Source organism: Streptomyces sp. NPDC017448 (assembly GCF_044330565.1).
Lineage (GTDB): Bacteria > Actinomycetota > Actinomycetes > Streptomycetales > Streptomycetaceae > Streptomyces.
The window spans coordinates 385,111-442,781 of sequence record NZ_JBIRLM010000002.1; the positions used below are offsets into that span (position 1 = coordinate 385,111).

A 57,671-nucleotide genomic window follows, 5' to 3' on the forward strand; every position below is an offset into this window, starting at 1 on the left:
TCGTGCTGAGCGGCGACGGAGACGGTCAGTCGCCCGGCCCGGGCGGGGGCGATCTCCCGCACCCGGCCGACGACCAGCCCCACCCGGCCGTCCTGGGGGCGCATCGCCCGCTCGATGATCTCCATCGTGTACTCCACGGCCCCGACGCGCAGGGCCGCGATGCGGGTGGTGAACTCGTCCAGCAGGGAGCGCAGTTCCTCGGTCGGGATGCGGTCGATGGCTTCGGGGAGGTACGGCTCCCATGCCTTCGCGACCCGTTCGGAGACGATCACGGAGTCGATGTCGGGGTGCTGGTCCCTGATGGTCGCGCAGGCCGTCCGCCACGCGTCCCTGACCCGGGCGAGGAACTCCTCGCGGCCGCGATAGGGCTCCATCAGGGGGTCGGGACGCGGTAGCCGCACCACTCCGTGCTCGTGGGTGCGGGGGTAGGTGCGGAAAATCGTCCCGGACCGGGATATCAGATGGATCCGCCCGGTATGGCCGTTGCGCAGCAGCAGGCCCGCCGCGTCGTAGGCGCTCAGAACCGATCCGACGATGGCCACGGATGCCTCGGGCGGAAGGTGGGCGAGTGCGCGGATCCCGGGGACGGAGTAGGGGTTGCGGACGAAGGCTGGGTGCCCTGCGACGGCGGTCGCGAAGGGCGGCTCCTTGAGTTCGAGACCGGTGGCGAGAACGACGTGGTCGGCTTCGACCATCAGCGTGTCCGCGAGCGGGCCCGGGCGCAGCCCCTCGGTCGCGTACGGGCCGAGGCCCTTGACGACCACCTGGAACCCGCGGTCGCAGCGGTGCACATCGAGCGCTTCACCGTCCGCTTCGACCAGGACGACGCCGGGGCAGGACTCCCGGGCGGCCTCGGCCAGCCGGTCCTCGAGGTAGTCCTGGAAAATGCGGCGGGGGGCGGGGCCCTGTTCGGTGAAGTTCCAGGAGGCCCAGTGCGGGGGCCAGCCGCTCCGGTCGGCTTCCCGGTTGGCCCAGGTGACGAAGTCGAGCACGTCTTCGCGGAACACCGACATCCGGCCGGCCTGGATGTTGAAGACGTGGTCCCAGGGGTTGCCGTCACGGTGGTAGGCGACGCCCGCCGAACGGTAGTCGGCGCGCCGCTCCAACAGGACGATCTCCAGCGGTCTTCTGGCGAAATGGAGCAGCCTGATCGCTGTCGCCGTGCCGGCCAGGCCCGCCCCCACGACCAGCACCCTGGGGCGCCCATCCGTCCTGCCCATCATGAAGCCTCCCCCTTGAGCCGGGGGCGCCCCGTGCGCTCCCCGTCGCCGCCCTCATCGACTGGAAGTTCCCTGACCGGCCATCAACCGCATTCCTCTACAGAAGAGTTGTGCGTGTTTTACGAGGCGGGGACAGGACCGTGCACGATCGTGGCGCCGACGATACCCGAAGACGCGGCCCCGCCGAGGGGCGGCCGCCCGGCCCGTCGCGCCCGGTTCGAGCCGCAACCGGAAGGCGTCGTGCCCCCGCGCCGGAGGGGCCTGGCAGGCACCGGGCAGTGCCCGGTCGACCGGAGCGCGGGGTCCGCCGCGTCCTGGGCACGCAGATCATGCCCTCGGCAGTCCGGTCACGCCCGGGCGAGGAGGCCCAGCTCCGCCAGCGCGTCCGCGGCGTGCGTCTCGTGGCCCGAGGACCGGCTCTTGGCCAGGGCCCTGTTCAGGTGGGAGGTGGCGGCGTCCCGGTCGCCGCGGAGCCGTGCGGCGTGCCCGAGGCCGATCTCGGCCCGGATCTCGCCCCGGTGGTAGGCGCGTTCGGCCGACACGGACAGCGCGCGCTCGTACAGCTCCGTCGCCCGCTCGGTGAGGCCGCTCGCCAGCGCGGCCCTGCCGAGGGAGATCAGCGTCTCGACGGCCTCGGTCCACAGGCCGAGCTCCTCGGCCATCAGGAGGCCCTCGCGGTGCAGCCGTTCGGCCCGTGCGCGGTCGCCCCCGCGTTCGGCCGCGAGGGCCAGGGACCGGGTGGCCCGGAGCCGGCCCCAGCCGTCGTCGACCTCGCGGAACAGCGCGGCGCCCAGCTCCGCGGACCCGTCCCGGGCCGGGCCGTGGCTCGCCAGCTCCACCAGGGCCGCGGCCTCGCCCCAGCGGTCCCGGGCGGCGCGGGCGCCGGCCAGGCCGGCCTCCACCAGCCGTCGCCCCTCGCGGTGGTGGCCGCGGCCGGTCAGCCCGGTGCCCACGAACCACTGGAGCCGGGCCTTCACCACCGGGTCCTCGATCCCGGCGGTGGGGTCCTCGTCCGCCGGGCCGGGTACGGCGTCGGCCTGCGAGGTGCGCAGTTCGACGCCGGCCAGCCAGGCCCGTGCCGTCAGGCGCGCCGCCGGGGCGGCGCCGACGTCGGCCGCCAGCGCCGTCCGCAGCGACCTGCGGGCCTCGGGGAACCGCCCGCGCAGGAACCAGTACCAGGCCAGCGCGTTCACCAGCCGTACCGCGTACCCGGCGGAGTCCCGGGCGACCGCGAGGTCCAGGGCGCGGCGCAGGTTGACGGTCTCCGCGTTGAGGCGTCCCAGGGAGCACCGCTGGTCCGGGCCGCGCAGCCGCTCGCCCTCGCGCTCGGCCCACTCGGTGCAGTGCCGCACGAAGCGCGCGCGTACGGCGTCCTCCTCACCTGCCTCCGCCAGCCGCTCGGCGCAGTGGGCGGCCACCGATTCCAGCAGGCGGAACCGGTCGCCCTCACGGACCACCAGTGAGCGGTCCACCAGCCGGGAGAGCAGGTCGGGAATCCGCTCGGCGGGCAGTTCCGCGTCGGCGCAGACCGCTTGGGCAAAGGGCATGACGCAGCCGTCGGCGTGCACGACCAGGCGGCGCAGCACGGTGCGTTCGTCCGGCGTCAACAGCTGCCAGCTCCAGTCGAGCATGCCCCGCAGGGTCCGCTGGCGGTCCGGGAGGCCGCGCACCCGTACGTCGGGCCGGGCGAACCGGTCGTCCAGCCGGGCGGCGAGCTCCTGCGGGCTCAGCGTCCGCAGCCGGGACGCGACGAGTTCCAGGGCGAGCGGAATACCGTCGAGGCGGCGGCAGACGGTGGAGACCGCGGCCGCGTTGCCCGCGTCCAGGACGAAGCCGGGCGCCGCGGCCGCGGCCCGCTGCACGAACAGTTCGACGGCGCTGGACCGGGCGACCGTCCCCGGATCGGTGTGCTCCGGCAGCGCCAGCGGCGGCACCGGGTGCACCACCTCGCCGGGGATGTCCAGGGCCTCCTGGCTGGTGAGCAGGAGGTGGGCCGCCGGCACGGCCGACAGCAGGGACGTGGCGAGCCGGGCGACCGACTCGACGAGGTGCTCGCAGTTGTCCAGCAGGATCAGCAGCTGCTTGTCGGCCACCGCCCGGCACAGCCAGCCCACCAGGTCGTCCAGGTCCGGTTCGGTCGCCGCCGTGTCGCACAGGCCCAGCGTCGTGATGACGCGTTCGGCGATGTCGTCCGGCTCGGAGGCGGCGCCCAGCCCGGCCAACTCGACCAGCCACACCCCGTCGGTGTACTGCCCGGCCGCGTCGCCCGCCGCGGCCACCGCAAGCCGTGTCTTGCCCACCCCGCCGAGGCCGGTGAGGGTGACGAGACGGGTGGTCGCGCCGGGGTCCAGCCGGGCCAGCACCTGCGCGGCCGCCTCGCGTCGGCCGATCAGCGGGGTCAGCGGGGCGGGCAGGTTCGTCCGGCACGACCGCGACCCGAGCGCCGGTGCGGCCAGCTGCGGCTCCTGGCGCAGGATCGCCTCGTGCAGCGCGGCCGCGTCCGGACCGGGCGAGGCCCCCAGCTCCTCCGCCAGTTCCCGGCGCAGCTCCTGGAAGCTCTGCAGCGCGTCGCCCTGCCGCCCGGAGCGGTAGAGGGCGCGCATGTGCGCCGTGCGCAGCCGCTCGCGCAGCGGATACCGCGCCACCAGCGCGCCCAGCTCCGCCGCCAGCGCGGTGTGCTCGCCCAGGGTGAGCCGGACTTCGGCGTGGTCCTCGACGGCGGCCAGGCGCAGCTCCTCCAGCCGGGCGGTCTCACCGCGGGCGAACAGCGACTCGGCCACGTCCGCGTAGGCCGGGCCCCGCCACAGGGCGAGCGCGTCGGCGAACAGGTCCGCCTTCACCGCCGGTTCCCGGTGGACGCGGGCGCGGGCGGCGAGCTCCTGGAACCTCAGGGCGTCGACCGCGTCGTCCGCGAGGAGCAGCCGGTAGCCGGCGGGTTCGCGGATCACCTGATCCCGGCCCAGCACCCGGCGCAGCTGGGAGATCTTGGTCTGCAGGGTGTTGGTGGAGCCGCCCGGCGGGCTGCTCGCCCACAGGTCCTCGATGAGGCGGTCCGCCGGAACCGGCCCGCCGCCGTGGACGAGCAGGTCCGCCAGCAGGGCGCGCACCTTCGCTTCGGGAACCCTGACCGGCCGCCCCTCCGCGTCCCAGACGGCCAGCGGGCCGAGCACCCCGTAACGCATGGCCGCAGTCTATCGGCGCCCGACCCTCAGGAAACCGTGCGTGGAGGGCGGCACGGTGGCGGTCTCATGTCGGCGATCCGGAAAAGGCAGGGAGTTCCATGAGCACAACGACCGTGGGCAAAGCGGGAACCCGGGAGTGGGGAGGGCTGGCCGTCCTCTCGTTGCCCACCGTACTGCTGGGCCTCGACGTCACCGTGCTGTACCTGGCCCTCCCCTCGCTGGCCGAGGACCTGCGCCCCTCCGGCACCCAAGAGCTGTGGATCATGGACGCCTACGGGTTCCTGATCGCCGGTTTCCTGCTCACCATGGGCACGCTGGGTGACCGGATCGGCCGCCGTCGGCTGCTGATGGTCGGGGCGGCGGCCTTCGGGATCGTCTCGGTGCTGGCGGCCTACGCCACCAGTGCCGACATGCTCATCGCCGCGCGGGCGGCCCTCGGGGTCGCCGGTGCCACGCTGATGCCGTCCACGCTGGCGCTGATCAGCAATATGTTCGCCGACCAGCGGCAGCGCTCCCTGGCGATCGGTGTCTGGGCCACCAGCTTCGCGCTCGGCATGGCGCTCGGCCCGGTGGTCGGCGGAGTGATGCTGGACCACTTCTGGTGGGGCTCGGTGTTCCTCCTGGCGGTGCCGGTCTCGCTCGTGCTGCTGGTGACCGCGCCGCTCCTGATCCCCGAGTACTCGGCGCCGCGGAGCGGCAGGTTCGACCTGCTCGGCGTGGCGCTGTCGCTTCTGGCGATCCTGCCGGTGGTCTACGCGGTGAAGCGCTTCGCCAAGGACGGCTTCGATCTGCCGATGATCGCCGCCGCGGTGATCGGCGTGGTCTTCGCGGTGGTGTTCGTCCGCCGGCAGGGCAAGCTGGAGAGTCCGCTGCTGGATGTGCGCCTCTTCGCCGATCGGACGTTCAGCTCCGCGCTGAGCGTGCTGCTCGTCGGTCTCGTCGGCGTGGGCGGCTCGATGCTGCTGATCACCCGGCAGCTCCAGTTCGTGGAGGGGCTGCAGCCGGTCGAGGCGGGGCTGTGGATGGGCCCGCCCGCCCTGCTGATGTTCCTGGCCGCGATCGGCTCGCCCCTGGTCGCGCGGCGGGTGCCGCCGGGTCTCGTGGTGGCGGCCGCCCTGGCGCTGTCCACGGTCGGGTACGTCCTGCTGGCCCTGGTGGGCCCCTCGGGCGGCGTCGCCCTGATGGTCGCCGGATTCGGCCTGGTCTACCTCGGACTCGGGACGATCGCGGCCCTGGGCACGGACCTGGTGGTCGGGGCGGCGCCGCCGGAGAAGGCGGGCTCGGCCTCGGCGATGTCGGAGACCGTGCAGGAACTCGGCCTCGCGCTCGGCGTGGCGATCCTGGGCAGCCTGGCGACCGCGGTCTACCGCGACCGGATCGACGACGAGATCCCCGCCGGCACCCCGTCGGACGTGGCGGACTCCGCGGGGGACAGCCTCGCCGGAGCCGTCGCCTCGGCCGAGCGGATGCCCGCCGGGTGGCTCGACCTCGCCAAGGAGGCCGCCACCTCCGGCATGAACACCGCGATGATCGTGGCCGCGGCGTGCACGGTGGTCCTGTCGGTCCTGTCCGCCGTCGTCCTGCGGCACGTCGGAGCCATCGGCGGCGAACCGCAGGCCGCGGCGGACGCGGCTTCGACGGACGCGGCTTCGACGGACACGGCTTCGACGGATGCGGTGAAGTCGCAGGGCTGACGGGTCGCGGACCGCTTCCGGGCGGGACGGCCGGCCTCGCGGAGAAGGAGCGCCCACCGGGTGTTCACCGGGGCCGACCGCGGGCCGGGCCGCCACGTTCATCCGACGGGCGTCCGTCCCGTCGGTCAGGAAGGAGCGGTGGCCGGGTGCGGCCCGGTCGGCCTCCGTCCCCGGCGTACGCTCCGCCGCCCGGCACGGCGTTCACCCGCTGTACACAGGAGGCGGGGCCACCGGTCGGTCGGCGGCCGCCGTGCCGACACGAAGAGGGATCACTCTCTCGCGGGACCGTCCCCCTTTTAGAGGAGACCAGCGTGACTCACTCCATGATCGTCCGGTCGGCCGTGCTGGCCGTGACCACCGCCCTGGCGGCGGCGGCCCTGGCCGCACCGGCCCGGGCCGAGGGCCGTCATCGCGTTTCCGGCGATGCGCTGCCGGCCGTCGCCCCGCGCGCGGAGACGCCGGTGCTGCACGACGACGACGAGGGCGGCAACGCCGACGCGGACGACCCCGCCATCTGGCGCAACGCCGCGGCTCCCGGCCGCAGCCTCGTCATCGCCACCGCCAAGGAGGGGGGCCTGCGCGTCTACGACCTCCAAGCGCGCCTGGTGCAGGCGATAGCCGCGCCCCCCGCCGCGGGCGAGGACGACGCGCCGGGCCGTTTCAACAACGTGGACCTCGTCCACGGGCTGCGGCTCTCCTCGGGCAAGGCCGACCTGGCCGTCACCAGCGACCGGGGCCACGACCGGCTGCGCTTCCACCGCATCGACCGCGACCGCGTCGGCGGGCCGCTGACCGACGTCACCGACCCCACCGCGCCGCCCGTGTTCTCCCGCGACCAGGCCGAGGTCAACGACCAGCGGACCGCCTACGGTCTGGCGGCCTGGACGGACCCGGCGACCGGGAAGTCCTATGCCCTGGTCAGCCGTCGCGAACGCACCAGCATCGCCCTGCTGGAACTGCTGCCGACCGCGGACGGCAAGGTCACCTACCGCAAGGTCCGCACCCTGGACCTGCCCTCCTCCTTCCGGCTGCCCAACGGCGCCTCCTGGTCGCCGTGCGGCGAGCCCGGCGAGCTGCCCCAGGTCGAGGGGATGGTCGTCGACCCGGCCAACGGCACGCTCTACGCCGGTCAGGAGGACGTCGGCATCTGGCGGATGCGCGCCGATCTCACCGGCACGCCGAAGCTGATCGACAAGGTCCGCGAGTACGGCGTCCCGGGCGTCTACGACGAGGAGACCGAGGAGTGCGCGCCGGGCGCCGACCCCGGCTTCGGCGGCACGAAGATCTCGGCGGACGTCGAGGGTCTGACGCTGCTCACCGAGCCTGACGGCGACGGCTACCTCCTCGCCTCCAGCCAGGGCGACAACACCTTCGCCGCCTACGACCGCGAGCTGGAGGACGCCAACGAGTACGAGGGCGGCTTCCGGGTCGCCGGTGCCGACGACGCCCTCGACGGCTCCGAGGAGTGCGACGGCGCCGCGGTCCTCAACGCCCCGCTCGGCTCCGCGTACCCCGACGGCCTCCTCGTCGTCCAGGACGGACACGACGCCCCCGGCGACGGCGACCGGGACTCGACCAACTTCAAGTTCGTCGACCTCGGCAAGGTCATGGGCGCCCTCGACGACTGACCCCCGCCCGGCTTCCGGCCCGGCGGCCCCCATCGCGCGCCGCCGGGCGGTGCTCTCCGCCCGGTTCCCCGGGGAGACGGGCGGAGAACCGCACGAGTACCGCTCCACGGCAGCAGTCGGACCCGTCCCCAGGGGACGGAACCACCGCGTACGGCCCGGTCCGGCCCGGCCCCCGCGACGGCCCGCCGCGACCGTCGGCCCCAAGGGCCTTTGTTTTATGGACACTTGAGAGCGCAATCAGGCCACCCTTGCGCGCAGGCTGCACAGATTTTTTCGGGGATTCACCCGTCCGCGGGGGCTCACTTCGGCATAGGATCATGTCGGGCCACAGGGGCACCCTCCGCCCCATCCGCCCCAACTCCCCCCGCTCATACGGATGTACCGCCACCCCCCACCCCCCCGTTGACAGGTATCTGCGTGCCCCCGATACACAAGCCCGGTTCCGGCGACGGAGCCGCGCGGTGAAAATCAAACGTCGCCTCGTCCTTCTCGTCAGCGCCCCGCTCACCGTGGCCGTCGCCTTCTCGGTTCTGGCCCTCGTGCCCGCCACCGACCAGGCGATCCAGGCCGGGCGGCTGACCTCGATGATCGAAGTCGCTGACGGAGCAGCCGACTTGACCTACCGATTACAACGTGAACGGGCGGCGGCCACCGCCCTGGTCTCCGGGCAGGGAAGCGCGGAGACCTTCCGGCTGCGCACCGACGAGACCGACCGGAGCGTCGCCCGCTTCCGCGGCGGGACGAAGGGGCTCACCGCCGTTCCCGGCAGCGCCGAGGGCGCCCTGCGCCGGATCGAGCGCTTCGTCGAGGAGATGCCCGGACTGCGCGCCCAGGTGCGTTCCGGAAGCAGCACCGTCTCCGCCCTCGCCTTCGGCTATCGCATCGTGATCGCCGATCTGAACGGCTACCGGGACGGCATCGCCCAGGCGGACGGGGTGGACGCCGGCATCGCGGACCGCATCCGCGCCGCAGCCGCCCTGTCCGAGGCCGCCGAACACACGGCCCAGCAGCAGGTCACCGTCGGGCGGGCGCAGGCCGCGGGCGGCTTCACCACCGCCTCGCAGCGGACCTTCGACGCCGGCCGGATGGGCTACACCGAGTCGATCGGCGTCCTGTACGACCTCGGTCCCGGCGAGTGGCGGAGCTGGCTGGAGCGGACCCTTTCCGGAGCCGAGGCCCTGGAGGCCCGGCGCCTCGAGGACGAGATCGGACGCACGGGGACCGGCCGGGAGATCACCGTCACCCCGGAGCGGTGGCAGGAGGCCGCCGAGGACCGGCAGGAGCTGCTGCGTTCGGTGGAGAAGCGGGTCGACGCGGCCGTCCTCGCCCAGGTCTCCGACGTCCGTGCCACCCTCGTCCGGACGGCAGCCGCGGAAGTCGGGCTGGTGGTGCTGACCCTGGTCGGCGTCGTGGTCGTGGCGATCCGGCTGGGGCGCGTCATGCTCCGGCGGCTGCGCGATCTGCGCAACGCCGCGCACGAGGTCGCCCACTCCGGGCTGCCCGCCGTGATGAACGAACTCTCCCGGCCCGGCGCCCTGCGCGGCGCGACGCCCGAGGAGGTGGCGCAGCGCTCCGGGGATCCGGTCAGGACCACGGGCCGGGACGAGATCGGCGAGGTCGGCGAGGCGTTCAACGCCGTCCACCACGAGGCCGTCCGTCTCGCCGCCCAACAGGCGCAGACACACGAGAAGTTGGCCGAGACCCTGGTCGGTGTCGCCCGCCGTGGGGCCCGGTTGACCGCGGTCATGGTCTCCGAACTGGACACGGTGCAGCGCGATGAGGCCGACCCCCTGCGCATGAAGGCCCTCTTCGCACTCGACCACCTGGCCGTCCGCATGGAGCGCAACACCAACAACCTCCTGGTGCTGGGCGGTTACGGGAACGCCCGGGTGCGCTCCGCCGATGTCGGGTGCTCCACCGTCATCATGGCGGCCGCCCAGCAGATCGAGCGGTTCGACCGCGTCTCGCTCGGTGTGATCGAGTCGGGGATCGGCGTCACCGCCCGCGCCGTGCACGACGTGGCGCACATCCTGGCGGAGCTGCTCGACAACGCCACCCGGTACTCGCCCCCGGACAAGCAGGTCGGGGTCGCCGTCTGGCGGCTGTGGGACCGGGCCGTCGTGCAGATCGTCGACGAGGGCGTGGGCATCGCGCCGGAGCGCCGGGCGGTCCACAACGCGGCGCTGCGCGAGCCGCAGGCGGGCATCGGGGACGTACGGTCCATGGGCCTGCACGTGGTGGCCCGGCTCGCGGCCCGCCATGGCATCGTTGTCGAGTTGCGCGACTCCTCGGGCCCGGGCACCATCGCCGAGGTCACGTTGCCCGCGAAGGTGCTGGCCACGGACTTCACGGAGGCCGAGGAACCCCCCTCGGGCGGGTACGGCGACCATGCCGGGTCCGCCTCGTCCCGACCGGCCACCGAGCCGGGGCCCCGGGCCCGTCGGCGGCCGGGCCGTACGAACGCGCGCCCGGACCGCGACGGCGCCCCGGTGGGCGCGGAGGCCGGTACGGGCACGGCGGCGGGCCCCGGCCCCGGCGCGGGCATCGGCGGCAGGAGCATCGGCGCGGGCGTCGGTACCGGCGCCCGCGCGTCCGGGGCCGGTGCTCCGGGCGGCGGAGGCCCGGCAGGCCCGCCCGGCCACGCCGGGCCCCGTGACGGCTCCACGCGGGACCGGGAGCACGGCGCCACGCCCGCACCGCACCCCGTGCACGACGAGCCGGCGTCCCGGGTCGCCGGGGTCAGCCCCTCGGGGCTGCCCGTGCGGCAGCGCCGAGCACCGCAGCAGTGGCCCACCGCGGGCCGGCGGGACGGGGCCGAACAGCGCCCCGGCGGCGGCTCCCCCCGCCCCTCGCCCCGCCGCCGGGACTCCCGGCAGGTCTCCGACGTACTGGCGGCCTACGCCCAGGGGATCAACCGGAGCACGAACCACCGGGGGCGTTCCGCCCCGGACGACACCACCGAACGGACCGAACCATGACCACCTCCTCCGACCTGAGCTGGATCCTGAGCGATTTCGCCGGGCGCCTTCCGGAAGTCACCCAGGCGATAGCCGTGTCCGTGGACGGACTCGCGCTGGCGTACACGGGCGTGGAACGCGACGACGCCGAGCGGCTGGCCGCCATCGCGTCCGGCGTCGTCAACCTGCTGTCCGCGGCAGCCCAGTTGACCGACACCGATCCGGTGGAACACAGCCTCACCGCGATGGAGGGCGGGTACATGTTCTCGATGGCGGTCTCCAGCGGAGCCTCGCTGCTCGTCACCACCACCCGGGACGCGGACATCGGCGAGGTCAGCTACATGATGTCCGAGCTGATCAACCAGGTCGGCGACTCGCTCTCCCCCCAGGTGCGCGACGCCGGCGCCTCCGCACCGCGCTGACGGACGGCTCCGCCCCGCCGGTCCCCGACCGCCCCTCTCCGCACCACCGACGCCCCCGGCGCACCCCCGTGTGCCGGGACCTCCGACCCCCGATGAGAGCCCTCATGTTCCCCTTCGCCCCCTCCAGCCCCCGCCGCCGCAGAGCCGGGCTCCGGCCGGCCGGCGCCGCCGCGCTCGCCCTCGGCCTGGCCGCCGCCACCGGTTGCAGCGGTGGCGGCGGCGCCTCCGACGACACCGTGAAGGTCGGCCTGGTGGCCTCCCTGTCCGGCACCTACGAGCCGGTCGGCACGGAGCTGCGGGACGGCTTCAAGCTGTATCTGGACACCCACGGAGGCACGTTGGGCGGCCGCAAGGTCGAACTGATCGTGGCGGACGAGGGCGACGGCCCGCCGACCGCCGTCCCCGCCGCCACCAAACTGGTCAAGAAGGACAAGGTCGACGTGTTGACCGGCCTCGTCGGGGGCGGTTCGGTCAACGCGGTGCTGCCGCTGATCCAGCAGGCGAAGATCCCCCTGCTCGGATCGAACGCCCGGCCGCCGGTCGAGGACATCGAGTACGTCTGGACGACGAGCTTCCTGTCCGACGAACCGGGCCGGGCCATCGCCCCGTACATCAAGGAGAAGGTCGACGGCCCGGTCTACGCGATCGGACCGGACTACCAGGGCGGCCACGACGAACTGCGCGGCTTCACCGATGAGTTCGAGCGGATCAAGGGCAAGCTCGCCAACCCCGGCGGCAAGACCACCTGGACGCCGTTCCCGAAGACGACCAACTTCATGCCGTACTTCGCGGAGATCGCCAAGACGGACGCCGAGGCCGTCTACTGCTTCTACGCGGGCAAGGCGGCGATCGACTTCGCCAAGCAGTACGCCCAGTCGGACATCGCCGACCTTCCGCTGTACACGGCCTTCGTGACCGAGGGCAGCGTGCTCCAGGCACAGGGCCCGGCGGCGAAGGACATCTACTCCGTGCTCAACTACGCGGCCGACCTGGACAACGAGGCGAACCGGAAGTTCGCCGCCGACTGGACGGCGGAGCACGACACGCAGCCCACCACCTACGCGATGGCCTCGTACGACGCGGCCGCCGTGCTGGACAAGGCGATCGCGGACGCGGCGAAGGACGGCGACGTGACGCCGCAGACCATCAACAAGGCCATCGCCGGGCTCGGCCAGATCGACAGCCCGCGCGGCGCCTGGGAGTTCGGCGACAAGGCGCACTCCCCCGTCCAGACGTGGTACCTGCGCCAGGTGCGGCCGGACGGCGCCCGGTTGGCGAACGTGATGGTCCAGGACCTGGCGACCCTCGGCAGCTGACGTGGATCTCCTCGACGCCCACCTCGTACCGGCGGTGGACGGGGTGGCCTTCGGGCTGCTGCTGTTCGTGGTCGCCGCCGGGCTGAGCCTCGCCTTCGGCACGGCCGGGGTGCTGAACCTGTCGCACGGCACGCTGTACGCGATCGGCGCCTACACGGGGGCCGAGCTGAGCGACGGCACCTGGGGCGGCCTGGCCCTGGGCCTGGCCGCCGGGACCGCGGCGGCGTGCGGAGCCGGGGCGGCCCTCTCCGCCGCGACGGCTCCGCTCGCCCGGCGTGGGCATCTGGCGCAGGCGCTGCTGACCTTCGGGCTCGCTCTGATCGGCGGCGATCTGCTCATCCAGCTCTTCGGGGCGGACGAACTCCCCGTCCGCGTCCCCGAGGCGCTCGACTCCTCGGTGACGCTGCTGGGGCACCGCTACCCGGCGTACCGGCTCTGCTTCATCGTGATGGCCGTGGTGCTCGCGGCCTTCGGCACCTGGGTGCTGACCCGGACCCGGATGGGCGCGGCGGTACGGGCCGCCGCCGACGACCCGCAGATGCTCGCGGCCACCGGCCGCAGCCCCCGGGCGGTGCACACCGGCGTCCTCGCGGCGGCGGGCGCGCTGGCGGGGGCGGCGGGTGTGCTCGGGGCGCCGATCATCGGCCCCGGGCCCGGTACCTCCGAGAACGTGCTGATGCTGTCGCTCGTGGTGGTCGTGCTCGGCGGGCTGCGCTCGCTGTGGGCGACGCTCGCGGCGGCGGTGGCGGTGGGCGAGGTGCAGACGCTGGGCGTCGCGCTGGCGCCCGCGCTGGCGCCGTACCTGCTCTTCGCCGCGATGGCGGCGGTGCTGGTGCTGCGCTCCCGGTTCACGGAGCCGGCGGCGGCGCACGGCCCCGAAAGCCCCGCCCCGGACCCGGTGGCCCGGCTCCGGGCCCGTCTCGCCGCCCGGCTGCGCGGACGGCCGCGCGAGACGGTGGGAACGGTGACGGCGGCGGGGGCTTCCCCCGCGGGACCGGGGTCGGGCGCGGCCCGGAGCGGCTTCGCCCTCCGCGGGAGCGCGAGCCGCCGGCCCGGGTGGGCCGGCCGGCTGCCGGGCGGGCCCGTGGCGCGGCGGGCGGCGCCGCTGCTCGTCCTGCTCGCGGTGCTGATCGCGCTGCCCGCCCTGCTGGACCCGTACAGCATCTCCCTCGCCGGTTCCGCCCTGGCCCTGGGGCTGCTCGCGGTCAGCGTCACCGTTCTCACCGGTTACGCCGGTCTGCCCACTCTCGGGCAGACCGCGCCGTTCGCCGTCGGCGCGTACGCCACCGCCAACCTCGCGGACGCCGGGTGGACCTTGGGCCCGGTCCAGATCGTGCTCTCCGCGCTGGCCGCCGCCGTCTTCGCCGCGGTGGTGGGGCCCGCGGTGGTCCGGGCGCGCGGTACCACCGTCCTGATGATCACGCTCGCGATCGGGGAGCTGACCGGCGCGGTCGTCAACCAGCTCAAGTCCGTCACCGGCGGGGCCGACGGGCTCGTCGGCTTCCCGGCCACGCAGGCGCTCTGGGGCGGGGAGGGGATGGTGGAGGAGGGCGAGCTGTACACCTACGCGCTCGTCGTCGCCGTCGTCGCGGTCGCGCTGACCCTGCTCGTCCTGCGCTCCCCGGCCGGGAAGCTGCTCACCGGCGCGCGGGGCGCGGAGGCCCGGATGCGCGCCTCCGGGCACCCGGTGGGGCGCTACCTCCTGGTGGCCCACGTCGGGGCGGGCGCGCTGGCCGGTGTGGCCGGTTCGCTGATGGTGACCGTGCAGCAGTACCTCGCCCCCGCCGACGTCGGGTTCGAGATCGCCGCGTTCGCGCTGCTGGCGGTGGTCATCGGCGGCACGACGTCGGTGGTCGGCGCGCTGCTCGGGGCGGGGCTCATCGTCGCCACCCGGGACTGGGTCGCCGGTTCCTGGCCCGGCCACGGGCCGCTGCTCCTCGGTGTGCTCTTCGTGGCGACCGTCTACCTGCTGCCGCGCGGCCTGGCGGGGCTGCGCGGCGGCGGGGACGGTCCGCCGCCGCGGAGGCCGGTCGATCCGGGGGCCCCGGGGGCTCCCGGCGCTCCGGGCGTTCCCGGTACCCCTGACGCCCCGGATGACGCGTGGGCTCCCGGTGCACCGGCCGCCCCCGCCGCTCCGGGGGCGGCCGCCCGGCCCGGGGAACGGCACCCCCCACCGCCCGCTCCCAACCCCGCCGGGAAGGTCTCCTCATGACACCCGCACCGCCCGCGGCGGCGCCTTCGGTCCTCGTCCTCACCGGCCTCACCCGCAGGTACGGAACGCTCACCGCCGTGGACGACGTGAGCCTGCGTCTCACGCCGGGCGCCCGGCACGCCGTCATCGGTCCCAACGGGGCGGGCAAGACCACCCTGCTCAACCTGATCGCGGGCACGGACCGGCCCGACCGGGGCACGATCACCCTGGACGGCGTCGACGTCACCTCTGCGGCGACGGCCAGGCGCAGTCGGCTGGGTATCGCCCGGAGCTTCCAGCAGCCCTCGGTCATCGCCGAGTTGTCGGTGCTCGACAATGTCGTCCTGGCCGGCTGGCCGCACCATCCGCAGCGCCGCGGGGCCTGGCGCAGGCCCTCCCGCTACCGGCTGCACCGGAAGTCCGCCGCCCGCCACCTGGAGAGGGTCGGTCTCGCGGAGCTCGCCCACCGGCCGGCCGCCACGCTCTCGCACGGGCAGCGCCGCATGCTCGACATCGCCGCCGCGCTGGCGGGCGAGCCCCGCCTGCTGCTCCTGGACGAGCCGGCGGCGGGGCTGACCGACACCGACATCGGCCGGCTGCTCGACATCGTCGGAGGTATGCCGTCGAGCGTCGCGGTCGTCCTGGTGGAGCACCACGTCGACGTGGTCGCCCGGCTCGCCTCCACCACCACGGTGCTGGCCGCCGGAAAGGTGCTCGCCACCGGTCCGACGCGGGAGGTGCTGGCCCGTCCCGAGGTCCGCACGGCGTACCACGGCACAGGCCCCGGCGCGGCCCCGGACGGAGCCGGTCCGGCCTCGGGCCCGGACGGAGCCGAGGCCGTCCCGACCGTCTGCCCGTCCCCCACCGACGCGAGAGGGTGACCGACGCCCGATGCTCGAACTCACCGGCCTGACCGCGGGCTACCACGGCGGCACCGTCCTCCACGGCCTCGACCTGGCGGTCGCCGCCGGCACGGTGCACGCCGTCGTCGGCCACAACGGCGCGGGCAAGACCACCCTCGTCCACACCGTCGCCGGGCTGATGCGCCCGAGCTCCGGAACCGTACGCGTCGACGGCCGGGAGGTGACCGGGCAGCCGGCGCACCGGATCGCACGGGCCGGGATCGGGCTCGTGCCGCAGGGCCGCCGGGTGTTCGCCGGGCTCACGGTGGAGGAGCACCTGCGGCTGTCCCACCGTCCGCCGCGCCGGGGCGACACCGCACGCCCCGGCCTCTGGACCCCGGCGCGGGTCCTCACGCTGCTCCCCCGGCTGGGCGAGCGGCTGGGCAACCGGGGGGCGGAGCTGTCCGGCGGCGAGCAGCAGATGCTGGCGCTGGCCCGGGCGCTGCTCGGCTCCCCGCGGGTGCTGCTGCTCGACGAGCCGACCGAGGGCCTCGCGCCCGTCCTGGTACGGCAGGTGCACGAGCTGGTGGGGACGCTGGCGGCCGAGGGGCTCGCCGTCCTGCTGGTCTCCCCCAGCCCCGCCCAGGCCGTCGAGTGCGCCGACGCCCTCACCGTCCTCACCTCGGGGCGGACGACGCTGCGCCTGGCCGGGGAGGACGCCCGCGCCGACGCCACCGCGCTGCACGCGGCGCTGGAGCTGACGGCGGCGGGCGCGGGGCCGGGAGGCTGAGCAGCACGCGTCCGGTACGGACGGGCCCCGGGGGGCCCGCCCGAGGCCCTCCGCTCCTACCCGGCCTTCATGCTGTGGCCGCCGAAGCCGCTGCGCCGGTCGGAGCCGCTGTTCTGCTCCTGCCACCAGGCGTCGAACCCGGACTGCTCCATGGCGGTCCAGTCGGGGGTGTTCTCGACCTGCGCGTGGCCCATCCGGCGGCCGAGCGCGACCATCGCGGCCCCGACCGGCCCGCGTCCGGCGTCGTAACGCTCCAGGACCTCCTGCCAACCGCCCCCAGCCGCCCAGGCGGCCTCCAGCGCCGTGGCGTCCTGGAGCGCCTTCACGCTGCCGCCGCCGATGTGCGGCCGGGCGACGCTGGCGGCGTCGCCGACGAGGGCCATCCGCCCGGAGGCGTAGTGCGGCGCCTCCAGGTCGTAGATGGGCTGGATGAAGGTGGTCTCGGCGGGGGTGCGCAGGACCCTGGCGGCCCAGTACGGGGGGAAGTTGTCGGCCACCAGGGCGCGAAGCCGCTCGGTGAGCCGGGAGTTGAGCCGCCCCGGCGGCAGCGAGGTGGGGGTCCGGAGGTCGGGGTGGAGGCCGTCCGCCTCGGGGGGCGCGGTGTAGAGCACCCAGTTGAGCCGGTGCCCGCCGCGGCCGTCCGGGATGCGGTAGATCATGCAATGGCCGCCGGGGAAAACGATGTTGTGCGCGTCGAGGCCGTCCGATGGGAGGTCCGCGACCTCCGACGAGGTCCCCCGCCAGCCGATGTATCCGGCGTACGCGGCGGCCGCACCGGGGAACATGGCCTCGCGGACGACGGATCGGTAACCGTCCGCCCCGATCACGGCGTCGAAGCGCTCCTCGTACCCGTCCGCGAGCCGCAGCGTCACGCCGTCGGCGTCGGGCTCGACCCCGGTGACCACCGCGCCGGAGCGGTAGGCGACCCCCTCGGGCACCCGGCGGCGCAGCTCGCTCCACAGCGACCCCCAGCTGTAGGCGCGGAAGGGGAACGGCTGCTCGCCGACGATCCGGCCGTGGTCCGCCTCCCCGTCCCGCACGCTCCACACGCGCCGGGTCAGCGGCGCCCAGGGCATCTCGGGCGCCACGTACCCGGCCTCCCGCAGCTCGTCGTACCGATCGGCGTGGAGGGCGATGCCCACCCCCCGGTCGCGGAGCCGGTCGTCGGCACGTTCCAGAACGGTGATCCGCTCGGCCCCGCCGCGGGAGGCGGCCAGAGCCGCCGCGCACCCCGCGATGCTGCCGCCGACGACGGCGACGCTGCCTCCACGCACGACTGGCTCTCCCCTCGTTCGGTGTTCCGGGCGTTCCGGCCGCCGACGGGAACACTGGTGCCGCCGCCCGGCACGGCCGGATGAATTCCCTTTATTTCGGGAGTCGTTGGGCCATGACCGATGATCAGGACCCGAGCGGGATCCTATCGGGGAGCGGAACTCCCGCACCGATCGGCCGCGCCACCCGAGAACCCCCTCCGGCCTTACCGTAGGTGACGTCCCGTCATGCGGGGCCCGGTCGGTACCGCGGTCCGCGCCCGTCGCCCACCGGCACCACCGGGTGCAAACGCTTACCGGCCCGACGGCCCGTCAACAACCGCCTCCTGTCGCGACATCGGGTGGTTCCGGCCGTTCGGAGAAGAACGAGCCGGGCCGCCTGAACTTCACGGGAACTCCAGCGAAATGGCACGTGTGTGGATATCGTGCACCGAGCGAGGGTGCATCCGTCAGTCCACGGGATCGGCGGATGCGTCGCGTTTGGGGGGTGCGACTGTGACTGGGGGGTCCATGGGGCATGTCGAGATACCTGATACCGACCTGGCCGGGCCGGTGGGGCTCCGGGGCGCGCCGCGCCCCCGGACCGCCGCTTCCCGGAACCGTACGACAGCCGCGCTGGAGCGGCAGTTCAGGGCTCCGACGGCCCGGCGCACGGGGGCGGGCCGTGCTCCGGTCCGGCGCAGGCGAGCGCCCGGCCCGGCGCTCGCCCCGCTGACGGAGCTGCTGGGGCTGGCCGGGCCGGCCTGGCTGGTGCTGCGGGCGGGCGGCGAACCGCGCCCGGTGGTCGCCGCCGCGGCGGCGGGGGTGCTGTGGGCCGGGCTGCGCGCGGCCCGGGGGCGGTACGCGGCGGGGCCGGGGGCCGAAACCGGGGGCGCGGTCGGCGCGCTCGGCGACTGGCTCGTCCTGATCGGGCTGCTGGCCGTACTGCACACCGCCGCGGGCAGCCCGGTCAACCCGGCCGCGGCCGTCGTGGCCGTCGCGCCGGGGCTGCTCGTCGCCACCGCGGCGACGGGGCTGCGCGCCTGGCCCCGCTCCGCACGCCGGGGCCGCCGGGCCCGCAGGGTGCTGCTGGTGGGCGAGGTGTCCTGCGTGGTCCGGGCCGCCGAGTTGCTCGCCTCCCGTACGGACCACGACTACCGGCTGGTCGCCGCCGTACCGGTGGGCCCCGGACCGCTGGAGCTGGACGGGGTGCAGGTGCCGGGGCGGCTGGCGTCCCGCCCGGCCGACGACGACGTCACGACGGTGCTCGGCGGGGTCTACGCCCATGCGGCGGACCTGGTGCTGGTGGCCCCGGGGCCCCGCATGACCGGGGACCGGCTGCGTCGGCTCGGCTGGGGGCTGCACGACGGGGGCGTCGCCCTCTCCGTGGTCTCGGAGCTGTCCGGCGTGGCGGCCGAGCGGGTGCGTCCCGTCACCGCGGCCGGGCTCACCCTGCTGCACATAGCACCGCCCCTGCGCAGGGGCCCGCAAGCGGTGGTGAAGAACGTGCTGGACCGCACGGGGGCCCTGGTCGGGCTGCTGGCGCTGGCTCCGCTGCTCCTGGCGGTGGCGCTGGGCATACGGCTGTCCTCGCGGGGTCCGGTCTTCCACCGGCAGGTCCGGCAGGGGCGGCACAACCGGCCGTTCACCATGTGGAAGTTCCGCACGATGGTGACGGACGCGGAACAGCTCAAGGCGCGGCTCGCCGTGGCCAACGAGGTCGACGGCCCGCTGTTCAAAATGCGCCGCGACCCCCGGGTGACACCGGTCGGACGGGTGCTGCGGCGCACGTCGATCGACGAACTCCCCCAGCTGGTCAATGTGCTGCTGGGTCACATGTCGCTGGTGGGGCCGCGCCCGCCGCTGCCGGAGGAGGCGGCGCGCTACGACGAACGGGAGCACCGCCGACTCGCCGTGAAGCCGGGGCTGACGGGGCTGTGGCAGGTGAGCGGCCGCTCCGACCTGTCCTGGCAGGAGACCGTCTCGCTGGACCTCTGGTACGTCGACAACTGGTCGGTCGCCGCCGACCTGGGACTCCTCGCCCGCACCGTGCGCGCCGTCGCCGACGGCCGCGGGGCGTACTGAGAGCGGCGGGCGTGCGGATGCGAGGAGCACCACCGGGGCGCCGCCGCGAGGCCCCTCACGGCGGCCGACGGTCAACTCCCCTGCGGGAGCCGGTCGAGCCACCAGGCGTAGGTCCGGGCGATGCCGTCGCGCAGCGGGATCCGCGGCGTGAAGCCGAGGGAGGTGAGGCGGGTGGTGTCGAGCAGCTTGCGGGGCGTCCCGTCCGGCTTCGATACATCCCAGGCGATCTTCCCCTGGTACCCCGTCACCTCCTGTACCGTTTCGGCGAGTTCGCGGATCGAGAGGTCTTCGCCGCAGCCGATGTTGACGGGCTCGTCGCCGTCGTACACCTCCAGCAGGCGTACGCAGGCCGCGGCGAGGTCGTCCACGTGCAGGAACTCGCGGCGCGGGGAGCCGGAGCCCCACAGGGTCACCTCGGGGGCCCCGTCCCGGCGCGCCTCGTGGAAGCGGCGGATCAGGGCGGGCAGGACGTGCGAGGTCTCCAGGTCGAAGTTGTCGCCGGGCCCGTAGAGATTGGTGGGCATGGCACTGATGTAGGAGGCGCCGTACTGCCGCCGGTAGGACTGGATCTGGACGATTCCGGCGATCTTGGCGAGGGCGTACGCCTCGTTGGTGGGCTCCAGCTCCCCGGTGAGGAGGGCGTCCTCCCGGATCGGCTGGGGCGCGAGCCGGGGGTAGATGCACGACGAGCCGAGGAAGAGCAGCCGCTCGGTCCCGGCCGCGTGCGCCCCGGCGATCACGCTGAGCTGGATGCGCAGGTTGTCCTCCAGGAACTGCACCGGCCAGGTGCTGTTGGCCATGATCCCGCCCACCTTGGCGGCGGCCAGCACCACGACATCCGGGCGGACCTCCTTGAGATACGCCCCGGTCCGCGCGGCGTCGCGCAGATCGAGGAGGTCGCGGCCGCGGGTGACCACCTCGTGGCCGTCGTCGGCGAGGCGGCGGGCCAGCGCGGAACCGACCAGACCGCGGTGGCCCGCGACGAATATGCGGGAGCCGGGACGCAGTAGGGGGCGGGCGGATTCCTGGGGCGGGGCGGGGAGTTCGGTCGTCATGGCTCGGATTGTGCCAGCAGAAAGGGACTGCGGTGACATTTTGCCGCAGAACATTCCAATTCCGAAATAACGGGGAACATCGCCGCCGAGGCGATCAGCAGAGAGGGGGGACCGTGGCGAAGACCGCGCTCATCACCGGGGTGACCGGCCAGGACGGTTCGTATCTGGCCGAGTTGTTGCTCGACAAGGGCTACACGGTGCACGGGCTCATACGCCGTTCCTCAAGCTTCAACACCGAGCGGATCGACCACATCTACCAGGGCCCCGAGGAGCCGGAGCGCTCCTTCGTCCTGCACCACGCGGACCTGTCCGACGGTGTGGCGCTGGTGAACCTGCTGCGGGACATCCAGCCCGACGAGGTCTACAACCTGGGCGCGCAGTCGCATGTGCGGGTCTCCTTCGACGCCCCGCTGTACACCGGCGACGTCACGGGGCTCGGCACCGTCCGGCTCCTGGAGGCGGTGCGGGCCAGCGGCGTCCACACCCGGATCTACCAGGCGTCGTCCTCCGAGATGTTCGGGGCCAGCCCGCCCCCGCAGAACGAGAAGACGCCGTTCCACCCGCGCAGCCCGTACAGCGTGGCGAAGGTCTACGCCTACTGGGCCACGGTCAACTACCGCGAGGCGTACGACATGTTCGCGGTCAACGGCATCCTCTTCAACCACGAGTCGCCGCGCCGCGGTGAGACCTTCGTGACCCGGAAGATCACCCGGGCCGTCGCCCGGATCAAGGCGGGGCTCCAGGACCGGCTCCACCTGGGCAACCTGGACGCGGTCCGGGACTGGGGGTACGCGCCGGAGTACGTGGACGCCATGTGGCGGATGCTCCAGTGCGACACCCCCGACGACTACGTGGTCGCCACCGGGGAGGGCGTCAGCGTCCGGCAGTTCCTGGAGTTCGCCTTCGAGCACGCCGGGCTGGACTGGGCCGAGCACGTGCGGTACGACCCGAAGTACGAACGCCCCAGCGAGGTCGACGCGTTGATCGGCGACGCCTCCAAGGCCGAGGAGCTGCTGGGCTGGAAGCCCGAGGTGAAGTCGCGGGAGCTGGCCCGGATCATGGTGGACGCCGACATCCGCCGCCTGGAGGACCAGCTCTCCGGGGCCGCCGTCCGGGTGGACCGGTGACCGGGCCCCGGCGCCGGGGGCCCCGGGCCCCCGGCGGCCGGCTCCGCCACCGGCCCCCGCTGCCCTTACCCGCACCCCCGGGAACACCCGGCCGCCGCCCCGACGGGGCCTGCGGCCGCCCACGACGCCCGGCCGGCGCTTCCCGCGCCCGGATCCGGGAAGATCACCGGCGCGACCGCCGACTCCACCGACCGCTCGGTGGAGCTCTCCGCGCCGGCCACGGGCGGGGCCCCGGCCCCCTCCACCCACTCGCCGCGGGCGGGGGGGGGGGGGGCCCCCCCCCCCCCCCCCCGGCCGGGCGGGGCAGCATCCGCGGCCTCCCGGCCGCAGCTCGCATCTCACCTCGGAGCTGAATGATGAACGGAAGTACGGGGCAGAGAAGCGGAGGACGCGGCCGTGTACGCGCCGCTTCCCTCGCTCTCGGCCTGCTGGCCGGAGCCCTGACCGCGACCGCGGTGGGGGCCCCTCCGGCGGCGGCGCTGACACCACCGGTCGCCATCACCGCGGACGACCTCACCACCTGGCAGACCAACGGCATCGTCTGGTCGATGGCGGCCGGCGACGGCGTCGTCTACGCGGGCGGCACCTTCTCCACCCTGCGGCCCCCCGCCGCGGCCCCCGGCTCCGACGAACAGCCCGCGGTGAACTTCGCCGCGTTCGACACGGCGACCGGGGCCCCCACCGACTGCTCGCTCTCCTTCACCGTCTCCTCGGGAACCGCCACCGTCCGCGCCCTGGCTCTCTCCCCGGACGGCGGAACCCTTTACGCGGGCGGCCGGTTCGGAGCGGTCAACGGGATCGGCGTCAGCAACATCGCGGCGATCGACACCGACACCTGCACCCCGCGGAACGACTTCAAGATCTCCGTGAGCGCGACCGTGCGGGCGCTCGCCGTCACCGACGACACCGTCTACCTGGGCGGCGACTTCACCAGCGTCGGCGGGCAGACCAGGAACAGTTTCGCCGCCGTCACCACCGGAGCCTCCCTGCTGCCCTTCACGGCCGACGCCGACGAGGTCGCACGGGCTGTGGAGGTCACCCCGGACGGACGGCACGTGCTGCTCGGCGGGGACTTCTTCCGGATCAACGGCACCACCACCCACGCCCTGGCCGTGGTCGACGCCACCACCGGGCAGCTGGTCAAGTCCTACCCGGGGTTCATCCACAACAACTCCACGGTCCAGGACATCACCACGGACGCCACCGGGTTCTACACAGGCAACGAGGGCACCGGCGGCGGGGTGTTCGACGGACGCATCGCCCTGAACCTGAGCGACTTCGAGCAGCGCTGGCGCGACACCTGCCTCGGCGCGACCCAGGCCGTCGCCGTCCACTCCGGGGTGCTCTACAGCGGCAGCCACGCCCACGACTGCGCCAGCATGGGAGCCTTCCCGGACCAGCCGCGCAAGCACCTGCTGGCCCAGTCGGTGAGCGACCCGAAGCTGCTGCCCTGGTTCCCGGACACCAACGACGGCATCGGCGAGCCGGTCGGCCCCCGCGTGCTGACCACGGTGAGCGGTGGCGGCCGCGACTACCTGTGGGTGGGCGGCGAGTTCACCACGGTCAACGGCAAGCGGCAGCAGGGGCTGACCCGGTTCGCGGACGGCCCCGACACGGGCGAGCCCTGGGTGCCCAACGTCAGCCTGTCCACCCTGACGCCGGGGCGGATCGAGGTGAACTGGCAGACCAGCTTCGACACCGACGACGGGGAGCTGACCTACCGGATCTACAAGGACGGCTCCAGCACCCCGGTCCACACGACGACCGCCTACTCGGTCTTCTGGGACCGGCCCCAGCTGACCTGGACGGACACCGACGTCGCGCCGGGCGAGACCCACTCGTACCGGATCACCGCGAGCGATGGGCCCAACACCAGCGCCAAGTCCCCGGCCCAGTCCGCCACCGTGGCGAGTTCGACGGAGGCGTACCCGGCCCGTGTCAGGTCCGACGGGGCGAGCCTCTACTGGCGCTACGACGAGGGCGCGTCCACGTTCGCGCACGACAGCAGCGGCAACCTGAACAACGGCTTCCTGCGGGGCGGCCCCGCCTACCGGCAGACCCCGGCGGCGGTCGCCGGGCCCTCCACGGCGATCGGCTTCAACGGGAGCGACGAGTACGCGTTCAGCAACCGGCTGCACGCCGCACCCTCCCGGTTCTCGGTGGAGACCTGGATCAGGACCACCACCACCCGGGGCGGGAAGATCATCGGCTTCGGGAACCACACCCAGCAGAACAGCACCCGTCACGACAAGCACGTCTACATGCGCAACGACGGGCGGCTCGTGTTCGGCGTCCAGAGCGGCGGGGCCCGCACCGTCACCACCTCGGGCGCCTACAACGACGGCCAGTGGCACCACGTCGTCGCCACCCAGGGGCCCCTGGGGCAGGGGATGACGCTGTACGTCGACGGGCAGGCCCGGGCGTCGAACATCCTGGTCTCCGGCAGCGATAACCAGCCCGGCTACTGGCGGGTCGGCGGGGACAACCTCTCCGGTTGGCCGACCCGTCCGGCCAGCAACTTCTTCGAGGGGCAGATCGACGAGACCGCCGTCTACCCGACCACGCTGAGCGCTTCCCAGGTCAGCGCGCACTACGCACTGAGGAACGGCTGATCTCATGAGGAATCCGTTCCCGGCCTGCGCCGCCGTCGTCCTGACGGCGGCGGCGCTGGCCGCCTGCGGCTCGTCCGCGGACGGGAACGGTCCGGAGGCCGCGGGCGCCCAGCGCCCCGCGGCCTCCGGGCCCGCCGTCCCCGGCGCGCCCACCGCATCCGCTCCGCCCTCCGCCGGGACCGGCGACGCCGGCGAGGGGGGCCAGGGGGCCGAGCGGCCCGCCCCCCGCGCCGAGGGCCCCAAGACCCCGCCCGACGCGATCACCCCGGCCACCGGCACCTTCACGAAAAAGCAGAAGGAGTACCTGGCGGACCGCGTGCCGAAGGGCATGGACCCGGCCGCCGTCCTCCAGACCGGCCAGGAGACCTGCGACAAGCTCCGCTACCTGGTCAAGGCCGACCGGGACACCGCCGTCGGGGCCGTCGCCACCGAGGAGATCCCGGACGCCGCGGGCGCGGTCGCCGGCCTCTGCCCCCAGCACCAGGACCTGGTGGACGAGGCGGCGTACGCCTACCCGGACGGCACGCACACCGGGAAGAAGCTCCGGCCGGGCGTCTACCGCTCCGTCTCCCCCACCGCCGACTGCTCCTGGCGGATCGCCGGGGCGGGCGGCAAGGAGCTGGCCGCCGACACCTCCGCCACCGGGAAGCCCCGGAAGATCACGATCCCGAAGTCCGCCCGTACGTTCACCTCCACAGGCTGCTACGCCTGGCTGCCCGAAGGAGACCGGGGATGACTGCAGGTACGCCGAAGCTCCCGATAGCCGTGGCGATCCCCACGAAGAACGAGGGGCTGAACATCGCGGAGGCGGTGAAATCGGTGCTCGGCCACTTCGAGGCGGTCGTGGTGGTGGACTCCCACAGCACCGACGACACGGTCAAGATCGCCGAGGAGTGCGGGGCCGAGGTGGTCTCCTACACCTGGGACGGGGGGCATCCGCGCAAGAAGCAGTGGTGCCTGGAGAACGTCCGCACCGACCTGGACTGGATCCTGCTCCTGGACGGCGACGAGCGGCTCAGCCCCGGGCTGCTGGCCGAGCTGCGGCAGGCGTTCCGCGATCCGGCGGCCCCGAAGCCGGCCGCGTACGACATACCGCTCGGCTACTGGTTCTCCGGGAAGCGGCTGCGGCACGGATACACCATTCGCAAGCGGTCGTTGACCGACCGGACCCGCTGCCACTACCCGGAGGTCGGGGACCTGGACGCGCCGGGCATCGGGGAGGTCGAGGGCCACTACCAGCCGGTCGCGCCGAGCGTGGGCACGTTCAGCCATCCCATCGAGCACCAGGACCTCGACCCGGTGACCGCCTGGTTCGAGCGGCACAACCGCTACTCGGACTGGGAGGCGTGGCTGGAGCACCACCCCCAGGTCAAGGAGCAGGTGCGCCAGGTCAAGTCCCGCCAGGGGCAGTTGTTCCACAAGGCGCCGTTCAAGCCGGTGGTGTCCTTCGCCTACATGTACCTCTACAAGCGGGGCTTCCTGGACGGCCGGGCGGGCTTCGACTTCGCGCTGGCGATGAGCTTCTACCGCTGGCAGATCGCCCTCAAGTCCCGAGAGAAGCCGCTGCGTTGACGGCCGCGCCGCTCACCCCCGCCTCCGGCGGACCACGTCCTCGTAGGTCTGCCGGAGGGTGGCGGTGACGGCCTCGATGGTGAACTGCCCGTTCACCAGCTCCCAGGCGGCCTTGCCCGCCTGCTCGGCGGCCTCGGGCTCCAGCAGCTCCAGAATCGCGTCGGCGACCTTGCGGGCGTTGGCCGCGTCCTCGCCGACCCGGCTGTCGACGACCCGTCCCGCCCCGGCCCCGGCGACGTCGGGGGCCTGCCCGCAGGTGCGGGTGATGACGACGGGGGTACCGACCGACATCGCCTCCAGCACCGAGACCGGGAAGGGCTCCTCGATGGCGGGCAGCACGTACACATCGGCCTCGCGCCCGGCGGCGAGGACCTCCTCGTGCTCCAGCGGCCCCACATGGTCCAGGGAGCCGGTGACCCCCAGCTTCCGGGCGAGCGCGAGGGTGCCCTCCAGCGCGCCGGTGTCCGGGCCGGCCAGGACGAAGCGGGCGTCGGGGTGGCGGGCGAGGACGTGCGGCATCGCGGCGACGAAGTCCTCGGGCCGCTTGCGCTTCTGGACGCGGGCGAGGTAGAGCACGGTGGGCGGCCGGCCGGGGCCGCGGGCGGGCTTGCGCTCCTGCGGGCGGACGCCGTTGACCAGCCGTACGGTGCGGGTCAGCGGGACGGGGGCGGCGACGGCGTTCACGTCGAGCCGTTCCATCTCGGTGAGGTGCAGGACGGCGTCCGCCTCGCGCAGCACCTTGCGCACCCCGAGGAGGTCGGTGAGCTGGGCGGCCTTCTTCTCGGTGGGGTCGATCATGCCGTGGGTCTGGACGACCAGGGGCGTACGGGTCGCGAGGGCGAGGAGCGCCGCCGGGAGGGTCACCAGATCGCGCATCAGGTGGACATGGACGAGGTCGGCGCCGCGCATCATGCGGTACGCGGTACGCAGCAGGGACGCCGAGGTGATCCCGCTGACCTCGAACATCGGGAGCAGGTGCCGGGCCTGGAAGAGGTGGACCGGAACCCCCTCGACGCTGCTGGGCAGTTCGCCGCCCGGAAAGCCGTCGCCGAGCGCCATGACGCGGGCGTCGTCGCCGTTGGCACGCTGGACCTTGGAGAGGTTGAACGCCACGCGGGTCGGACCGCCGAAGGCGTGGTCCGGAGTATGGAGCGTGACAACGTGCAGGATTTTCACCAGAGTTCCCCTCAACTACGGCTATGTATGCACAGCGTAGTCATCGGCCCTCCTCACGTGGGCCGATTCGTTAGAGTGTGCAGCGGTTCACTGATCCGGGGGGGCGCATGACGTCGGTGCACACATCGGCGCACCCGCCGACGCGGGAGAAGGCGGCGGGAAGGGCCCCCGGGAAGGCCGACGGGACGCCCGCGCGGCCGATCGCCTGGGCGATGCTGTCCCGGGCGGTGGCGGTCCCGCTCATCCTGGGACTGGTCTGCTTCCTGCCCGCCGTGATCGCCGCCCAGCCCGGCACCGGGGTGCGGGACACCGCGTACTGGCTCCAACTGGTGCTGACCTGCTATGCGGGGGCCCGGCTGGCGACGATGATCCTGTCGACCCGGCGGCGGCTGCTCCAGGGCGTCTTCTGGATGTTCGTGTACATCGCGATGGGCGTGGCCCCGTTCGCCCAGGTGGTGATCGGCCAGACCCCGACGCCGATGGTGGGGCCGCGCCAGGACCTGATCACGGCCATCGCGATGGTCCTGGTGGGATGCGCCGCCTATGACCTGGGGGCGCTGCTGGCCTCCCGGCGCCCGCTGCGCCGCCGCAGGCCCTCGGCGCGGAGCTGGGGACCGGCCGTGGCCCATCCCGTGCGGCTGCGGCTGCTGGTGCTGCTGGCTTTCACGGCAAGCGCGTTCTACGTCCTGAAGCTGGGCGGCCCCGCGGTCTTCTTCTCCAGCCGGCAGGAGATCAACGAGACCGTCGCGGCGAGCGGTGTGGTCGCCGAGGGGTCCAACGTCGGCTCGGCGTTCCTCAAGGGCTTCGGCCAGGTCCCGGCGCTGCTGGCGCTGCTCTTCTACACCCGCCGTCTGGCGACCTCCCGCCGGGCCCGGCGCGCCCCGTCCACGGTGCTGGCGTGGGTGGCGCTGGCGGTGTTGAACCTCGTGGTGAACAACCCCATATCCAATGCCCGTTACTGGTTCCTGACGGTGCTGCTGGCGTTCGTGTTCACCGCGCTCCCGAGCAGCGCGGCGGTCTACCGCACGGTGCTGGCGACGGGGGTGGTGGGGGCGCTGGTGGTGTTCCCGTACGCGGACAAGTTCCGGTACGACGAGGGCGGGCAGCGGCCCGCGCAGTCGGCCTCGGTCTTCGAGCCGCTGGTGACCAAGGACTACGACCAGATGGTGATGTTCGCCAACACCATCTCGTGGGTCGACACCCGGGACCACACTTACGGCCGCCAACTGACGGGCTCCGCCCTGTTCTTCGTGCCGCGTGCGGTGTGGAGCGGGAAGCCGGAGGACACCGGGGTCCGGGTCGGTCAGTGGATGGGGCTGCGGATGACCAATCTCTCCGCCCCGCTGTGGACCGAGTTCTGGGTCGACGCGGGCGCGGCCGGCATGGTCGGCGGCATGGCGCTGATCGGTTACGCGGCGGCCCGCACCGACCGCCGGTACGCGCTCGCCGTCACCCGGGCCGGCCCCGGTCCGGGCAGCGTGCTGGCCATCGCCGCGCCGTTGATCGCCGGGTACACCTTCATCCTGCTGCGCGGCCCGCTGCTCCAGGCGGCGGGGAAGCTGGCCATCGCGGCGCTGTGCCTGCTGCTGCTCAGCACGTTCAGGGAGCAGCGGGTGAAGCGGCGGCGCTGACGGCGTCCGCCGGGTCCGGCCCGCGGCGCCGCAGCCGGGCCACCCTGGTCCAGGTGGCCGCCGCCTTGCAGAGCGAGCCCAGGAACAGGCCCCAGGCCGCGCCCGGGATGCCGCCGACGAGGTAGCCGCCCGCGAGGAACGCCACGGCGGTGAGGGAGAAGACGACCTGGAGGGCGAGGGTGGTGCGCGGGTCGAGCATGCGCAGGGCGAGCAGGCCGCAGGTGCCGACCGCCATCGCGGCGTACTGGCTGCCGGTGGCGGGGAGCAGGGCGGCGGCGGCGGGCCAGGTGTCGCCGAGGAGCCGGCGGCCCGCCGTGTCGGGCAGCAGGGCGAGCACGGTGGCCCAGAGCGCGGCGGTCGTCGCGAGGACGGCGGCGAGGGCGGCGGTGGCGCGGACCCGGCGGCGTTCGTCGCCGATGCGGCCGAGCAGCGGGGGGCCGAAGGAGGTCGCCGAGGTGTAGAGCACGTTGAGCGGGCCGAACAGGGTGGTGGCCCCGCGCAGCGCGCCGATCAGGAGCGGGGTGCCGACCGCGCCGAGGCCGAGGACGGAGAGCTGGCCGGTCGCGTTGCCCACACCGAACTCGACGGTGAAGCGCTGCCCGAGGTGGCCGCGCCGCAGCATCGGGCGCAGCTGGACGCCAGCCCCCGGGGTGGCCCGGTGGAGGAGGGCGGCGGACAGCAGGAGAGCGGGCAGGGCGGACAGGCCCCAGACGGCGATCAGGCGCGCCGGGGACGCCCCGTACGTCTGCGCGGAGAGCGCCGCGACCGCCCCGGCCAGCCGCAACAGGTCGGAGAGCAGGGCGAGGTGGGGCAGCTGGAGGGTGGAGAAGGCGTACCGCACGGCGTCCTGTCCCAGCACCACGGGGAGGACGAGGCCGAGCATCGCCAGGCCCCCTGCCGTGCCGCCGGGGAGGAGGGCGCAGACCGCCGCGAGGGGCGCGCCGAGGGCCGCCGCCGCGAGGACGGTGAAGGCGACGGCGGAACGGCACGCGCTCCGCGCCTCCTCCCCCGCGCCGCGCCGGAGGACCAACGGCTGCCCGGTGTACGCCCCCGAGGCGCCGAGGAACACCGTGAAGACCAGGTAGACGGCGGAGAACCGGGCGAAGTCGGAGACGGTGGTCAGGCGGGCGGCGGCCACCAGCACCAGGATGTTGGTGAGCGCCGCCACCCCCTGGTCGGCGACCGAGCAGAGGACGGCGGTGCGGGCTCTCACCGGCGCGCGGCCGGCTGGGTGAAGGCGCGCAGGCCGAGGGTTTCGGTGGGGTCGCCGGTCAGCTCGGGCCCGTCCGCCTCGACCGCCGGGGCTCCGCCCCCGCCTCCGGAGCGGCGGCGGGCGGAGGCGGTCCGGCGCTCGGTCCGGCGCAGGCGTCCCCGGCTCGGGTGGAGCAGCGCGCCGAGGACGGAGCCGCCGGAGGCGCCGATGATCTCGCGGATGCGTTCCAGGTCGCTGCGGTGCACCTCGCGCGGGTCGCAGACGATCATGACGCCTTCCACCCGGTCGACCAGGGCGACCGCGTCCGCGTAGGAGAGGACGGGCGGGGCGAGGACGATGACGACGACGCCCGGCCGGTCGGCCTCCGCGACGATGCGGCCGACCGGCGGGGAGGTCAGGGCGCGCGGGACGTTGTCGGCGGTGGTGCCGGGGACCAGGGCGAAGGCCCCGGAGCCCGGCACGTCCACGTTGATGCGGCCGCCGTTGGGCCAGGTGCGGTCGCCCTCCTCGGCGGCCCAGCGCGGCGGACGCATCTCGTGGGCGGACTTGCCCAGGTCGCGGGCGAGGGAGGGGGTGCGCAGATCGGCCTCGACGAGCAGGACGTCGCGGCCCATCTCGGCGAAGGCGGCGGCCAGGTTGGCGGCAGCGGCGGCGGCGGCAGCGTTGTCGCCGCGCGGCGCGGTGACCAGGAGCCGGCGGCGCTCGGCGAACGACGGGTCGTAGGCGAGCCGGAAGGCGACGGCCCGGTACTCCTCGGCCAGCCGGGAGCTGCCGCGGCCGATGGCGAGCAGGCCGGCGGCGGCGGTGCGTTCGCGGGGCAGGGTGCCGAGCAGCGGCGCGCCGAGGGAGTGGACGAGCTCGCGGGTGGAGCGTACGGCGGGGTCGAAGACGAGGCGCACCCAGGAGAGCAGCAGTCCGAGGGCGAGGCCGACGACCCCCCCGAGGCCGAGGAGCAGGAGCAGCCCCGGCCCGGTGGGCGAGGTGGGGGCGACGGGCTTCTTGTTGAGGTAACCGGGGGTGGTGTCCAGGGCCTTGAGTTCGGAGATCTTCCGGCTCAGCTCGGAGATGGAGACGATGATGTTGGCGCGGGCGCTGGTGACGTCGTCGGCCGCGCCGGCGCCGGTCTGCTTCTCCAGCAGGTCGCGTTTCTCCTCCAGCGGACCGAGCTGGGCCCGGTAGCCGTCGGACATGTTCTGGATGCTCTCCTCGGTGCGCGCCTTGCGGTGGGTCAGGTAGGCGCCCGCGAGGGCTTCGGCGCGGGCGCGGGCCTGCTCGGGGGTGGCGGCGGTGTAGGAGAAGCGGAGGGTGAGGGTGTTGGGCGGGTTGGTGACCTGGAGGCCGGTGAGGAGCTCCTGGGCGGTGACGTCGTCGCCCGTCTTGAGGAGGGTTCCGGCGGCCAGGGTGCCGACGGTGTCGCTGACGGCGGTCTGGCGTTCGGAGCCGATGTTGATGCCCTTGTCGGCGGTGGCGCCGGCGGCGAAGGGGTCGGAGATCGCGGAGCGTACGAGCACCTCGCCGGTGGCCGTGTAGGTGTCCTCGCCGCCGAGGGCGAGGTAGCCGCCGCCGAGCAGGCCGATGACGACGCCGGCGGCCAGCAGCGAGCGGTAGCGCAGGAGTTGGCGGAACTGGTCGCGCAGGAGCGCCGGTTCGTCCTGCTCGTCCGGGGCGCGGTGCTGCGTGGTCATCGGCGGTGGCTCCCTCGGGTGTCCGGCAGGACCTCGTCGAGCAGGGCGTCGAAGCGGGCGAGCCCCGCCTCCCGGCTCAGGTGGCGGGCGACGTAGCGGGGGCCCTCGGCTCCGAGGGCGTCGGCGGCCGCCGGGTCGGCGGCCAGCTTCCGCACGGCTTCGAGCAGGGCGGCGGGGTCCTCGGGGGCGACGAGGAGGCCGGCCCTCGAGCGGCGGACCTCGTCGGCGGTGCCGCCCTCGTCGGCGACGGAGGCGATCACGGGACGTGCGGAGGTGAAGTAGGAGGTGAGCTTGGAGGGGACGCTCATATCGAGGACCGAGGCGCGCTGGGTGACCGCGAGGACGTCGGCGGCGGCGAGGACGTCGGTGAACTCCTCGGCCCCGGCGGGCTCCAGGAAGTCCACGTTGGGCAGCCGTTCGGCGCGGGCGCGCAGGGCGTCGCGCTGGTTGCCGCCGCCCATCAGGACGACGCGGACGTCGGGGGCGAGGCGGGCGGCGTCCACCAGGACCTCCAGCCCCTGTTTGAGGCCCATGTTGCCGGAGTGCAGGATCACCGGGGTGGACTCGGCCCAGCCGAGCCGGGCCCGGGTCGCGGCCCGGTCGGCGGTGGGGGCCTGCACATGGGTCCAGTTGGGGACGATCCGGATGCGGCCGGGGTCGACGCCGAGCGCCCGGACGCCGGGGACGAAGCTCTCGTGGATGACGCCGACGAGGGCGGCCCCGCGCAGGGCGTACCGTTCGGCCGCCGCGGCGACGGCCGCGGCCCTGCCGCCGCCCCGGATGCCGCTCTGCGCCGCGGCGGCGCCCATCAGGTCCTGGACGACGGGTATGTGGGGGACGCGGTGGCGGCGGGCGATACGGGCCCCGATGACGCCCCCGGCGAGGCTGGGCATCTGGGAGACCACGGCGTCGGGCCGGCCCGGCGGCGGGGCGAACAGCCCGGTCGCCAGGACGCTCGCCTCGAACGCGGCGCGCCTCAGGGCGGTCTGACGGGGCGGCACGTAGTGCCGGCGCCGGTGCACGCCGACGCCGCCGCGTATCTCGACCGTCCGCCAGACGCCCCGGTAACCCTCCTCCACCTGCCAGGACGGGTAGTGCGGCAGGCCGGTGAGGGCCCGGACGCGGGCGCCGGACGCGGCCCAGTGCTCGGCCAGTTGGGTCGCGTAGGGGCCTATGCCGGTGAGCTCCGGTGCGTAGTTGGTCGACACCACCAGAAGGCGGCGGCCTCCGAGCGGACTGGTCCCTGAAGCTTCGGACATCGGACGATCGCCTTCCCCCCACGACAACCGCTGTCCCCGACGGGGAACAGCCCGTGCCGAGCTTATCCGTTCACGGCTTGCACAAGTGTTCTTCACAGTAAGGTCGGTGGAACATCACCGGATCATGTTCACCGTGGGGGGAGAGATACGGATGGTGCAGCACAGGGTGGGTTACGCACCCGGGGTGTACGACCTGTTCCACGTCGGGCACCTCAACATTCTGCGGCATGCCCGCAGCCAGTGCGACTACCTGGTGGCGGGGGTCGTGTCGGACGAGATGGCGGCCCTCGCCAAGGGCCACACGCCGGTCGTCCCGCTCCGCGAACGCCTGGAGATCGTCCGCAGCGTGCGCTTCGTGGACGCCGCGTTCGTGGAGACCGTGCCGGACAAGGTCGAGACCTGGCAGCAGGTCCGGTTCGACGTGATCTTCAAGGGGGACGACTGGCGGGGCACGGAGAAGGGCCGGAAGCTGGAGCGCGACTTCGCCGAAGTGGGCGTGGAGGTCGTCTACTTCCCGTACACCGTGCACACGTCCAGCACCCAGCTGCGCCGGGCGCTGGACGTCCTCGTCAACCGGCCCGGAGCGCTTTCAGCTCCCTGAACCACTTGGCGAGGAAGGCCGCCAGGAACAGCGTGTGCACCACCGCGAGCACGGCGTACCCGGCACGGAAGGCCCCGGGTGCGCCGAGCAGCAGGAACACCAGGCAGAACACGCCGTAGTCGGCGGGCAGCAGGAACACCGCCCGCACCGGGGAGGCCGGCGCCGCGGGCACCGCCCACGAAGGGCCCCGGGCGCTCGCCGCCGCCCTGCCGAGCTGTTCGCGCAGCAGCCCGGCGCAGAAGGTGACCACGGCGACCAGCTGGAAGCCCAGCGGCAGCAACAGCCAGGCGTCAGAGGGCAGTTCTCCGAAACGGTAGAAGGAGATCAGGACGGCGGTGTGGACGAGCACCAGCTTGCCGCAGTCCACCACGTGGTCCAGCCACTCCCCGTCGGGCCCGCCCCGGCCGGTGAGCCGGGCGAGCTGCCCGTCCGCCGAGTCGAGGGCGAAGCCGATCACGAGGGCCGCGCAGACCAGGACGGCGAGCGTTCCGGACGGCTCCACGAGGGCGACCGCGGCCAGGGCGCCATAGGTGAACAGCGCGCTCACCAGAGTTACTTGGTTGGGCGTCATGCCCGCCTTGAAGGCCCCGGCCGCGAGCACGCGTCCGGCGGGCCGGTTCACGTACCGCGAGTAGAGCGAGACGCCCTTGGCGCTCTTCTGTGCGCCGCGCAATTCGCGCAGCACCGTGCCCGTGCTTCCCATACGCCCCCCAGCGTCCGGCATGGTCCGCCCGCATCATGGCACGTGGAGGCCGGCCCCGGGGCGTTTTGGCGGCAGGGGGGCGGTTCGCACAGCGGGGGGCCTGCCCCGCCCCGGCCTCATCTGCCGTCGGTGAGCTGTTCGTCGAGTTCGTCGAAGAGCAGGTCCTCGTGGTCGACCTGGCCCGTGCGGTACGCGGAACGGGCCACCAGGTGGGAGGCCACCGGCCCGGTGAGCATCTGGAAGAAGGCGATGAGGGCCAGGGTGGCGAGGTCCGTCCCGCTGCGCAGCCGCAGCGCCACCCCGGCCAGCACCAGGATCATGCCGAGGGTCTGCGGCTTGGTCGCCGCGTGGCTGCGGGAGAGGACGTCGGGCAGCCGGACCATGCCGATCACCCCGAGCAGACAGATCGCGGCGCCCAGGAGGAGCAGCGCGGCGCCGGCCGTGTCGACGATCTGGAGCCAGACGTTCATCGCGGGTCCTCCTCGGGCGCGCCGGGGCGCAGGGGGCGGGGCCGGTCGCGTACGGCGATGAAGCGGGCGATGCCCACCGAGCCGGTGAACCCGAGGAACGCCAGCACCAGCATGATCGGGAAGTAGAACGGGTCACGCGCGAACGCCGATTTGGCGGCGAGGCCCGCGATGATCAGGGCGGCGCAGACGTCCAGCGAGATCGCCCGGTCCAGCATGGAGGGGCCGCGCCAGATCCGGGCCAGCAGCAGGGCGCCGGCGACGAGGACCAGCACGACGGCGGCGGTCAGCAGGATCCGGTCGGCCTGTTCGGGTGCGGTCATGGTGCGGGCCTCCCGGCGGCGAGCTGGGGCGGTGGCGGGGGTTCGGCGACGCGGGCGATCTCGTCGGGGGTGCCGAAGGCCCGTACGGTCAGTTCCTCCATCCGCCAGACCTGGCGGCGGGCGGCTTCCAGCTCCTCGGGCCGGTCGGCGTCCAGGACGTGCAGGAAGACGGTGGCGGTGGCCCGGCGCACCTCGATGATGGAGCCGCCGGGGACGTTGGAGACGGCGACGGCGGTGGCCGCGAGCATCAGGTCGCCGCGGCAGCGCAGGGGGACGCCGATGACGGCGGCCCGGTGGGGCAGGCCGAAGAAGGTCTGCCGGGTGACCTTCACCCCCGAGGTGTACATGTCGTGGAAGAGGTAGCAGGCCAGGCGGAGGATGCCCCAGGGGTGGAGCCGCAGCCCGAGGTCCACCCGGGGCAGCGGGAAGGCCAGGCAGACGGCGACCGAGACGACCAGGCCGGTGAGGACGTTCGCCCAGGTCACCGTGGACCAGAGCAGCACCCAGATGACGGTCAGCCAGGCGATCAGCGGCAGGTCCAGCACCCGTCTGCGGCGGGTTCCGAACTCGCAGCTCAGCGGCGGCAGATCGGCGTTGCGGAACGAGAAGCGAAGCCCGCGTCTCACCGGCCCAGCACCTCCTGGATGTAGGGGGACCGCTGGATGAGTTCGGCGGCCGTACGGTCGGTGTAGGAGGTGAGCGGGTCGGCGAACACGGTGAAGGCGAGGGCGATGGCGATGGTGGCGGCGGTGGCCGCGGTCATCGGGTGGGGCAGCCGGCTGGTGGTGGTGACGGCCCGGCCGTGCAGGGTCGCGGCGACGGCCCGGCCCGCCGGGCGCTTGACGGGCGCGGTGCCCTCGTCGCCGGTGCCGGGGATGTCGTCGGGGCCCGCGTCGCTGTCGTCGTCGCTGTCGTCGCCGGACTCCAGGACGGTGCCCGCGGCGGCCTGGCCGGGCGGGGCCGCGCGCCAGAAGGCCAAATTCCAGACCTTGGCGACGACGTAGAGGGTGAGCAGGCTGGTGGCGGCCGAGCCGGCGACCAGGACCCAGGCCCAGACGCCGCCGTCCGCGACGCCCGCCCGCATCAGCCCCAGCTTGCCGATGAAACCGGAGAGCGGAGGGATTCCGGCGAGGTTCATCGCCGGGACGAAGAAGAGCAGGGCGAGCATCGGGGCGGCCCTGGCGATGCCGCCGAGGCGGGTCAACTCGGTGGTCCCGCCCCGGCGTTCGATGAGCCCGGCGACGAGGAACAGGGCCGTCTGGACGGTGATGTGGTGGGCGACGTACACGATGGCCCCGCCGTACGCCTCCCGGGTGGCGAGGCCGATCCCGAAGACCATGTAGCCGATGTGGCTGATCAGGGTGAAGGAGAGCAGCCGCTTGAGGTCGGTCTGGGCGACCGCGCCGAGGATGCCGATGACCATCGAGGCCAGCGCGATGGCCATGAGGAGGTCCCCGAGGCGGTTGCCGGGGAAGATCAGGGTCTCGGTGCGCAGCATGCAGTAGACGCCCACCTTGGTGAGCAGTCCGGCGAAGACGGCGGTGACCGGGGCGGGGGCGGTCGGGTAGGAGTCGGGCAGCCAGGCGGCGAGCGGGAAGACGGCGGCCTTGATGGCGAAGACGGTCAGCAGCATCGCCTGGATCAGGGTCTGCACCCCGAGGGGGAGGTCGGCCACGCGGGTGGCGAGCTGGGCGAAGTTGGCGGTGCCGGCGGCCGCGTACGTCATGGCGATGGCGGTGAGGAAGAGCATCGAGGAGAACAGCGAGATGATCACGTACGTGGAGCCCGCCCGCATCCGGGGACCGGTGCCGCCGAGGGTGAGCAGGACGAAGCTGGCGACCAGCATGATCTCGAAGCCGACGTAGAGGTTGACGAGGTCGCCGGCGAGGAAGGTGCAGGAGACCCCGGAGACCAGGATCAGGTAGGCGGGGTGGAAGACGGCGAGCGGGGTCTCCTTGTCCCGGTCGGTCATGCCCTGGCCGAGGGAGTAGACCAGCACGCACAGCGTCACGGCCGAGGAGACGGTGAGCATCAGCCCGGACAGCCGGTCGGCGACCAGGGTGATGCCGAGCGGCGGGGCGAAGTCGCCGAGGTGGACGGAGAGCGGGCCCTGCCGGTCGGCGGCGACCATGAGGGTCACCGAGAGCGCGAGCACGGCGGCGAGCACCGCGACGCTGATGAAGCGCTGGAAGCGTGCCAGCCGGACGCCGAAGGCGAGGCTGAGGCCGGTGGCGCACAGCGGCAGCAGCACCGGCAGCGGAACGATCGCGTTCATCCGTCAGCTCCTCGGTCGCGGGGGTAGCGGTCGTCCGCCTTGGCGTCGCCTTCGCGCGCGTAGTCCTCCGGGTCGGCGCCGAGGACGTCGTTCCAGAGGTTTCCGGAGGCGTCGCGGCCGCGGGCCTGGCGGGCCCGGTCGGCGCGGAGCCGGTCGCGGAGGCGACGGCGCTCCTCGCGGTAGCGTTCGCGCTCCTCGGCGGTGGGCTCGGCCCCCGTCCGGAACTGCTCCCGCAACTCGGCCCGCTCGTCCAGCACTTCGGCACGCAGCACGATGCGCCGGTCCTCCAGGTCGTCGTGGACCTCGTCGGTGCCGGTGAGCTGGTGGCTGCGGTAGGCCATGGCCAGCAGGAACGCGGTGGTGGCCAGGGTGATGACGATGGCGGTCAGCGCGATGGCCTGCGGCAGCGGGTCGGTGACCCGGCTCAACGAGACCCCGTAGAGCAGGGGTTCGGCGCCGGCCCGGCCGGTGGTGGAGAGGACCAGCAGGTTGACGCCGTTGCCGACGATGACGGCGCCGAGCAGGATGCGGGTCAGCGGACGGGTGAGCATGAGGATGCCGCCGACGGCGCAGAGCACGACGGCCGTGGCGATGAGCGAGGCGCTGACGGTCATCGGGCGCTCCCTCCCGCTTCGGGTCCGCCTTCGGGGGTGAGGACGCCCGCCGCCCGTTCGGTCTGGCGGTCGACCTTGGCGCCGAGGGCGCGCACGATGTCCAGGACGACGCCGAGCACCAGCAGGTAGACGCCGAAGTCGAAGAGGACCGCGGTGCTCAGGTGGTAGTCCCCGAAGACCGGCAGGTGTCCGTGGTACGTGAAGGCGTGCAGGACGGTGCCGTCCACGAGGCCGAGGAGGCCGGTGCCGGTGGAGACGAAGAGGCCGAGGCCGGTGAAGAGTCCGGGCTGGAGGGGGGCGGCCTGGGCGAGTTCGAAGCGGCCGCCCGCCAGGTAGCGGGTGATCATCGCGAGTCCGGCGACGAGTCCGGCGACGAACCCGCCGCCGGGCAGGCTCTCGGCACAGAACAGCAGGTAGACCGAGAGCACCAGGATCGGATGGAACAGCAGCCGGGCCACGACTTCGAAGACGATCGAGCGGTGCTCGGGGGCGAGGGTGGAGCCGGCGGCCAGCCAGTCGCGTTCGGGCGCCACCTCGTCGCCCTGCGGCAGCCGGGCGGAGTGGTGCGCGGACAGCGACCAGGCGGTGGGGCCCCGCAACTCCTCCGGGGCCATGGTGCCCTCGCTGCGGCGGTGCAGGTAGATGAGGCTGGTGACGCCGATCGCGGCGGCGGCCAGCACGGCCGACTCCCCCATCGTGTCCCAGGCGCGCAGGTCGACGAGGATGGTGGCCACGACGTCCTTGAGCCCGTGGTCGGCCACCTCCTCGACCATGGCGGCGCCGGCCGGTTCGGCGGTGCGCGCGGCGGCGGTGACCCAGACGCCGACGCCGACGGTGGCCGCGGCGGCGAGGGCCACGGGGACGCGGACGGCCCGCCGCCAGGTGGACACGGTCTCCTGGAAGTGGACGGGCATGCGGCGCAGCACCAGGACGAAGACGATCATCGCGACCGTCTCGACGCAGAACTGGGTGAGCGCCAGGTCGGGGGCGCCCTGGACGACGAAGAGCAGTGCGGTGCCGTAACCGGTCAGCCCGGCCAGCACGACGGCCTTCATCCGCCGCCGCACCGTCAGGCAGAGCAGGGCGGCGGCGCAGGTCAGGACGGCGACCGCGCCTTGGAGGGGGTTGTCCCAGAGCCGGGGGCGCGCGGCCCCCTCCCAGGGGGTGTCGACCACGAGGACGGCGAACTGTCCGGCGAGCATGACGAGCAGGGTGGTGGCCAGGTACACGGAGAGGGAGCCGCGCTGGATGAAGCCGGTGACCTGGAGGGCGAGGCGTTCCTGCCCGAGCAGCAGATGGCCGAAGACGCTGTCGGCGGTGGGCCAGGCGATCCGCCGGGAGATCCGGGTGACCCGGGCGCGGGCGAGGAAGAGCACGGCGCCCGCGGCCCAGGCGAGGGCGGACAGCAGCAGGGCGGGCCCGAATCCGTGCCAGAGGGCGAGGTGGTACGGGTGGGGGCCGGCCGGGAACGTGTCGGCGTACGCGCTCAGCAGCCGGTCGGTCCAGCCGACGCCGGGACCGAGGACCAGGCCGAGGACGGCGAGCAGGGCGGGCGGGGCGAGGAAGGCCCACCCGACGCGGTGCACGGAGGTGTCCGGGAGGCCGGGCTTGCGGGCGAACGCGCCCCAGACGAACCGCAGGGTGTACGCGGTGGTCAGCGCGGACCCGGCGACGACGACGGCCAGCGCCCACCGTTCGGCGGCCGACCCGTGCAGCAGCGCCTCGAACGCGGCCTCCTTCGCGGCGAAGCCGAGCAGCGGGGGGAGGGCGGCCATCGAGGCGGCGGCGAGCCCGGCGACGGCGGCGACGTACGGCAGGGAGTGGCCGACTCCGGAGAGCCGCCGCAGATCGCGGGTGCCGGCCGCGTGGTCGACGATGCCGGTGACGAGGAACAGCGGGGCCTTGAAGAGGGCGTGGGCGAGGATCATCGCGACGGCGGCGAGGGCGGCGTCGCGGTTGCCGGTCCCGGCGAGCAGGATGAGGAAGCCGAGCTGGCTGACGGTGCCGTAGGCGAGCACGAGCTTGAGATCGTTCAGGCGCAGCGCCCGCCAGCCGCCCAGCAGCATGGTCGCGCCGCCGAGGACGAGGACGACGGGTTTCCAGAGGGGGACGTCGGCGAAGGCGGGGGCGAGCCGGGCGACCAGGTAGATCCCGGCCTTGACCATCGCGGCGGCGTGCAGATAGGCGCTGACGGGGGTCGGGGCGGCCATGGCGTTCGGCAGCCACATGGAGAACGGCCAGATCGCGGACTTCGACAGCGCCCCGCACAGCACGAGGACGAGGGCGACGGAGACGGCGAGCGTCGCGTCGGGCGGTTCGGCGACGATGGCGGAGATCCGGTACGTACCGGCGGCCTGACCGATGATCAGGAAGCCGATGAGCATGGCGAGCCCGCCGAAGGTGGTGACGACGAGGGCCTGGAGGGCGGAGCGGCGGCTGTGCCGGTGTTCGCTGCCGTGGCCGATCAGCAGATAGGAGAAGACCGTGGTCAGCTCCCAGAACACGTAGAGCGTGATCAGGTCGTCGGCGAGGACGAGGGCGAGCATCGCCCCGGCGAAGGCGAGGAGGTTCCCGGCGAAGCGGCCCAGCTGCGGGGTGTCGTCGGTGAAGTAGGAGGCGCAGTAGAGCAGGACGAGCGCTCCGACTCCGGCGGCGAGGAGCACCATCAGCTCGGACAGCGCGTCGAGCCGCAGGTCCACGGCGACGTCGTAGTCCGGGATCCACCGCCAGGACCAGGTGTCCGCGCCGCCGGACGCGGCGGTGCTCCAGCGGGTGAGCGCCCAGACGGCGGCGGCGGCCGGGGGCAGGGCGAGCACGGCGAACGCCCGTCGGCCCAGCCGGTGGACCAGCGGGCCCGCGCAGGCCGCCAGGGCGAAGTGGGCGACGATGAGCGCGATCACGGCGAGGGGTCCGGTCGGAACGGTGGAGAATCCGGCATAAAGGGCACTTAATACAGATATATCCCCTGGCCTGCTCCACCCGACCGGCGCGCCGCGCGTCCCCGTCCCACTGTGCTCACCCCGAGGCGACGGGGCGGGGCGAGCCGGGGCGGGGACGCCGCCTCACGACCGCGACGCGGGTCACGGCCTCACGGGGCCGCCGCCTCAGGGCAGCACCGCGATCCCGTCGATCTCGACCATCGCCTGTGCGTCCCAGAGCCGGGCCACGCCGATGACCGCCATCGCCGGGTAGTCCCGCCCGGCGAGCCTGCGCCAGATCCGGCCCAGTTCGGAGGCGTGGGAGCGGTAGTCGTCCACGTCGGTGGCGTACACCGTGACCCGGGCGAGGTCGGCGGGGGCGCCGCCGGCCGCGTGGAGGGCGGTGAGCAGATTGCCCAGCGCGACGGTGAACTGGTCGGGCAGGGTGTCCCCGACGACCTCGCCCCGCGGGTCGAGCGCGGTCTGCCCGGCGAGGAAGACCAGGTGCCCCCCGGTGGCGACGACCGCATGGCTGAATCCGGTGGGCGGGGAGAGTTCGGCGGGGTTGATCCGGTGGGACGGGCTCATGCGGGCGGCTCCTGGGTCGGGGTCGCGGCGGACGGCGGCTCGTGGACGGCGGAGGGGTCGGGCGGTACGGCGGAGGGGCCGGGGGCGGCGCGGGGCGGCCGGGGGACGTGCGGTCGCCGGCCGGCGTCCGCGTACAGCTCCTTGGCGATGATGGCGCGTTGCACCTCGCTCGCGCCCTCGTAGATGCGCGGCGCGCGGACCTCGCGGTAGAGGTGTTCGAGCAGATGGCCCCGGCGCAGGGCGCGGGCCCCGTGGAGTTGGACGGCGGTGTCGACGACGTACTGCGCGGTCTCGGTGGCGTACAGCTTGGCCATCGCCGCGCGGCGCGGTACGCCGTCCTCCCCCGCGTCGTACGCGGCGGCCGCCGCGTACACGAGGAGGCGGGCGGCCTCGGTGCGGGTGGCCATCTCCGCGACCTGGTGCGAGACGGCCTGGAGGTCGCTCAGCGGACCGCCGAACGCGGTCCGGCGGGCGGTGTGGTCCACGGTCGCGTCCAGCGCGGCGCGCGCCATGCCCACGGCGAACGCCCCGACGCTGGGCCGGAAGAGGTTGAGGGTGTTCATCGCGACCCGGAAGCCCCGGTCGACTTCGCCGACCACGTCGTCGGCGGTGACCGGTACGCCGTCGAATTCCAGGGTTCCGATGGGGTGCGGGGAGAGCATGTCCAGGGCGGAGCCGGTGAGCCCGGGGCGGTCGGCGGGGACCAGGAACGCGGTGACGCCCCGGGAGCCCGCACCGGGGGTGGTCCGGGCGAAGACCACGGCGAAGTCGGCCTCGGGGGCGTTGGAGATCCAGCACTTCTCGCCGGTGAGCGCCCAGCCGGTCGGGGTGGGCTCGGCCGCCAGGCTCAGCGCCGCCGCGTCGGAGCCCGCACCCGGCTCGCTCAGTGCGAACGCCGCGACGGCCCGCCCGGCCCGGACCTCGGGGAGCCAGCGTTCGCGGTGGGCGGGGGCGCCCGCCTGGACGATCGGAGCGGTGCCGAGGCCCTGGAGGGCGAGGGCGGTCTCGGCCTCGGCGCACCCCCGGGCCAGGGACTCGCGCAGCAGGCACAGCTCCAGGGCGCCGGAGCCGAGCATCCGGCCGAGGAGGCCGAACTCCCCGAGGGCCCTCAGCAGCGGGCGGTTGACGCGGCCGGGCTCTCCCTTCTCCGCGAGCGGGCGCAGCTCCCGCTCGGCGAGAGTGCGCAGCTCCTCGCACCAGGCGGTTTGTTCCGGTTCGAGGGAGAATGCCGTCATGGCGGCGCCTCTCTTGTCGCGTGTCCACCGTGTCGCGTCACTGTCATGTCGCCCCTACCGCGACGGTCGTGCCGCACCGGCCGCATCACCGGCTTATCGCGGACCGTTGACTACCGTCACCTAAACGATACGCTCCAGAGGCGACAAGGGGGCGATCCTTCATGGAGCCGAATTCCTCTCAGAGCACGCCCGCGACCGCCGACGACGCGTCCGTACGCGTCCGCGGCGCGTATCCCGGGGCGTCCGGATCCGTCCCCGGCGCCCACGTCGACACGTTCACGCGCGATCACCTCCCCCCGCCGGAGCAGTGGCCCGGACTCCTCCTGGAGGATCCCGCGCCGCACTACCCCGACCGGCTGAACTGCGGCCACGAGCTGCTGGACCGCACTGTCGAGGAGTACGGGGCCGACCGTCCCGCGCTGCGCTCGGCGGACGGCGGCGTGTGGAGCTACGGCGAGCTGCGGGAGACGGTGGACCGGATCGCCGGGGTGCTGACGGAGGACCTCGGCGTGGTGCCGGGCAACCGGGTGCTGCTGCGCGGGCCGACCACGCCGTGGCTGGCCGCCTGCTGGCTCGCCGTCATGAAGGCGGGCGCGGTCGCCGTCACCGTACTGGCGCAGGCGCGCGCCGCGGAGCTGGCCGCCATCTGCTCCGCGGCCCGGATCGGCCACGCCCTGTGCGACGCCCGGTCGGTACGGGACCTGGCGGAGGCGGAGGTCGAGGGGCTGCGGATCACCCTGTTCGGCGGGGACGGGGACGGTGACCTGACCCGGCTGGCGGAGGGGCGGAGCGGACCGTTCCGGGCGGTGGACACGGCCGCCGACGAGGTCGCGCTCATCGCGTTCACCTCGGGGACCACCGGGCGGCCCAAGGGCTGCATGCATCTGCACCGGGACCTCCTGGCCATCGCGGACACCTTCTCGCGGCACGTGCTGCGTCCCCTGCCCGACGACGTGTTCGCGGGGAGCCCGCCGCTCGGCTTCACCTTCGGCCTCGGCGGGCTGCTGGTCTTCCCGCTGCGGGCCGGGGCCTCGGCGCTGCTGCTGGAGCGGGCGGGCCCGCGGGACCTGCTGCCCGCACTGGCGCGGCACCGGGTCTCGGTGCTGTTCACCGCGCCCACCGCCTACCGCACGATGCTCGGCCGGCTCGACGGCCACGACCTGTCGGCGCTGCGGCGCTGCGTGTCGGCCGGGGAGAACCTGCCGGCGGCGACCTGGCACGCCTGGCACGAGGCGACGGGGCTGCGCATCATCAACGGCATCGGGGCCACCGAACTGCTGCACATCTTCATCTCGGCGGCCGACGACGCGATCCGCCCCGGCCTGACGGGGGTGCCGGTGCCGGGCTGGCAGGCCCGGGTGGTGGACGAGCACGGGGAGGAGCTGCCGGACGGCGAAGCGGGCCTGCTCGCCGTGCGCGGCCCGGTCGGCTGCCGCTATCTCGCCGACCCGCGGCAGACGGAGTACGTCCGGCACGGCTGGAACGTGACCGGCGACACCTTCGTCCGCCAACCGGACGGCTACTTCCGTTACGTGGCCCGCGCCGACGACATGATCATCTCCTCCGGCCACAACATCGCGGGCCCCGAGGTGGAGGACGCCCTGCTGCGCCACCCGGAGGTCGCGGAGGCCGCCGTCGTGGGGCGGGCGGACGAGATGCGCGGTGAGATCGTGGTGGCGCACGTGGTGCTGCGGGAGGGCTCCACGCAGACGCCGGACTCGCTGCGCGCCCACATGAAGGCCGTCCTCGCCCCGCACAAGTGCCCGCGCGTCTTCTCGTTCGAGGAGTCCCTGCCCCGCACCCCGACGGGCAAGCTCCAGCGTTTTCTGCTCCGGGACCGGCCGCTCTAGAGTGATCACGTGGCCGAGTTGCGCACCCCCCGCTCCCTGATCGTCTCCCTCTACGGCGCGTACGGCCGTCCGGCGGACGGCTCGCCGTTCGCGGTGTCGGAGCTGATCCGCCTGCTGCACGCGGTGGGCGTGGACGCCCCGTCCGTACGCTCCTGCGTCTCCCGGCTGAAGCGTCGGGGGCTGCTGGTGGCGGCCCGCGCGGCGGACGGCTCGGCGGGGTACGCCCTGTCGCCGGACGCCCGGCAGGTGCTGGACGACGGGGACCGGCGGATCTACCGGCGGCCCGCGCCGCGGCCGTCCGACGGCTGGGTCCTCGCCGTGTTCTCCGTGCCCGAGGCGGAGCGCAGCAAGCGCCACCTGCTCCGGTCCCGGCTGGCCCGCCTGGGCTTCGGCACGGCCGCGCCCGGGGTGTGGATCGCGCCGGCGGGGTTGTACGAGGAGACCCGCCACACCCTGGAGCGGCTCGGACTCGCCCCGTACGTCGACCTGTTCCGCGGCGAGCACCTCGGCTTCACCGCCACCCGCGAGGCGGTGGCACGCTGGTGGGACCTGGAGGCGGTGGCGCGCCTGCACCACGACTTCCTGGAGCTGCACGAGCCGGTGCTGCGGGACTGGGAGGCGGCCGGCGGGGCCGAGGACGGACCACGCCCCCAGGCCGCCTACCGGGACTACCTGCTGGCGCTGGACTCCTGGCGGCGACTCCCGTACGCGGACCCGGGGCTGCCGGCGGAGCTGCTCCCCTCCGACTGGCCGGGCGGCCGGTCGGCGGAGGTCTTCGGCCGCCTGCACGAGCGGCTGCGGGACGCCGGGGAGCGGTACGTACGGGGGGCCGGGGGCGGGTGAGGGCAAAGGAGGGGCCGGCCCCGGAGCCGGTCTGGCTGGTGGCCGCGAACGTCGTGCGGTGGCGGCGGTACGGGGACGGCGGGCAGGAGCTCCGGCCGGGCACCCGGGCGTACCGGGGCGGGACGAAGGTGTACGTCGTGGACACCTACCCGGGCATGGGGCACGAGCAGGTGTCCACCATCGGGCGGGGGCGGGGCTCCGGCCGGTGGATCACCATCGACACGGCCTCCCGCCATCTGCACACGTTCCGGGCGCAGTTGGTGTACTCGCCGACCGTGCTGCGGCGGGCCGAGGCGTACGGAGCGCCGCCGCGGTCCCGGGAGGAGACCGAGGAGCTGGCCGCCCTGCTGGAGCGGCTCGCCGCCGACTACCGCTCCACCCACCACGGCGCACCCCACCCCACGCCCTGCCTCTGCCACACGTGCCTCACCGCCCCGCAGTGAGCCGGGGTTTGGGCGCGTCGGTACGGCCGGTGGGCGGGGGGCGGCTGCCCGCGCCGTACGGGAGGGGCCAGGGCGCGCCCGGACCGGTGTAGCCCTGCTCGGCGGCGGCGTGCAGGGTCCAGTGCGGGTCGTACAGGTGGGGGCGGGCCAGGGCGCAGAGATCCGCCCGCCCCGCCAGGAGCAGGGAGTTGACGTCGTCCCAGGAGGAGATCGCGCCGACCGCGACGACCGGGACGCCCACGCTGTTGCGGATGCGGTCGGCGTACGGGGTCTGGTAGGAGCGGCCGAACTCGGGGCGTTCGTCGGGCACGACCTGGCCGGTGGAGACGTCGACGGCGTCGGCCCCGTGCTCGGCGAAGGCGCGGGCGATCTCCACGGCGTCCGCCGCCCCGGTGCCGCCCTCGGCCCAGTCCGTGGCGGAGATCCGCACGGTCATGGGGCGTTCGGGGGGCCACACCTCCCGTACGGCGTCGAAGACTTCGAGCGGGAAGACCAGCCGGTTCTCCAGCGGCCCGCCGTAGGCGTCGGTGCGGTGGTTGGTGAGCGGGGAGAGGAAGCCGGAGAGCAGGTAGCCGTGGGCGCAGTGGAGTTCGAGGAGATCGAAGCCGCCGGCGGCGGCACGGAGGGCGGCGGAGACGAACTGCTCGCGCACGGTGTCCAGTCCGGCCCGGTCGAGTTCGGCCGGGACCTGGCTGACGCCGGGGGTGTACGGAAGCGGGGAGGCCGCCGTCAGCGGCCAGTTGCCGCTCTCCAGGGGCTGGTCGATGCCTTCCCACATCAGCTTGGTGGAGCCCTTGCGGCCGGAGTGGCCGAGTTGGACGCCGATGGCCGCGCCGGGGGCGCGGGTGTGGACGAAGTCGGTGATCCGCCGCCAGGCCAGGGCCTGTTCGTCGTTCCACAGACCGGTGCAGCCGGGGGTGATGCGGCCTTCGGGGCTGACGCAGACCATCTCGGTCATGATGAGTCCGGCCCCGCCGAGCGCTCTGGCGCCGAGGTGGACGAGGTGGAAGTCGCCCGGGAGCCCGTCGACGGCGGAGTACACGTCCATCGGGGAGACGACGACCCGGTTGCGCAGTTCGAGGCCGCGCAGCCGCAGCGGGGTGAACATCGGCGGGGTGCCCGGCGGGCAGCCGAACTCCTCCTCGACGGCGGCGGTGAAGGCGGGGTCGCGGAGCCGGAGGTTGTCGTGGGTGACCCGGCGGCTGCGGGTGAGCAGGTTGAACGCGAAGCGGCGGGGCGGCTGGTCCACGTAACCGGCCACCTCCTCGAACCAGCGCAGGCTGGCGGCGGCCGCGCGCTGGGTGGAGGCGACGACCGGGCGCCGCTCGGCCTCGTACGCGGCCAGCGCGGCGGCCAGGTCGGGCTGCTCCTCGACGCAGGCGGCCAGGGCGAGGGCGTCCTCGACGGCGAGCTTGGTGCCGGAGCCGATGGAGAAGTGGGCGGTGTGGGCGGCGTCCCCGATGAGCACCGTGTTCCCGTGCGACCAGCGGGAGTTGGTGACCGTACGGAAGGTGAGCCAGGACGACCGGTTGCCGCGCAGGGGGCGGCCGCCGAGCGCTTCGGCGAAGAACGCGGCGCAGCGGGCGGTGGACGCGGCGGGGTCGCAGGCGTCGAGCCCGGCGGCGCGCCACACCTCCTCGCGCATCTCGACGATGACGGTGGAGGCGTCGGCGGCGTACGGGTAGCCGTGCAGCTGCATGACGCCGTACGGGGTTTCGGCGATCTCGAAGCGGAAGGCGTCGAGGGCGAAGTCGGCGGCGAGCCAGATGTAGCGGTTGCGGTGCTCGGTGAGGACCGGGCCGAAGGCTTCGGGGCGGGCCCGGCGGGTGGTGCTGTGGACGCCGTCCGCGGCGACGACCAGGTCGTGGCCGGCGGCCAGCTCGTCGGCGGGCGGGGCCTCGGCGCGGAAGCGGAGATCGACGCCGAGGGCGGCGCAGCGCTCGTGCAGGACCTCCAGGAGCCGACGGCGGCCGAGGGCGGCGAACCCGTGGCCGCCGGAGGTGTGGGTGCGACCGCGGTGGACGATGTCGATGGTGTCCCAGCGGACGAACTCGCGGCTCAGCGCCCGGTACACCTCGGGGTCGGCGTGCTCGATGCCGCCGAGCGTCTCGTCGGAGAGGACGACGCCGAAGCCGAAGGTGTCGTCGGGGGCGTTGCGCTCGAAGACGGTGACCTCGCGGGCCGGGTCGAGCCGTTTGAGCAGGGCCGCGGCGTAGAGCCCGCCGGGACCGCCCCCGATGACCGCGATCCGCCGCACGGAGGGGGCGCCCGGGCGGGGGGCGCCCGGCCGGGAGACGGCCGCCGCGCCCGGGCCCCGGGGGGCGTCCGGGCCCCGGGGGGCGTCCGGGCGGGAGACGGCCGCCGCGTCCGGGCCCCGGGGGCGTTCGGGGGCCGGCACGGCTACCGCCCCTGCCACTTGGGGGGCCGCTTCTCGGTGAAGGCGGCGTGGAACTCGGCGTAGTCCTCGCCGTGCATCAGGAGCGCCTGGGTGGCGGCGTCCAGCTCGACGGAGGCGGCGAGCGGCATGTCGAGTTCGGCGGTGAGCAGGGCCTTGGTCTGGGCGAGCGCGAGCGCGGGGCCGTCCGCGAGGCGGCGGGCCAGTTCGGCGGCGCGCTCGTCGGCCCCGCCCTCCTCGGCCAGCTCGCTGATCAGCCCGATCCGCTCCGCCTCGGGTGCGCGGACGGCGTCCCCGAACATCAGGAGCCGGGTGGCGTGGCCGAGGCCGACGACCCGGGGCAGCAGGTAGGCCGCGCCCATGTCGCCGCCGGAGAGGCCGACCCGGGTGAAGAGGAAGGCGAAGCGGGCCGAGGGGTCGGCGACCCGGAAGTCCGCCGCCAGGGCCAGCACGGCCCCGGCCCCGGCCGCGACGCCGTGGATCGCGGCGACCACGGGGAAGGGGCACTCCCGCAGGGCGCGGACGACCTGTCCGGTCATCCGGTTGAAGTCGAGGAGCTGCGCGGTGTCCATGGCCAGGGTGGCGCCGATGATCTCCTCGACGTCGCCGCCCGAACAGAAGCCGCGCCCCTCCCCCGCCAGGACGAGGGCACGGACCGCCCGCTCCCGGGAGAGTTCGGCGAGGAGGTCGCGCAGATCGGCGTAGGCCCCGAAGGTCAGCGCGTTGAGTTTTTCTGGGCGGTCGAATGTGACGGTGGCCACACCTCTGTCCCGGGACACCCGCAGATGGCGCCACCGTTCGGTGCTCCGGGCCGAGCTGGGAAACGGGCTCATGGAGGGGTTCCCTTCAGCGATCGGGCTGGTGCCGGCCGTGTGCGGGTCGCGTTCCGCCTCCGAAGCTATCACCCGTACGTGACCACCGTCACGAGGTCGCAATACGGCTTCTATGAGACCGTTGTGGCGAAAGTCCTCTTTGCTCCGGCCGACCGCCCCTATGGCGGGACCGGAGCGGTTCGTAAGGTTGAAACCAGGAAGTCTCGTCTCGAACCCCGGATGAACCCGAGAAGTCGCCGACCGTGAAGCAGTGATCCGAGAAGTCGAGACCTCCCGCTTCGAGGAAGACCCGCTCCCGAACGGAACCGCCGTGCCGCCCGACGTCCCCGTCCCCGCCTCCTGGCGCATCGCCCTGCCGCACTCCACCGCGGCCGTGCCGATCGCCCGCGCTCTCATCCGTACGGCGCTGTCGGACATCGACGCACCGGCCGACAGCGACACCGCCGAGCTGCTGACCGCCGAGCTGGTGGCCAACGCGGTCGAGCACACGCTGGGCGGCGAGCCCATCGAACTGGTCGTGGAGCTGCTGCCGACCGGCTGCCAGGTCGAGGTGCACGACCGCGACCCCGCCCCGCCGGGCGACCTGTCCCGGCCGGAACCGGGCTGCGAGGTCGACCCCTGGCAGGAGCACGGCCGCGGCCTGCTGCTGATCCGGACCCTCAGCTCCGCCTGCGGTCACCGCACCACGGAGCACGGCAAGGCCGTCTGGTTCACCCTTCCGGCGATACCGGCGCAGCCGGGTCCGTCTCCGGGGAGCTGACCAACCGGGAGCGCTTGCGGCCGTAGCCGGCGTACACGAGCGAGCCGACGGCCAGGAAGACCGCGAACTGGACCCACGTCGTCCAGCCGGTCCCGTACATCAGATACAGGCAGCACAGAACACCCAGCAGCGGGCTCACCGGGTAGAGCGGCACCCGGAAGGACCGCCTCAGCCCGGGGTGGCCGCGCCGCAGGACCACCACCGCGATGTTGACGGCCACCATCGTGGCCAGGGTGCCGATGGTCGTCAGGTTCACGACGACGTCGAGCGGGACGAAGGCGGCGGGGAGGGCGAAGACGCAGGCCACGATCCAGGTGTTGGCGACCGGGGTGCGGGTCGTGGGCGAGACCCGTTCGAAGACGCGCGGGATCAGTCCGTCGCGGGACATCGACATGAGGATGCGGGTCTGCCCGTACATCACGGCGAGCACCACCGAGGCGATGGCGACGACCGCGCCGAAGGCGACGATGCCGCCGCCGACCGACGAGTCGGTGACCCTGTTGACGGCGATGGAGAGGGCCGCGCTCTCGTTCGCGACGGCGTCCGAGCCGATCGCGCCGATGGCGGAGAGCGCTACGGCGCAGTAGAGCAGGGTGACGACGCCGATGCAGATCAGGATGGCGAGGGGGATGTTCCGCCGGGGGTTCTTGACCTCTTCGCCGGCGGTGGTGATGGCGTCGAAGCCGATGTAGGAGAAGAACGCCAGCGAGGCGCCCGCGGTGATCCCGCCGAGGCCCTGGGTGGCGAACGGCATCAGGTTGTCGTCCTGGAACGCGCTGAACGCCACGGCGCAGAACGCGACGAGGATGCCGATCTTGAGGACCGCCATGGCGGCGGTGGCGGTGGCGCTCTCCCGGACGCCGCGCACCAGCAGCGTGGCGGCCATGGCGATCACGACGACCGCGGGCAGGTTGACCACCCCGCCCTCGCCCGGCCCGGCGGAGAGGGCGGCGGGCAGTTCCCAGCCGATCAGGCTGTTCAGCAGCTCGTTGACGTACTGGCTCCACCCCACCGCCACGGCCGAGACCGAGACGCCGTACTCCAGCAACAGGCACCAGCCGACGAGGAAGGCGGTGCGCTCGCCGAGGGCGGCGTACGCGAAGGAGTAGGAGCTTCCCGACACCGGGATGGCGCTGCCCAGCTCCGCGAAGGACAGGGCGGTGAAGATGCAGGTGACCGCCGCGAGGACGAACGAGACCACGACGGCGGGGCCGGCCTTCGCGACGCTGTCGGACAGGCCGACGAAGATGCCGGTACCGACGATGGCGCCGACCCCGAAGCAGACGAGCTGGAAGAGGCCCATCGTGCGCTTGAGGCCGTGGCCCTCCAGGTCGCCGCCGGACTCGGCGATCAGCTGTTCGGGGCTCTTGCGGCGCAGGCCCGGCCGGGGGGAGCCGGGACGCTTCGGGGTGCCGGGACGCGGCAGACCGGTGCTCATGGGGGACGTTCTCATCTCTGGTGGTGCAGTGGGGGGACGGCCCGTGCGCCGCTGACCGCGACGGCACAGGTAAGGGGTCCGAGCACCGGGCCCGAACCCCACCAGAACCGACATCGTAGCCAACACGACGCATGTTCACCCCATCGGCTGCATGAGCATGCGCGCCCCTCAGCCCCGCCCCCGTCTCGCCGCGCGCAGGCGGCGGTGGGCAGCGGGGAAGCCCCTTCCCGGCGGGCTCCCCGACCGCGGCTCCTCCCGGCGGCGGTCCGGCTACTTCCCGGCCAGCGTCGCCACCAGGACGGCCTTGATCGTGTGCATCCGGTTCTCCGCCTGGTCGAAGACGACCGAGTGGGACGACTCGAAGACCTCGTCGGTGACCTCCAGCTCGCTCAGGCCGTACCGGTCGTGGACGTCCCGGGCGACCTGGGTGCCCAGGTCGTGGAAGGCGGGCAGGCAGTGCAGGAACTTCACCTCGGGCCTGCCGGTGGCCCGCAGGACGTCCATCGTCACGGCGTACGGGGCGAGGGCGGCGATCCGCTCGGCCCAGACCTCCTTGGGCTCCCCCATCGAGACCCAGACGTCGGTGGCGACGAAGTCGGCCCCCCGCACGCCCTCGGCGACGTCGTCGGTCAGGGTGATCGTCGCCCCGCTCGCCCCGGCCAGCTCCCTGGCCCGCGCCACGACGGCCTCGCCCGGCCAGTACGCCTCGGGCGCCACGATCCGGACGTCCAGGCCGAGCAGGGCGCCGGTGACCAGGTAGGAGTTGCCCATGTTGAAGCGGGCGTCGCCGAGGTAGGCGAAAGCCGTCCCGGCGAGCGGCCCCCGGCCGTGCTCGGTCATGGTGAGCACGTCGGCCAGCATCTGGGTGGGGTGCCAGTCGTCGGTGAGCCCGTTGAAGACCGGCACTCCGCCGTGGGCGGCCAGCTCCTCCACGGTCTGCTGGCTGTCGCCCCGGTACTCGATCGCGTCGAACATCCGGCCGAGCACCCGGGCGGTGTCCTTCACGGACTCCTTGTGGCCCATCTGGGAGCCCGAGGGGTCGAGGTAGGTGGTGGACGCGCCCTGGTCCGCGGCGGCCACCTCGAACGCGCAGCGCGTACGCGTCGAGGTCTTCTCGAAGATCAGCGCGATGTTCTTCCCGCGCAGGCGCTGGACTTCGGTCCCGGCCTTCTTGGCCGCCTTGAGCTCGGCGGCCAGGGAGACCAGGCCGAGAAACTCCTCGGAGGTGAAGTCCAGCTCCTTGAGGAAGTGGCGGCCGGTGAGGTCTATGGCCATGATGGCTGCTCCTGGGTGGGACGGGATCGGCGCACTGCGCACGGCAGAACTGGAAGTCTATACGACGACCCGCATCCCTATACAGGACCTGGAGCTCCCCGGACGCCGGACCGGCGGGCTCTGCCCACCCACGGCACACGCCACCGGCCCCTGCCCCGCCGCCGTACGCCACCCGCCCGGGGTGCCGCGCGCCGGCGACGCCGTCCGCCGCCCGCGCACGCTCCCGGCCCGACGCCCCGCGGCCGGACGGCTCACGTCACCGGGTCGCGTTCCACCGGGCAGCTCATGCAGCGCGGGCCGCCGCGCCCCCGGCCCAGCTCGCTGCCCCGGATCTCGATCACCTCGATGCCCTGCCGGCGCAGATGGGTGTTGGTCGTGGCGTTGCGCTCGTACGCGACGACGACCCCGGGCTCGACGGCGAGCACGTTGCAGCCGTCGTCCCACTGCTCGCGTTCGGCCGCGTGCACGTCCTGGGTGGCGGTGAGGACCCGGATGGAGTCCAGGCCGAGGGCGGCGGCGATGGCACGGTGCATGTGCTCGGGCGGATGGTCGGTGACCTTGAGTTCGCGGGGGCCGCCGCCGGGTTCGATGGTGTAGGAGCGGAGCATGCCGAGCCCCGCGTACTGGGTGAACGTGTCCGCGTCGACCATCGTCATCACCGTGTCCAGGTGCATGAACGCGCGGGCCTTCGGCATGTCGAGCGCCACCATCGTGCGCGCCGAGCCGGCGTCGAAGAGTCCGCGGGCCAGCATCTCCACCGCCTGCGGGGTGGTGCGCTCGCTCATCCCGATGAGGACGGCTCCCTGGCCGATGACCAGGACGTCGCCGCCCTCGATCGTGGAGGGGTAGTCGTCCTGCCCCTCCGACCAGTGGTGGAAGGCGCCTGCCTCCTGGCCGGTGAAGAGGGGGTGGTGCCGGTAGATCGCCTCGAAGTGGACGGTCTCGCGCTGCCGGGCGGGCCAGCGCATCGCGTTGATGGAGACCCCGTCGTAGATCCACGCCGAGGTGTCCCGCGTGAACAGGTGGTTGGGCAGCGGACCGAGGAGGAAGTCGTCCGGCTCCATCACGTGGAAGCGGACGGAGGTCGGCTCGCTGTGCCGCTCCAGGAACTCCCGCTTGGTCATACCGCCGACCAGCGCCTCGGCCAGCTCCGCGGCGGACAGCTCCTCGAAGACGGCCCGCAGGTGTTCGGTGGCGAGCGGGCCGTACTCCTTCTCGTCGAAGACCCGGTCGAGCACGAGCCGCCGGGCGACCGGGATGTCGAGGGACTCGCGCAGCAGGTCGCCGAAGAGGTGCACGGCGATCCCCCGGTCGCGCAGGACCTCGGCGAACCCGTCGTGCTCCTCCTGGGCGCGGCGCACCCACAGGACATCGTCGAACAGGAGCGCGTCCTTGTTCGTGGGGGTGAGGCGCTTCAGCTCCATCCCCGGCCGGTGCAGTATGACGCGGCGCAGCCGCCCGGTCTCGGAGTCGACGTGGAATCCCATGCCCTCATCCTCACCGCGCGGAGCGCCGTTCACCCGGCGAATCGCCCACCTGTTCCGCCGCGGCGCCCCACGGCCGGGCGCGCCCCCGCGTCCGGGGCCGACCGGGACCGCCGGGGCCGGGCGGCTCGGGCGCCGACCGGGACCGGCGGGGCCGGACCAGGACGGAGCGGGAGCCGGGGGCGGTCGTGACCGAGGACAGGTCGTGACCCAGGCCCGGTCGTGACCCAGGCCCGGTCCCGGCTCCGGACGGTCAGAGCCGGGGGTCCACCGGCTCCGACTCCAGGGCCAGGACGGCGAACACCGCCTCGTGAACCCGCCACAGCGGCTCGCCGTCGGCCAGCCGGTCCAGGGCCTCCAGGCCCAGCGCGTACTCCCGCAGCGCCAGCGAGCGCTTGTGGCCGAGGAACCGGGAGCGCAGGCGCTCCAGGTTCTCCGGACGGGTGTACTCGGGGCCGTAGACGATGCGCAGGTACTCCCGGCCGCGCACCTTGACCCCGGGCTGGACGAGTCGGCCCTTGGCGTCCCGGACGAGCGCGCCGAGCGGCTTGACGACCATGCCCTCGCCACCGCCCCCGGTCATCTCCAGCCACCAGTCCACACCCGCCCGGACCGACGCCTCGTCGCCGGTGTCGACGACGAGCCGGCGGGTGGCCTGGAGCAGCCCGGTCGGGTCGTGCTCCACGAGCCGGTCGAGCCGGGCGAGCTGCTCGTCGTGCGGGAGGGCGGCGAGGGAGCGGCCCTGGACGGCGAGGATCTGGAAGGGGGCGAGCCGCACCCCCTCCAACCCCTCGGTGGGCCAGCAGTAACGCCGGTACGCCTCGGTGAACGCGGCCGCGTCCCGGACGCGGTCCCGCTGCCGTCCCGCCAGGGCGGCCACCTCGACGCCCCGGGCCGCCGCCTGCTCCAGGGCGGCGACGGCCGGCGGGAGGGCGGCGCCTGACGCGGCGCCGACGGCGGCGTACTGCGAGCGCAGCAGCCCGCCCGCCTTGAGCGACCACGGCATCAGCTCGGCGTCCAGGAGCACCCAGTCGGTGTCCCACTCCTCCCAGAGCCCGGCGGCCGCGACGGCGGTGCGGAGCCGGTCCAGGACCGCCTCGGTCATGGCGGTGTCGTCGAGGAACGGCCGCCCGGTGCGGGTGTACAGCGCGCCGGCGGGGCCCGTCGTGCCGAAGCGGGCGGTCGCGGCCGCCGCGTCCTTGCAGACGAGGGCGACGGCCCGGGAGCCCATGTGCTTCTCCTCGCACACGACCCGCTCGACGCCGTCCGCCGCGTACTGGGCGAACGCCTCGGCCGGGTGCTCCAGGAACCCCTCCTCGCGGGAGGTGGCGGTGGGGGCCATGGTGGGCGGGAGGTAGGCCAGGAGCCGGGGGTCGACGGCGAACCGGCTCATGACTTCGAGCGCCGCGGCCGCGTTCTCCTCGCGCACGGCGACGCGGCCCAGCTGCCGGGTCTCCACCACGCGGCGGCCCTGGACGTCCGCGAGGTCCAGCGGCCGGCCCTCCCGGCCCCCGGGCGCCTCGGTGGCCAGGGGCTTGACGGGTTCGTACCAGACCTTCTCGGCGGGCACGTCGACGAGTTCGCGCTCCGGCCAGCGCAGCGCGGTCATCCTGCCGCCGAAGACGGCCCCCGTGTCCAGGCAGATGGTGTTGTTGATCCAGGAGGTGGTGGGCACCGGGGTGTGGCCGTAGACCACGGTGGCGCGGCCCCGGTACTCCTCGGCCCACGGGTAGCGCACGGGCAGGCCGAACTCGTCGGTCTCCCCCGTGGTGTCCCCGTACAGCGCGTGCGAGCGGACCCGGCCGGAGGTGCGGCCGTGGTACTTCTCGGGCAGCCCGGCGTGGCAGACCACCAGCTTCCCCTCGTCCAGGACGTAGTGGCTGACCAGGGAGTCGATGAACTTCCGCACCTCGCCCCGGAACTCGGGGTGCTCGGCGTCCTCGCGCTCCAGCTGCTCGACGGTCTCCGCGAGGCCGTGGGTGAGCTGCACCTTGCGACCGGCGAGATAACGGCCGAGCTTGTTCTCGTGGTTGCCGGGGACGCACAGGGCGGTGCCCGCCGCCACCATGGACATGACGCGGCGCAGCACACCGGGGCTGTCGGGCCCCCGGTCGACGAGGTCGCCGACGAACACGGCGGTACGCCCTTCGGGGTGGGCGCCGTCCACGTAGCCGAGCTTGGCCAGCAGGGTCTCCAACTCGGAGCTGCACCCGTGGACGTCCCCGACGATGTCGAACGGGCCGGTGAGGTGGCGCAGGTCGTTGTAGCGGCGCTCCAGGACCACTTCGGCTCGCTCGGCCTCCTCCTCGGTGCGCAGGACGTGCACCTTGCGGAAGCCCTCGCGCTCCAGTCCGCGCAGGGAACGCCGCAGCTCGCGGCGGTGCCGCTGGATGACGTGGCGCGGCATGGAGGCCCGGTCCGGGCGGGCCGCGTTGCGGGCGGCGCAGACCTCCTCGGGCAGGTCGAGCACGATGGCGATCGGCAGGACGTCGTACTTCCGGGCCAGCTGGACGAGCTGCCTCCGGCTCTCCGACTGGACGCTGGTGGCGTCGATCACCGTGAGCCGCCCGGCCTCCAGGCGTTTGCCGGCGATGTAGTGCAGCACGTCGAAGGCGTCACGGCTGGCGCTCTGGTCGTTCTCGTCGTCGGCGACCAGACCCCGGCAGAAGTCCGAGGAGACGACCTCGGTCGGTTTGAAGTGCCTGCGGGCGAAGGTGGACTTGCCCGATCCGCTGGCGCCGATGAGGACGACGAGGGAGAGGTCGGTCACCGGCAGAACGCGCGCGGCGCGCGCGGCGGCCTCCTCGACCGCGGTCGGACCGGCGCCGTTCTCCGTGGCCTCGGCAGCGGTTTCGTCTGCGGCGGTCGTGTCGACGGCTGCCGCCGCCGCTGCCGCGCCGGTCCTGTTCCGGTCCCTGTTCACGCGGCTTCCGCCTCCTTCTTCTTCTCGGTGTCGCGCTTCTTCTCGGTGTCGCGCTTCGTGCCGGGACCGTCCCCGGCCTTCCCGGCGGCTTCCGGGAGCCGGGTGAACACGGCCATCTGGGTCGGGGGCCCCACCTCGGGGTCCTCGGCTCCGACCGGCACGTACCGGACGGTGTACCCGTGCCGTCCGGCGACCTGTCCGGCCCACTCCCGGAATTCGGCCCGGGTCCACTCGAAGCGGTGGTCGCCGTGGCGGACGTGCCCGGCCGGAAGAGACTCCCAGCGGACGTTGTACTCCACGTTCGGCGTGGTCACGACCACCGTCCCCGGCCGTGCCGCGCCGAACACCGCGTACTCCAGGGCGGGCAGCCGGGGCAGGTCCAGGTGCTCGATCACCTCGCTGAGCACGGCGGCGTCGTACCCCTTCAACGCCCGGTCCGTGTAGGTCAGCGACCCCTGCCGCAGGGTGACCCGGCCGGCCTGGCGCTCGCCCATCCGGTCCAGCTTCAGTCGGCGCGAGGCGAGGGTCAGGGCGCGCATCGAGACGTCGAGGCCCACGATCTCGGTGAAGGACACGTCCTTGAGGAGCGCCTGCACCAACTGGCCCTGGCCGCAGCCGAGGTCGAGCACCCGCCCGGCCCCCGCGGCGCGCAGCGCGTCGAGGATCGCCGTGCGCCGGTGCGCGGCGAGCGGGACGGGCTTCTCCTCGGTGTCGGTGCTCTCGTCCACCGCGTTGTCGACGCACCCCACGTCCAGGTCGTCCGACTCGGCGAGCCGCACCAGCTCCAGCGCCTGGT

The 57,671-nt window shown here is 73.8% G+C and carries 43 protein-coding genes (2 of these 43 only partly in view); 19 read left to right on the forward strand and 24 right to left on the reverse strand.

The window, feature by feature from the left end; genetic code table 11:
• Together ACH4K1_RS06355 and ACH4K1_RS06360 are read right to left on the reverse strand one after the other, a co-directional pair.
• Positions 1-1,220: the 5' portion of an FAD/NAD(P)-binding protein gene (locus tag ACH4K1_RS06355; RefSeq protein WP_398087454.1), read on the reverse strand. Its footprint begins 682 nt before the window's first position; only the first 1,220 of its 1,902 coding nucleotides appear in the window; its start codon is at positions 1,218-1,220; its stop codon lies off the left edge, out of view.
• 347 nt (positions 1,221-1,567) lie between these two features.
• The gene (locus ACH4K1_RS06360) at positions 1,568-4,402 is read right to left on the reverse strand and encodes a BTAD domain-containing putative transcriptional regulator (RefSeq protein ID WP_398087167.1); all 2,835 of its coding nucleotides are present in this window, start codon (positions 4,400-4,402) and stop codon (positions 1,568-1,570) included.
• A gap of 98 nt (positions 4,403-4,500) precedes the next feature.
• On the opposite strand from ACH4K1_RS06360, the gene ACH4K1_RS06365 reads away from it, so the two are divergent.
• From ACH4K1_RS06365 to ACH4K1_RS06400, 8 genes are all read left to right on the forward strand, one after another.
• A complete protein-coding gene (locus ACH4K1_RS06365) occupies positions 4,501-6,096 on the forward strand; it encodes an MFS transporter (RefSeq protein WP_398087169.1) in 1,596 nt (531 codons plus the stop codon).
• Between the two features lie 323 nt (positions 6,097-6,419).
• A complete protein-coding gene (locus ACH4K1_RS06370; RefSeq protein WP_398087456.1) occupies positions 6,420-7,724 on the forward strand; it encodes a phytase in 1,305 nt (434 codons plus the stop codon).
• A gap of 461 nt (positions 7,725-8,185) precedes the next feature.
• Positions 8,186-10,702, forward strand: coding sequence for a nitrate- and nitrite sensing domain-containing protein (locus tag ACH4K1_RS06375; protein ID WP_398087171.1), 2,517 nt, complete (start codon positions 8,186-8,188; stop codon positions 10,700-10,702).
• The gene (locus ACH4K1_RS06380) at positions 10,699-11,103 is read left to right on the forward strand and encodes a roadblock/LC7 domain-containing protein (protein ID WP_145799566.1); all 405 of its coding nucleotides are present in this window, start codon (positions 10,699-10,701) and stop codon (positions 11,101-11,103) included. Before ACH4K1_RS06375 ends, ACH4K1_RS06380 begins: the two co-directional genes overlap by 4 nt.
• A 104-nt stretch (positions 11,104-11,207) precedes the next feature.
• Positions 11,208-12,419 (forward strand): ABC transporter substrate-binding protein, encoded by a 1,212-nt coding sequence (locus tag ACH4K1_RS06385; protein ID WP_398087173.1) that lies wholly within the window; start codon positions 11,208-11,210, stop codon positions 12,417-12,419.
• Between the two features lies 1 nt (position 12,420).
• A complete protein-coding gene (locus tag ACH4K1_RS06390; protein WP_398087175.1) occupies positions 12,421-14,631 on the forward strand; it encodes a branched-chain amino acid ABC transporter permease in 2,211 nt (736 codons plus the stop codon).
• A complete protein-coding gene (locus ACH4K1_RS06395) occupies positions 14,628-15,491 on the forward strand; it encodes an ABC transporter ATP-binding protein (protein WP_398087177.1) in 864 nt (287 codons plus the stop codon). The genes ACH4K1_RS06390 and ACH4K1_RS06395 overlap by 4 nt, the downstream gene beginning before the upstream one ends.
• A gap of 10 nt (positions 15,492-15,501) precedes the next feature.
• The gene (locus ACH4K1_RS06400) at positions 15,502-16,242 is read left to right on the forward strand and encodes an ABC transporter ATP-binding protein (protein WP_398087179.1); all 741 of its coding nucleotides are present in this window, start codon (positions 15,502-15,504) and stop codon (positions 16,240-16,242) included.
• 56 nt (positions 16,243-16,298) lie between these two features.
• On the opposite strand, the gene ACH4K1_RS06405 is transcribed toward ACH4K1_RS06400, so the two are convergent.
• Positions 16,299-17,516 carry an FAD-dependent monooxygenase gene (locus tag ACH4K1_RS06405; protein WP_398087180.1) on the reverse strand — a complete coding sequence of 406 codons (1,218 nt, stop codon included), beginning with the start codon at positions 17,514-17,516 and terminating at the stop codon, positions 16,299-16,301.
• A gap of 507 nt (positions 17,517-18,023) precedes the next feature.
• On the opposite strand from ACH4K1_RS06405, the gene ACH4K1_RS06410 reads away from it, so the two are divergent.
• Complete coding sequence (locus tag ACH4K1_RS06410) at positions 18,024-19,577, forward strand: exopolysaccharide biosynthesis polyprenyl glycosylphosphotransferase (protein ID WP_398087182.1); 1,554 nt, start codon at positions 18,024-18,026, stop codon at positions 19,575-19,577.
• A gap of 71 nt (positions 19,578-19,648) precedes the next feature.
• On the opposite strand, the gene ACH4K1_RS06415 is transcribed toward ACH4K1_RS06410, so the two are convergent.
• Positions 19,649-20,632 (reverse strand): GDP-L-fucose synthase family protein, encoded by a 984-nt coding sequence (locus ACH4K1_RS06415; protein WP_398087183.1) that lies wholly within the window; start codon positions 20,630-20,632, stop codon positions 19,649-19,651.
• Positions 20,633-20,745: 113 nt separating this feature from the next.
• Here ACH4K1_RS06415 and gmd point away from each other — a divergent pair, with 113 nt between their 5' ends.
• From gmd to ACH4K1_RS06435, 4 genes are all read left to right on the forward strand, one after another.
• Positions 20,746-21,759 carry a GDP-mannose 4,6-dehydratase gene (gene gmd, locus ACH4K1_RS06420; RefSeq protein ID WP_228988814.1) on the forward strand — a complete coding sequence of 338 codons (1,014 nt, stop codon included), beginning with the start codon at positions 20,746-20,748 and terminating at the stop codon, positions 21,757-21,759.
• Between the two features lie 353 nt (positions 21,760-22,112).
• On the forward strand, positions 22,113-24,371 hold the full coding sequence (locus tag ACH4K1_RS06425; protein ID WP_398087184.1) for a LamG-like jellyroll fold domain-containing protein: 2,259 nt from the start codon (positions 22,113-22,115) through the stop codon (positions 24,369-24,371).
• Positions 24,372-24,375: 4 nt separating this feature from the next.
• Positions 24,376-25,107 carry a hypothetical protein gene (locus ACH4K1_RS06430; RefSeq protein WP_398087186.1) on the forward strand — a complete coding sequence of 244 codons (732 nt, stop codon included), beginning with the start codon at positions 24,376-24,378 and terminating at the stop codon, positions 25,105-25,107.
• A complete protein-coding gene (locus ACH4K1_RS06435) occupies positions 25,104-25,943 on the forward strand; it encodes a glycosyltransferase family 2 protein (RefSeq protein ID WP_398087188.1) in 840 nt (279 codons plus the stop codon). The genes ACH4K1_RS06430 and ACH4K1_RS06435 overlap by 4 nt, the downstream gene beginning before the upstream one ends.
• 12 nt (positions 25,944-25,955) lie before the next feature.
• Here the strand turns inward: ACH4K1_RS06435 and ACH4K1_RS06440 are convergent, their stop codons facing one another.
• Positions 25,956-27,119, reverse strand: a complete 1,164-nt coding sequence (locus ACH4K1_RS06440) for a glycosyltransferase (RefSeq protein ID WP_398087190.1) — start codon at positions 27,117-27,119, stop codon at positions 25,956-25,958.
• A gap of 107 nt (positions 27,120-27,226) precedes the next feature.
• On the opposite strand from ACH4K1_RS06440, the gene ACH4K1_RS06445 reads away from it, so the two are divergent.
• The gene (locus ACH4K1_RS06445; protein WP_398087192.1) at positions 27,227-28,750 is read left to right on the forward strand and encodes a hypothetical protein; all 1,524 of its coding nucleotides are present in this window, start codon (positions 27,227-27,229) and stop codon (positions 28,748-28,750) included.
• Here ACH4K1_RS06445 and ACH4K1_RS06450 read toward each other — a convergent pair.
• Genes ACH4K1_RS06450 through ACH4K1_RS06460 form a run of 3 tightly spaced genes read right to left on the reverse strand, consistent with a single transcriptional unit; the run spans position 28,719 to position 32,907 of the window.
• The gene (locus ACH4K1_RS06450; RefSeq protein ID WP_398087193.1) at positions 28,719-29,963 is read right to left on the reverse strand and encodes a hypothetical protein; all 1,245 of its coding nucleotides are present in this window, start codon (positions 29,961-29,963) and stop codon (positions 28,719-28,721) included. The two genes, ACH4K1_RS06445 and ACH4K1_RS06450, sit on opposite strands and share 32 nt — an antisense overlap.
• A complete protein-coding gene (locus tag ACH4K1_RS06455) occupies positions 29,960-31,648 on the reverse strand; it encodes a lipopolysaccharide biosynthesis protein (protein WP_398087194.1) in 1,689 nt (562 codons plus the stop codon). Before ACH4K1_RS06455 ends, ACH4K1_RS06450 begins: the two co-directional genes overlap by 4 nt.
• Complete coding sequence (locus ACH4K1_RS06460) at positions 31,645-32,907, reverse strand: glycosyltransferase (protein ID WP_398087196.1); 1,263 nt, start codon at positions 32,905-32,907, stop codon at positions 31,645-31,647. Before ACH4K1_RS06460 ends, ACH4K1_RS06455 begins: the two co-directional genes overlap by 4 nt.
• 151 nt (positions 32,908-33,058) lie before the next feature.
• Between ACH4K1_RS06460 and ACH4K1_RS06465 the strand changes: the two genes are divergently transcribed.
• Positions 33,059-33,508, forward strand: coding sequence for an adenylyltransferase/cytidyltransferase family protein (locus tag ACH4K1_RS06465; RefSeq protein WP_228988805.1), 450 nt, complete (start codon positions 33,059-33,061; stop codon positions 33,506-33,508).
• Here the strand turns inward: ACH4K1_RS06465 and ACH4K1_RS06470 are convergent.
• From ACH4K1_RS06470 to ACH4K1_RS06510, 9 genes are all read right to left on the reverse strand, one after another.
• The gene (locus tag ACH4K1_RS06470) at positions 33,477-34,211 is read right to left on the reverse strand and encodes a CDP-alcohol phosphatidyltransferase family protein (RefSeq protein WP_398087199.1); all 735 of its coding nucleotides are present in this window, start codon (positions 34,209-34,211) and stop codon (positions 33,477-33,479) included. The genes ACH4K1_RS06465 and ACH4K1_RS06470 overlap by 32 nt on opposite strands.
• A 116-nt stretch (positions 34,212-34,327) precedes the next feature.
• Positions 34,328-34,681, reverse strand: a complete 354-nt coding sequence (gene mnhG, locus ACH4K1_RS06475) for a monovalent cation/H(+) antiporter subunit G (protein ID WP_398087200.1) — start codon at positions 34,679-34,681, stop codon at positions 34,328-34,330.
• Complete coding sequence (locus tag ACH4K1_RS06480) at positions 34,678-35,001, reverse strand: monovalent cation/H+ antiporter complex subunit F (RefSeq protein WP_398087201.1); 324 nt, start codon at positions 34,999-35,001, stop codon at positions 34,678-34,680. Before ACH4K1_RS06480 ends, mnhG begins: the two co-directional genes overlap by 4 nt.
• Positions 34,998-35,627, reverse strand: a complete 630-nt coding sequence (locus ACH4K1_RS06485) for a Na+/H+ antiporter subunit E (RefSeq protein ID WP_398087203.1) — start codon at positions 35,625-35,627, stop codon at positions 34,998-35,000. Before ACH4K1_RS06485 ends, ACH4K1_RS06480 begins: the two co-directional genes overlap by 4 nt.
• A complete protein-coding gene (locus ACH4K1_RS06490) occupies positions 35,624-37,276 on the reverse strand; it encodes a Na+/H+ antiporter subunit D (protein WP_398087204.1) in 1,653 nt (550 codons plus the stop codon). Before ACH4K1_RS06490 ends, ACH4K1_RS06485 begins: the two co-directional genes overlap by 4 nt.
• Entirely contained in the window at positions 37,273-37,890 is a 618-nt protein-coding gene (locus ACH4K1_RS06495) for a Na(+)/H(+) antiporter subunit C (protein WP_398087206.1), read from the reverse strand. The genes ACH4K1_RS06490 and ACH4K1_RS06495 overlap by 4 nt, the downstream gene beginning before the upstream one ends.
• Entirely contained in the window at positions 37,887-40,790 is a 2,904-nt protein-coding gene (locus ACH4K1_RS06500) for a Na+/H+ antiporter subunit A (protein WP_398087207.1), read from the reverse strand. Before ACH4K1_RS06500 ends, ACH4K1_RS06495 begins: the two co-directional genes overlap by 4 nt.
• Positions 40,791-40,994: 204 nt before the next feature.
• Positions 40,995-41,396 carry a RidA family protein gene (locus ACH4K1_RS06505; RefSeq protein WP_398087209.1) on the reverse strand — a complete coding sequence of 134 codons (402 nt, stop codon included), beginning with the start codon at positions 41,394-41,396 and terminating at the stop codon, positions 40,995-40,997.
• Positions 41,393-42,631 (reverse strand): acyl-CoA dehydrogenase family protein, encoded by a 1,239-nt coding sequence (locus ACH4K1_RS06510; protein ID WP_398087210.1) that lies wholly within the window; start codon positions 42,629-42,631, stop codon positions 41,393-41,395. The genes ACH4K1_RS06505 and ACH4K1_RS06510 overlap by 4 nt, the downstream gene beginning before the upstream one ends.
• Positions 42,632-42,792: 161 nt before the next feature.
• Here ACH4K1_RS06510 and ACH4K1_RS06515 point away from each other — a divergent pair, with 161 nt between their 5' ends.
• From ACH4K1_RS06515 to ACH4K1_RS06525, 3 genes are read left to right on the forward strand one after another with little or no spacing between them, the layout of a single operon-like run.
• Complete coding sequence (locus tag ACH4K1_RS06515) at positions 42,793-44,481, forward strand: AMP-binding protein (protein ID WP_398087211.1); 1,689 nt, start codon at positions 42,793-42,795, stop codon at positions 44,479-44,481.
• 9 nt (positions 44,482-44,490) lie between these two features.
• Complete coding sequence (locus ACH4K1_RS06520) at positions 44,491-45,324, forward strand: PaaX family transcriptional regulator C-terminal domain-containing protein (RefSeq protein ID WP_398087212.1); 834 nt, start codon at positions 44,491-44,493, stop codon at positions 45,322-45,324.
• On the forward strand, positions 45,321-45,767 hold the full coding sequence (locus ACH4K1_RS06525; protein ID WP_398087213.1) for a hypothetical protein: 447 nt from the start codon (positions 45,321-45,323) through the stop codon (positions 45,765-45,767). Before ACH4K1_RS06520 ends, ACH4K1_RS06525 begins: the two co-directional genes overlap by 4 nt.
• On the opposite strand, the gene ACH4K1_RS06530 is transcribed toward ACH4K1_RS06525, so the two are convergent.
• Together ACH4K1_RS06530 and ACH4K1_RS06535 are read right to left on the reverse strand one after the other, a co-directional pair.
• Positions 45,751-48,024, reverse strand: a complete 2,274-nt coding sequence (locus ACH4K1_RS06530) for a bifunctional salicylyl-CoA 5-hydroxylase/oxidoreductase (RefSeq protein ID WP_398087458.1) — start codon at positions 48,022-48,024, stop codon at positions 45,751-45,753. The two genes, ACH4K1_RS06525 and ACH4K1_RS06530, sit on opposite strands and share 17 nt — an antisense overlap.
• Positions 48,025-48,167: 143 nt before the next feature.
• Positions 48,168-48,995 carry an enoyl-CoA hydratase family protein gene (locus ACH4K1_RS06535; protein WP_398087214.1) on the reverse strand — a complete coding sequence of 276 codons (828 nt, stop codon included), beginning with the start codon at positions 48,993-48,995 and terminating at the stop codon, positions 48,168-48,170.
• Positions 48,996-49,305: 310 nt separating this feature from the next.
• Between ACH4K1_RS06535 and ACH4K1_RS06540 the strand changes: the two genes are divergently transcribed.
• Complete coding sequence (locus tag ACH4K1_RS06540; protein WP_030114732.1) at positions 49,306-49,755, forward strand: ATP-binding protein; 450 nt, start codon at positions 49,306-49,308, stop codon at positions 49,753-49,755.
• Here the strand turns inward: ACH4K1_RS06540 and ACH4K1_RS06545 are convergent.
• The 5 genes from ACH4K1_RS06545 to ACH4K1_RS06565 form a co-directional block, all read right to left on the reverse strand.
• A complete protein-coding gene (locus tag ACH4K1_RS06545; protein WP_398087216.1) occupies positions 49,706-51,193 on the reverse strand; it encodes an amino acid permease in 1,488 nt (495 codons plus the stop codon). The two genes, ACH4K1_RS06540 and ACH4K1_RS06545, sit on opposite strands and share 50 nt — an antisense overlap.
• 270 nt (positions 51,194-51,463) lie before the next feature.
• Positions 51,464-52,468 (reverse strand): ornithine carbamoyltransferase, encoded by a 1,005-nt coding sequence (gene argF / locus ACH4K1_RS06550; protein WP_398087218.1) that lies wholly within the window; start codon positions 52,466-52,468, stop codon positions 51,464-51,466.
• A gap of 251 nt (positions 52,469-52,719) precedes the next feature.
• On the reverse strand, positions 52,720-53,955 hold the full coding sequence (locus tag ACH4K1_RS06555; protein WP_398087219.1) for an arginine deiminase: 1,236 nt from the start codon (positions 53,953-53,955) through the stop codon (positions 52,720-52,722).
• Positions 53,956-54,205: 250 nt separating this feature from the next.
• Positions 54,206-56,728, reverse strand: a complete 2,523-nt coding sequence (locus ACH4K1_RS06560) for a polynucleotide kinase-phosphatase (RefSeq protein ID WP_398087460.1) — start codon at positions 56,726-56,728, stop codon at positions 54,206-54,208.
• Positions 56,729-56,871: 143 nt separating this feature from the next.
• Positions 56,872-57,671, reverse strand: the 3' portion of a protein-coding gene (locus tag ACH4K1_RS06565) for a 3' terminal RNA ribose 2'-O-methyltransferase Hen1 (RefSeq protein WP_398087462.1). Its footprint extends 736 nt past the window's final position; the window shows 800 of its 1,536 coding nt (coding positions 737-1,536); its start codon lies off the right edge, out of view; its stop codon occupies positions 56,872-56,874.

Excerpts from the sequence above, each read along its gene's own strand:
- ACH4K1_RS06360 (WP_398087167.1), bottom strand. The coding sequence starts at position 4,402 with ATGCGTTACGGGGTGCTCGGCCCGCTGGCCGTCTGGGACGCGGAGGGG.
- ACH4K1_RS06365 (WP_398087169.1), top strand. The coding sequence starts at position 4,501 with ATGAGCACAACGACCGTGGGCAAAGCGGGAACCCGGGAGTGGGGAGGG.
- ACH4K1_RS06370 (WP_398087456.1), top strand. The coding sequence starts at position 6,420 with ATGATCGTCCGGTCGGCCGTGCTGGCCGTGACCACCGCCCTGGCGGCG.
- ACH4K1_RS06380 (WP_145799566.1), top strand. The coding sequence starts at position 10,699 with ATGACCACCTCCTCCGACCTGAGCTGGATCCTGAGCGATTTCGCCGGG.
- ACH4K1_RS06385 (WP_398087173.1), top strand. The coding sequence starts at position 11,208 with ATGTTCCCCTTCGCCCCCTCCAGCCCCCGCCGCCGCAGAGCCGGGCTC.
- ACH4K1_RS06395 (WP_398087177.1), top strand. The coding sequence starts at position 14,628 with ATGACACCCGCACCGCCCGCGGCGGCGCCTTCGGTCCTCGTCCTCACC.
- ACH4K1_RS06400 (WP_398087179.1), top strand. The coding sequence starts at position 15,502 with ATGCTCGAACTCACCGGCCTGACCGCGGGCTACCACGGCGGCACCGTC.
- ACH4K1_RS06410 (WP_398087182.1), top strand. The coding sequence starts at position 18,024 with ATGGGGCATGTCGAGATACCTGATACCGACCTGGCCGGGCCGGTGGGG.
- ACH4K1_RS06415 (WP_398087183.1), bottom strand. The coding sequence starts at position 20,632 with ATGACGACCGAACTCCCCGCCCCGCCCCAGGAATCCGCCCGCCCCCTA.
- ACH4K1_RS06425 (WP_398087184.1), top strand. The coding sequence starts at position 22,113 with ATGATGAACGGAAGTACGGGGCAGAGAAGCGGAGGACGCGGCCGTGTA.
- ACH4K1_RS06430 (WP_398087186.1), top strand. The coding sequence starts at position 24,376 with ATGAGGAATCCGTTCCCGGCCTGCGCCGCCGTCGTCCTGACGGCGGCG.
- ACH4K1_RS06435 (WP_398087188.1), top strand. The coding sequence starts at position 25,104 with ATGACTGCAGGTACGCCGAAGCTCCCGATAGCCGTGGCGATCCCCACG.
- ACH4K1_RS06445 (WP_398087192.1), top strand. The coding sequence starts at position 27,227 with ATGACGTCGGTGCACACATCGGCGCACCCGCCGACGCGGGAGAAGGCG.
- ACH4K1_RS06455 (WP_398087194.1), bottom strand. The coding sequence starts at position 31,648 with ATGACCACGCAGCACCGCGCCCCGGACGAGCAGGACGAACCGGCGCTC.
- ACH4K1_RS06460 (WP_398087196.1), bottom strand. The coding sequence starts at position 32,907 with ATGTCCGAAGCTTCAGGGACCAGTCCGCTCGGAGGCCGCCGCCTTCTG.
- ACH4K1_RS06465 (WP_228988805.1), top strand. The coding sequence starts at position 33,059 with ATGGTGCAGCACAGGGTGGGTTACGCACCCGGGGTGTACGACCTGTTC.
- ACH4K1_RS06470 (WP_398087199.1), bottom strand. The coding sequence starts at position 34,211 with ATGGGAAGCACGGGCACGGTGCTGCGCGAATTGCGCGGCGCACAGAAG.
- mnhG (WP_398087200.1), bottom strand. The coding sequence starts at position 34,681 with ATGAACGTCTGGCTCCAGATCGTCGACACGGCCGGCGCCGCGCTGCTC.
- ACH4K1_RS06480 (WP_398087201.1), bottom strand. The coding sequence starts at position 35,001 with ATGACCGCACCCGAACAGGCCGACCGGATCCTGCTGACCGCCGCCGTC.
- ACH4K1_RS06490 (WP_398087204.1), bottom strand. The coding sequence starts at position 37,276 with ATGAACGCGATCGTTCCGCTGCCGGTGCTGCTGCCGCTGTGCGCCACC.
- ACH4K1_RS06495 (WP_398087206.1), bottom strand. The coding sequence starts at position 37,890 with ATGACCGTCAGCGCCTCGCTCATCGCCACGGCCGTCGTGCTCTGCGCC.
- ACH4K1_RS06505 (WP_398087209.1), bottom strand. The coding sequence starts at position 41,396 with ATGAGCCCGTCCCACCGGATCAACCCCGCCGAACTCTCCCCGCCCACC.
- ACH4K1_RS06510 (WP_398087210.1), bottom strand. The coding sequence starts at position 42,631 with ATGACGGCATTCTCCCTCGAACCGGAACAAACCGCCTGGTGCGAGGAG.
- ACH4K1_RS06515 (WP_398087211.1), top strand. The coding sequence starts at position 42,793 with ATGGAGCCGAATTCCTCTCAGAGCACGCCCGCGACCGCCGACGACGCG.
- ACH4K1_RS06535 (WP_398087214.1), bottom strand. The coding sequence starts at position 48,995 with ATGAGCCCGTTTCCCAGCTCGGCCCGGAGCACCGAACGGTGGCGCCAT.
- ACH4K1_RS06545 (WP_398087216.1), bottom strand. The coding sequence starts at position 51,193 with ATGAGCACCGGTCTGCCGCGTCCCGGCACCCCGAAGCGTCCCGGCTCC.
- argF (WP_398087218.1), bottom strand. The coding sequence starts at position 52,468 with ATGGCCATAGACCTCACCGGCCGCCACTTCCTCAAGGAGCTGGACTTC.
- ACH4K1_RS06555 (WP_398087219.1), bottom strand. The coding sequence starts at position 53,955 with ATGGGATTCCACGTCGACTCCGAGACCGGGCGGCTGCGCCGCGTCATA.